The organism is Curtobacterium sp. MEB011, from assembly GCF_030209655.1.
Lineage (GTDB): Bacteria > Actinomycetota > Actinomycetes > Actinomycetales > Microbacteriaceae > Curtobacterium > Curtobacterium poinsettiae.
On record NZ_JARVRN010000015.1, the window covers coordinates 1 to 55,011 of the forward strand.

60 protein-coding genes (1 of these 60 only partly in view) are annotated in these 55,011 nt (G+C 71.9%); 39 read left to right on the forward strand and 21 right to left on the reverse strand.

Annotation, left to right across the window (positions count from 1 at the left end):
* Positions 1-510: 510 nt before the first annotated feature.
* Positions 511-1,764 carry an MFS transporter gene (locus QRN30_RS16340; protein WP_071251758.1) on the forward strand — a complete coding sequence of 418 codons (1,254 nt, stop codon included), beginning with the start codon at positions 511-513 and terminating at the stop codon, positions 1,762-1,764.
* Positions 1,765-1,841: 77 nt separating this feature from the next.
* On the opposite strand, the gene mnhG is transcribed toward QRN30_RS16340, so the two are convergent.
* The 7 genes from mnhG to QRN30_RS16375 all read right to left on the reverse strand — a co-directional run bounded on the left by mnhG (position 1,842) and on the right by QRN30_RS16375 (position 8,969).
* Positions 1,842-2,189 carry a monovalent cation/H(+) antiporter subunit G gene (mnhG, locus tag QRN30_RS16345; RefSeq protein ID WP_228499857.1) on the reverse strand — a complete coding sequence of 116 codons (348 nt, stop codon included), beginning with the start codon at positions 2,187-2,189 and terminating at the stop codon, positions 1,842-1,844.
* A 5-nt stretch (positions 2,190-2,194) separates the two neighbouring features.
* On the reverse strand, positions 2,195-2,533 hold the full coding sequence (locus QRN30_RS16350) for an MrpF/PhaF family protein (protein ID WP_052481860.1): 339 nt from the start codon (positions 2,531-2,533) through the stop codon (positions 2,195-2,197).
* Positions 2,530-3,111 (reverse strand): Na+/H+ antiporter subunit E, encoded by a 582-nt coding sequence (locus QRN30_RS16355; RefSeq protein WP_017887555.1) that lies wholly within the window; start codon positions 3,109-3,111, stop codon positions 2,530-2,532. Before QRN30_RS16355 ends, QRN30_RS16350 begins: the two co-directional genes overlap by 4 nt.
* On the reverse strand, positions 3,108-4,799 hold the full coding sequence (locus QRN30_RS16360; protein WP_017887554.1) for a Na+/H+ antiporter subunit D: 1,692 nt from the start codon (positions 4,797-4,799) through the stop codon (positions 3,108-3,110). The genes QRN30_RS16355 and QRN30_RS16360 overlap by 4 nt, the downstream gene beginning before the upstream one ends.
* Positions 4,796-5,206 (reverse strand): Na(+)/H(+) antiporter subunit C, encoded by a 411-nt coding sequence (locus QRN30_RS16365; protein ID WP_017887553.1) that lies wholly within the window; start codon positions 5,204-5,206, stop codon positions 4,796-4,798. Before QRN30_RS16365 ends, QRN30_RS16360 begins: the two co-directional genes overlap by 4 nt.
* Positions 5,203-8,115, reverse strand: coding sequence for a Na+/H+ antiporter subunit A (locus QRN30_RS16370; RefSeq protein WP_284761458.1), 2,913 nt, complete (start codon positions 8,113-8,115; stop codon positions 5,203-5,205). Before QRN30_RS16370 ends, QRN30_RS16365 begins: the two co-directional genes overlap by 4 nt.
* Before the next feature lie 101 nt (positions 8,116-8,216).
* Positions 8,217-8,969, reverse strand: a complete 753-nt coding sequence (locus QRN30_RS16375; protein ID WP_042539867.1) for an SDR family NAD(P)-dependent oxidoreductase — start codon at positions 8,967-8,969, stop codon at positions 8,217-8,219.
* A gap of 45 nt (positions 8,970-9,014) precedes the next feature.
* Between QRN30_RS16375 and QRN30_RS16380 the strand changes: the two genes are divergently transcribed.
* The 6 genes from QRN30_RS16380 to QRN30_RS16405 all read left to right on the forward strand — a co-directional run bounded on the left by QRN30_RS16380 (position 9,015) and on the right by QRN30_RS16405 (position 14,155).
* Entirely contained in the window at positions 9,015-9,737 is a 723-nt protein-coding gene (locus QRN30_RS16380; protein ID WP_284761459.1) for an SDR family oxidoreductase, read from the forward strand.
* Complete coding sequence (locus QRN30_RS16385) at positions 9,734-10,393, forward strand: FadR/GntR family transcriptional regulator (RefSeq protein WP_017887549.1); 660 nt, start codon at positions 9,734-9,736, stop codon at positions 10,391-10,393. The genes QRN30_RS16380 and QRN30_RS16385 overlap by 4 nt, the downstream gene beginning before the upstream one ends.
* Positions 10,394-10,461: 68 nt before the next feature.
* Positions 10,462-11,082 (forward strand): DedA family protein, encoded by a 621-nt coding sequence (locus QRN30_RS16390; RefSeq protein ID WP_284761461.1) that lies wholly within the window; start codon positions 10,462-10,464, stop codon positions 11,080-11,082.
* A gap of 10 nt (positions 11,083-11,092) precedes the next feature.
* Positions 11,093-11,989, forward strand: a complete 897-nt coding sequence (locus QRN30_RS16395) for an SMP-30/gluconolactonase/LRE family protein (RefSeq protein ID WP_284761463.1) — start codon at positions 11,093-11,095, stop codon at positions 11,987-11,989.
* Positions 11,990-11,996: 7 nt separating this feature from the next.
* Positions 11,997-13,148 carry a 23S rRNA (uracil(747)-C(5))-methyltransferase RlmC gene (gene rlmC / locus QRN30_RS16400; RefSeq protein WP_017887546.1) on the forward strand — a complete coding sequence of 384 codons (1,152 nt, stop codon included), beginning with the start codon at positions 11,997-11,999 and terminating at the stop codon, positions 13,146-13,148.
* Positions 13,149-13,450: 302 nt separating this feature from the next.
* Complete coding sequence (locus QRN30_RS16405; protein WP_017887545.1) at positions 13,451-14,155, forward strand: LysM peptidoglycan-binding domain-containing protein; 705 nt, start codon at positions 13,451-13,453, stop codon at positions 14,153-14,155.
* Between the two features lie 73 nt (positions 14,156-14,228).
* On the opposite strand, the gene QRN30_RS16410 is transcribed toward QRN30_RS16405, so the two are convergent.
* Complete coding sequence (locus QRN30_RS16410) at positions 14,229-15,272, reverse strand: LCP family protein (protein ID WP_052481906.1); 1,044 nt, start codon at positions 15,270-15,272, stop codon at positions 14,229-14,231.
* Positions 15,273-15,352: 80 nt separating this feature from the next.
* Entirely contained in the window at positions 15,353-15,760 is a 408-nt protein-coding gene (locus tag QRN30_RS16415) for a MarR family winged helix-turn-helix transcriptional regulator (RefSeq protein ID WP_159555936.1), read from the reverse strand.
* A 76-nt stretch (positions 15,761-15,836) separates the two neighbouring features.
* On the opposite strand from QRN30_RS16415, the gene QRN30_RS16420 reads away from it, so the two are divergent.
* The 4 genes from QRN30_RS16420 (at position 15,837) to QRN30_RS16435 (ending at position 21,077) form a co-directional block, all read left to right on the forward strand.
* Positions 15,837-17,951 carry an MMPL family transporter gene (locus tag QRN30_RS16420; protein WP_284761465.1) on the forward strand — a complete coding sequence of 705 codons (2,115 nt, stop codon included), beginning with the start codon at positions 15,837-15,839 and terminating at the stop codon, positions 17,949-17,951.
* Between the two features lie 12 nt (positions 17,952-17,963).
* Positions 17,964-18,614: a GntR family transcriptional regulator gene (locus tag QRN30_RS16425; RefSeq protein ID WP_017887541.1), complete on the forward strand. Its 651-nt coding sequence runs from the start codon at positions 17,964-17,966 to the stop codon at positions 18,612-18,614.
* Positions 18,615-18,759: 145 nt separating this feature from the next.
* A complete protein-coding gene (locus QRN30_RS16430; protein ID WP_017887540.1) occupies positions 18,760-20,256 on the forward strand; it encodes an LCP family protein in 1,497 nt (498 codons plus the stop codon).
* A gap of 38 nt (positions 20,257-20,294) precedes the next feature.
* Positions 20,295-21,077 carry an endonuclease/exonuclease/phosphatase family protein gene (locus tag QRN30_RS16435; RefSeq protein WP_052481908.1) on the forward strand — a complete coding sequence of 261 codons (783 nt, stop codon included), beginning with the start codon at positions 20,295-20,297 and terminating at the stop codon, positions 21,075-21,077.
* Positions 21,078-21,109: 32 nt separating this feature from the next.
* Here QRN30_RS16435 and QRN30_RS16440 read toward each other — a convergent pair whose 3' ends face one another.
* Positions 21,110-21,859, reverse strand: a complete 750-nt coding sequence (locus tag QRN30_RS16440; protein WP_056073214.1) for a hypothetical protein — start codon at positions 21,857-21,859, stop codon at positions 21,110-21,112.
* A gap of 198 nt (positions 21,860-22,057) precedes the next feature.
* On the opposite strand from QRN30_RS16440, the gene QRN30_RS16445 reads away from it, so the two are divergent.
* Positions 22,058-22,984 (forward strand): SDR family oxidoreductase, encoded by a 927-nt coding sequence (locus QRN30_RS16445; RefSeq protein ID WP_042540542.1) that lies wholly within the window; start codon positions 22,058-22,060, stop codon positions 22,982-22,984.
* A gap of 97 nt (positions 22,985-23,081) precedes the next feature.
* Here the strand turns inward: QRN30_RS16445 and QRN30_RS16450 are convergent, their stop codons facing one another.
* Positions 23,082-23,399, reverse strand: coding sequence for a hypothetical protein (locus tag QRN30_RS16450; protein WP_017887536.1), 318 nt, complete (start codon positions 23,397-23,399; stop codon positions 23,082-23,084).
* A gap of 86 nt (positions 23,400-23,485) precedes the next feature.
* Here QRN30_RS16450 and QRN30_RS16455 point away from each other — a divergent pair, with 86 nt between their 5' ends.
* Entirely contained in the window at positions 23,486-23,704 is a 219-nt protein-coding gene (locus QRN30_RS16455; protein ID WP_156155385.1) for a hypothetical protein, read from the forward strand.
* A 91-nt stretch (positions 23,705-23,795) separates the two neighbouring features.
* Positions 23,796-23,990, forward strand: coding sequence for a DUF2795 domain-containing protein (locus tag QRN30_RS16460; protein ID WP_027467172.1), 195 nt, complete (start codon positions 23,796-23,798; stop codon positions 23,988-23,990).
* An 89-nt stretch (positions 23,991-24,079) separates the two neighbouring features.
* Here the strand turns inward: QRN30_RS16460 and QRN30_RS16465 are convergent, their stop codons facing one another.
* The 3 genes from QRN30_RS16465 to QRN30_RS16475 all read right to left on the reverse strand — a co-directional run bounded on the left by QRN30_RS16465 (position 24,080) and on the right by QRN30_RS16475 (position 26,456).
* A complete protein-coding gene (locus tag QRN30_RS16465) occupies positions 24,080-25,606 on the reverse strand; it encodes a threonine/serine exporter family protein (RefSeq protein ID WP_259575575.1) in 1,527 nt (508 codons plus the stop codon).
* A 58-nt stretch (positions 25,607-25,664) separates the two neighbouring features.
* Positions 25,665-25,919 (reverse strand): hypothetical protein, encoded by a 255-nt coding sequence (locus QRN30_RS16470; RefSeq protein ID WP_042540548.1) that lies wholly within the window; start codon positions 25,917-25,919, stop codon positions 25,665-25,667.
* A 96-nt stretch (positions 25,920-26,015) separates the two neighbouring features.
* Complete coding sequence (locus tag QRN30_RS16475; protein ID WP_042541027.1) at positions 26,016-26,456, reverse strand: OsmC family peroxiredoxin; 441 nt, start codon at positions 26,454-26,456, stop codon at positions 26,016-26,018.
* Positions 26,457-26,579: 123 nt separating this feature from the next.
* On the opposite strand from QRN30_RS16475, the gene QRN30_RS16480 reads away from it, so the two are divergent.
* Complete coding sequence (locus tag QRN30_RS16480; protein WP_274007497.1) at positions 26,580-27,194, forward strand: DUF805 domain-containing protein; 615 nt, start codon at positions 26,580-26,582, stop codon at positions 27,192-27,194.
* Positions 27,195-27,216: 22 nt separating this feature from the next.
* Positions 27,217-28,260 (forward strand): NAD(P)-dependent alcohol dehydrogenase, encoded by a 1,044-nt coding sequence (locus QRN30_RS16485; RefSeq protein ID WP_274007499.1) that lies wholly within the window; start codon positions 27,217-27,219, stop codon positions 28,258-28,260.
* Between the two features lie 111 nt (positions 28,261-28,371).
* On the opposite strand, the gene QRN30_RS16490 is transcribed toward QRN30_RS16485, so the two are convergent.
* Positions 28,372-30,246, reverse strand: a complete 1,875-nt coding sequence (locus QRN30_RS16490; protein WP_430640325.1) for a gamma-glutamyltransferase family protein — start codon at positions 30,244-30,246, stop codon at positions 28,372-28,374.
* 159 nt (positions 30,247-30,405) lie between these two features.
* On the opposite strand from QRN30_RS16490, the gene QRN30_RS16495 reads away from it, so the two are divergent.
* From QRN30_RS16495 to QRN30_RS16545, 11 genes are all read left to right on the forward strand, one after another.
* Complete coding sequence (locus tag QRN30_RS16495; protein ID WP_017887527.1) at positions 30,406-31,602, forward strand: peptidoglycan DD-metalloendopeptidase family protein; 1,197 nt, start codon at positions 30,406-30,408, stop codon at positions 31,600-31,602.
* A 206-nt stretch (positions 31,603-31,808) separates the two neighbouring features.
* Entirely contained in the window at positions 31,809-32,045 is a 237-nt protein-coding gene (locus QRN30_RS16500; RefSeq protein ID WP_205123993.1) for a hypothetical protein, read from the forward strand.
* A gap of 42 nt (positions 32,046-32,087) precedes the next feature.
* Positions 32,088-33,185, forward strand: coding sequence for a type I restriction endonuclease (locus QRN30_RS16505; protein WP_140449194.1), 1,098 nt, complete (start codon positions 32,088-32,090; stop codon positions 33,183-33,185).
* Between the two features lie 122 nt (positions 33,186-33,307).
* On the forward strand, positions 33,308-34,111 hold the full coding sequence (locus QRN30_RS16510) for a sulfite exporter TauE/SafE family protein (RefSeq protein WP_284761470.1): 804 nt from the start codon (positions 33,308-33,310) through the stop codon (positions 34,109-34,111).
* A complete protein-coding gene (locus QRN30_RS16515; protein ID WP_052481944.1) occupies positions 34,108-34,743 on the forward strand; it encodes a DNA alkylation repair protein in 636 nt (211 codons plus the stop codon). The genes QRN30_RS16510 and QRN30_RS16515 overlap by 4 nt, the downstream gene beginning before the upstream one ends.
* A gap of 154 nt (positions 34,744-34,897) precedes the next feature.
* On the forward strand, positions 34,898-36,091 hold the full coding sequence (locus tag QRN30_RS16520) for a zinc-dependent alcohol dehydrogenase (RefSeq protein ID WP_017887523.1): 1,194 nt from the start codon (positions 34,898-34,900) through the stop codon (positions 36,089-36,091).
* The gene (locus tag QRN30_RS16525; RefSeq protein ID WP_017887522.1) at positions 36,091-37,155 is read left to right on the forward strand and encodes an NAD-dependent epimerase/dehydratase family protein; all 1,065 of its coding nucleotides are present in this window, start codon (positions 36,091-36,093) and stop codon (positions 37,153-37,155) included. The genes QRN30_RS16520 and QRN30_RS16525 overlap by 1 nt, the downstream gene beginning before the upstream one ends.
* A gap of 220 nt (positions 37,156-37,375) precedes the next feature.
* Positions 37,376-37,732: an SHOCT domain-containing protein gene (locus tag QRN30_RS16530; RefSeq protein WP_017887521.1), complete on the forward strand. Its 357-nt coding sequence runs from the start codon at positions 37,376-37,378 to the stop codon at positions 37,730-37,732.
* A complete protein-coding gene (locus tag QRN30_RS16535) occupies positions 37,729-37,983 on the forward strand; it encodes a hypothetical protein (RefSeq protein ID WP_017887520.1) in 255 nt (84 codons plus the stop codon). Before QRN30_RS16530 ends, QRN30_RS16535 begins: the two co-directional genes overlap by 4 nt.
* A gap of 9 nt (positions 37,984-37,992) precedes the next feature.
* Positions 37,993-38,403 carry a DUF6314 family protein gene (locus QRN30_RS16540; protein ID WP_056073193.1) on the forward strand — a complete coding sequence of 137 codons (411 nt, stop codon included), beginning with the start codon at positions 37,993-37,995 and terminating at the stop codon, positions 38,401-38,403.
* Between the two features lie 47 nt (positions 38,404-38,450).
* Entirely contained in the window at positions 38,451-39,116 is a 666-nt protein-coding gene (locus tag QRN30_RS16545; protein WP_017887518.1) for a pentapeptide repeat-containing protein, read from the forward strand.
* Between the two features lie 60 nt (positions 39,117-39,176).
* Here QRN30_RS16545 and QRN30_RS16550 read toward each other — a convergent pair whose 3' ends face one another.
* On the reverse strand, positions 39,177-40,184 hold the full coding sequence (locus QRN30_RS16550) for an NAD(P)/FAD-dependent oxidoreductase (RefSeq protein ID WP_284761473.1): 1,008 nt from the start codon (positions 40,182-40,184) through the stop codon (positions 39,177-39,179).
* Positions 40,185-40,242: 58 nt separating this feature from the next.
* Between QRN30_RS16550 and QRN30_RS16555 the strand changes: the two genes are divergently transcribed.
* On the forward strand, positions 40,243-40,860 hold the full coding sequence (locus QRN30_RS16555; RefSeq protein ID WP_214533075.1) for a helix-turn-helix domain-containing protein: 618 nt from the start codon (positions 40,243-40,245) through the stop codon (positions 40,858-40,860).
* A gap of 9 nt (positions 40,861-40,869) precedes the next feature.
* Here the strand turns inward: QRN30_RS16555 and QRN30_RS16560 are convergent, their stop codons facing one another.
* Both QRN30_RS16560 and QRN30_RS16565 read right to left on the reverse strand, forming a co-directional pair.
* The gene (locus tag QRN30_RS16560; protein WP_071251775.1) at positions 40,870-41,511 is read right to left on the reverse strand and encodes a hypothetical protein; all 642 of its coding nucleotides are present in this window, start codon (positions 41,509-41,511) and stop codon (positions 40,870-40,872) included.
* A gap of 111 nt (positions 41,512-41,622) precedes the next feature.
* On the reverse strand, positions 41,623-42,378 hold the full coding sequence (locus QRN30_RS16565; RefSeq protein ID WP_042538311.1) for a glycosyltransferase family 2 protein: 756 nt from the start codon (positions 42,376-42,378) through the stop codon (positions 41,623-41,625).
* A gap of 93 nt (positions 42,379-42,471) precedes the next feature.
* Here QRN30_RS16565 and QRN30_RS16570 point away from each other — a divergent pair, with 93 nt between their 5' ends.
* From QRN30_RS16570 to QRN30_RS16595, 6 genes are all read left to right on the forward strand, one after another.
* Positions 42,472-42,897, forward strand: coding sequence for a MarR family winged helix-turn-helix transcriptional regulator (locus QRN30_RS16570; RefSeq protein WP_042538313.1), 426 nt, complete (start codon positions 42,472-42,474; stop codon positions 42,895-42,897).
* A 58-nt stretch (positions 42,898-42,955) separates the two neighbouring features.
* Positions 42,956-43,597: an MBL fold metallo-hydrolase gene (locus QRN30_RS16575; protein WP_017887512.1), complete on the forward strand. Its 642-nt coding sequence runs from the start codon at positions 42,956-42,958 to the stop codon at positions 43,595-43,597.
* Positions 43,598-43,651: 54 nt separating this feature from the next.
* Positions 43,652-44,341 (forward strand): HAD family hydrolase, encoded by a 690-nt coding sequence (locus QRN30_RS16580; protein ID WP_284761478.1) that lies wholly within the window; start codon positions 43,652-43,654, stop codon positions 44,339-44,341.
* A 90-nt stretch (positions 44,342-44,431) separates the two neighbouring features.
* The gene (locus QRN30_RS16585; RefSeq protein WP_231564055.1) at positions 44,432-44,914 is read left to right on the forward strand and encodes a GNAT family N-acetyltransferase; all 483 of its coding nucleotides are present in this window, start codon (positions 44,432-44,434) and stop codon (positions 44,912-44,914) included.
* A 51-nt stretch (positions 44,915-44,965) separates the two neighbouring features.
* The gene (locus QRN30_RS16590) at positions 44,966-45,586 is read left to right on the forward strand and encodes a TetR/AcrR family transcriptional regulator (RefSeq protein WP_259551525.1); all 621 of its coding nucleotides are present in this window, start codon (positions 44,966-44,968) and stop codon (positions 45,584-45,586) included.
* The gene (locus QRN30_RS16595) at positions 45,583-47,280 is read left to right on the forward strand and encodes an MDR family MFS transporter (protein ID WP_259551527.1); all 1,698 of its coding nucleotides are present in this window, start codon (positions 45,583-45,585) and stop codon (positions 47,278-47,280) included. Before QRN30_RS16590 ends, QRN30_RS16595 begins: the two co-directional genes overlap by 4 nt.
* Positions 47,281-47,500: 220 nt before the next feature.
* Here QRN30_RS16595 and QRN30_RS16600 read toward each other — a convergent pair whose 3' ends face one another.
* Entirely contained in the window at positions 47,501-48,499 is a 999-nt protein-coding gene (locus QRN30_RS16600) for a LacI family DNA-binding transcriptional regulator (protein WP_259551529.1), read from the reverse strand.
* 162 nt (positions 48,500-48,661) lie between these two features.
* Between QRN30_RS16600 and uriH the strand changes: the two genes are divergently transcribed.
* From uriH to QRN30_RS16620, 4 genes are read left to right on the forward strand one after another with little or no spacing between them, the layout of a single operon-like run.
* The gene (gene uriH / locus QRN30_RS16605; protein WP_284761480.1) at positions 48,662-49,693 is read left to right on the forward strand and encodes a uridine-preferring nucleoside hydrolase UriH; all 1,032 of its coding nucleotides are present in this window, start codon (positions 48,662-48,664) and stop codon (positions 49,691-49,693) included.
* A gap of 5 nt (positions 49,694-49,698) precedes the next feature.
* Complete coding sequence (gene uriT / locus QRN30_RS16610) at positions 49,699-51,129, forward strand: uridine transporter UriT (RefSeq protein WP_214585121.1); 1,431 nt, start codon at positions 49,699-49,701, stop codon at positions 51,127-51,129.
* Positions 51,126-51,986 (forward strand): ribokinase, encoded by an 861-nt coding sequence (locus QRN30_RS16615; protein ID WP_214585120.1) that lies wholly within the window; start codon positions 51,126-51,128, stop codon positions 51,984-51,986. Before uriT ends, QRN30_RS16615 begins: the two co-directional genes overlap by 4 nt.
* Before the next feature lie 51 nt (positions 51,987-52,037).
* A complete protein-coding gene (locus QRN30_RS16620; RefSeq protein ID WP_214585119.1) occupies positions 52,038-52,979 on the forward strand; it encodes a Ppx/GppA family phosphatase in 942 nt (313 codons plus the stop codon).
* Between the two features lie 12 nt (positions 52,980-52,991).
* On the opposite strand, the gene QRN30_RS16625 is transcribed toward QRN30_RS16620, so the two are convergent.
* Positions 52,992-53,636: an antibiotic biosynthesis monooxygenase gene (locus tag QRN30_RS16625; RefSeq protein ID WP_071251780.1), complete on the reverse strand. Its 645-nt coding sequence runs from the start codon at positions 53,634-53,636 to the stop codon at positions 52,992-52,994.
* A 142-nt stretch (positions 53,637-53,778) separates the two neighbouring features.
* On the opposite strand from QRN30_RS16625, the gene QRN30_RS16630 reads away from it, so the two are divergent.
* On the forward strand, positions 53,779-54,591 hold the full coding sequence (locus QRN30_RS16630; protein ID WP_017887501.1) for a cupin domain-containing protein: 813 nt from the start codon (positions 53,779-53,781) through the stop codon (positions 54,589-54,591).
* Positions 54,592-54,595: 4 nt separating this feature from the next.
* Here QRN30_RS16630 and ku read toward each other — a convergent pair whose 3' ends face one another.
* A protein-coding gene (ku, locus tag QRN30_RS16635) for a non-homologous end joining protein Ku (protein ID WP_284761484.1) crosses the window boundary here: on the reverse strand, positions 54,596-55,011 show its end. 610 nt of this gene lie beyond the right edge of the window; 416 of the gene's 1,026 nt are visible here — the last part of the coding sequence; its start codon lies off the right edge, out of view — the gene reads right to left on this strand; it ends in the stop codon at positions 54,596-54,598.

Consider the following 55,011-nt stretch of genomic DNA (forward strand, 5'->3'; position numbering starts at 1 on the left):
GGTCGCGAACTGTCGGCTGGCGGCGCCGCAGGCGACGGTCTGCGACCGCGCCGCGGCCGGCCGACGGGGTGTCGTGACCGCTGCGGGGCCCTGGGCGTGCGGCACGGCGGACGGGAGGCGCGGGGCACGCCGCCACGCGCCTCCCGTCCGCCGTCCGGTCGCGTTCCGTCGCGTTCCGTCGTGGGGCCGGCCCGCGCGGCCCGGTCACGACACGTCGCGGGTCACCTGCCGACTGGTCGCGAACTGTCGGCTGGCGGCGCCGCAGGCGACGGTCTGCGACCGCGCCGCGACCGGCCGACGGGGTGTCGTGACCGGCCGACGGGGTGTCGTGACCGGCGGGACCAAGCCCGGCCCGAACTCCTCCGGGGCCCGGACGCCCGCTTGGTACGATGGGCGCTGTTCAGAACACGCAGTGTGTATCTACCGGCCGCCGGCTCCCCGGCGGACAACGGCGGCACCCGATGGGTCCGCCCCCGCCGAACCGGGTCGGGCCGAGAAGGCACAACCCCGATGCTCCAGACCCGTTCCACCAGCGACACCGGCACCACTCCGGCCGCAGCCGACGCCTCACTCGTCTCCCTCGCCGGCCGTTGGTACTTCCCCGTCGCGTTCATCGCCCGGCTCCCGTTCGCCATGATGGTCGTCGGCGTCCTGACACTGGTCGTCGCCACCCGTGACTCCGTCGCCCTCGGTGGCGTCAACTCCGCCGCCGTCGGCATCGGCTCGGCGATCTTCGGCCCGATGGTCGGCGCCGCGGCCGACCGCTTCGGCCAGCGGGCGGTGCTCGTCCCCGTCGGCCTGGTGAACGCGGCGCTGCTCGGGTTCTTCCCGTTCGTCGTCAGCGGCACCGCGCCCGACCTCGCGGTCCTCGCGGTCGCGTTCTGCATCGGTGCGTCGGCCCCGCAGGTCGCCCCGATGTCCCGCACGCGGCTCGTCGCGATCATCGGCCAGCGGATGGCCCCGGCACGGCGCGAGAAGACCCTCAGCGGCACCATGGCCTACGAGTCCGCCGCCGACGAGACCGTCTTCATCATCGGGCCGTTCCTGGTCGGCATCCTCGCCAGCGCGATCGCGCCGTGGGTGGCCGTCGCCGGCGCCTCGGTCCTGACGTTCGTGTTCGTCACCGCATTCGCGCTGCACCCGACCGGCAAGCTCGTGGTCGGCCAGCACGCGGAGCTGACGCAGGCACCCGCGCGGCAGCTCCTGCGCCCGCGACTCGTGGTGGTGGTGGTCGGCATCCTCGGTATCGGCCTGTTCTTCGGCTCGACGCTCACTTCGCTCACCGCGTTCATGGAGACCCACGGCGAGGCCTCGCAGGCCGGTCTGCTCTACGGCCTGATGGGCATCGGGTCCGCCGGGTTGGCGCTCGGGTCGGCGGCGTTCCCCCGGGCGTTCGGCCTCGGTTGGCGCTGGCTCGTCTTCGGTGTCGTGCTCCTCGGCGGTGCGATCGCGTTCGCCAGCGCCGACTCCGTCGTCGCCGCGGGCGTCATCCTCGCGGTCATGGGCATCGGGATCGGGCCGACCCTGGTCGCCCAGTACAGCCTCGGCTCGGACCGGTCACCCGTCGGCCGCTCCGCCACCACCATGACGATCCTCGGGTCCGCGGTCATCGTCGGCCAGTCGATCGCCTCCGCGATCGCGGGTGACGTCGCCGAGCAGCACGGCACCGCAGCGGCGATGCTGCTGCCGGCGGTCTCCGCCGCCATCGTCGTGGTCGCCGCGGTCGGCAACCTGCTGCTGCCCCGCCGGGTCGCGACCGCCTGACGGCGAACGTGACCACCTGACGGACGGGAGGCCCGTGGCGACGCCGCCACGGGCCTCCCGTCCGTCAAGTGCCTGCGTCAGGACTCCGTGTCGTCGACGAGCAGGTCCTCGTGCCGGTAGTCGTCGGCTCGCAGGCCGGCGCGGGCGATCATGTGCGTCGAGACCGGCACCAGGAACAGCTGGAACACCATGATCGGCAGGACGACCCAGAACGCCGTCCACGTCCACACCGCGACGACGATCGCGGCCAGCGCGAGGGCGAGCCCGAGCACCTGCGGCTTCGCCATCGCGTGCAGGCGGACGAGCGGGTCCGGGAACCGGACGATGCCGACCCCTGCCCCGAGCGACAGCAGGGACCCGACGAGCAACAGCCCGACGGCGATCCAGGCCCGGAGGCCGGCGTCGTCGACGAACGACTCGATCATCTCGATCACGACTGGTCCTCCTCGGCGCGCTCGGGTGTGGTGGCGGTCAGGCCCTCGTCGGACGGGTCCGCCGAGGGGGTGACGGCCCGGGCGACGGCGACGGTGGCGAACACACTCGTCGCCGAGATCACCACGAGCACGGGGATGCCGGTCAGGTCCTGCCGGATGACCATCGCGGCGGCGATCACCACGAGCACGGTGGTCAGCACCATGTCGGAGCCGATCATGCGGTCGAGGATCGTCGGACCGCGCACGATGCGGAACACCGCGAGGGCGAACGTCGCCCCCAGGAGCACGAGCACCAGCGCGACGGCGACGGCCATCACCACGACGGCGGGGCTCACCGGGTCACCTCCGGCAGCGGCTCGGACAGCTCGGAGACGTCCTGCTTCGACCCGAGTGCACGGATCACCATGGCCTCGATCCGGAGTGCCATCCGGCGTTCGTCGTCGACCTGTTCCAGGCGCTCGGTGTCGAGCACGTGGAGCAGCAGCCGGCGGCGCCGCAGGTCGACGTCGGCGACGTACGACCCGGGCACGAGCGAGACCGCGAGGGTGGCGAGCGTGAAGGTCATCTCGGACGTGGAGTGCAGCTGCACGAGCGTGATCGAGCTGCGCCGCACACCGCGCGGGCGGAACGCGACCCAGGCGACCCGGAACGACGCCACGATGACCAGCCCGGACCACACCACCAGGAACCGCAGCACGTGCACGATCGAGAACCGCGCGGACAACGGGACCGGCGGGAGCGGCAGCGCCTGGGTGACGATGAGCGCCACGACGATGCCGCAGAGCAGGGTCAGCGGGGTCCACGACCCCCAGAGCAGCGCCCACAGCACGGTGAGCCCCGCGACCAGGGGCACGTCGTAGCGCCACGCCAGTGCGATCCGCCTGGCGTTCGAGATGCGGCGGACGTCGGTCATCGCTCACCTCCGAGCACGGCCTGCACGTAGCGGTCGGGTGACTCCAGCGACTCCGCTGCGCGGGTCGCGTAGCCGTAGAGCGGGCCGGCGACGACGGTCAGGGCGACGGACCCGAGCACCGCGACGGTCGTCACACCGACGAGCATGCGCGGCAGGCGCACCTTCTCGGGAGCCTCGCCGACCGCCTCGGTCGCGCCGGTGGTCGGACTGGAGGCGGTGGCCGCGTGCGGTGCGTCGGTGACCGTCACCGAGCCTCCCGGGTGGTACGCCTCGCCCGTCTCCTCGGAGACGGTGAGCGGCGCCGGTTCCGGCGACCGCAGGTGGGCGTGCGGTTCAGCACTCGTCGCGTGCGGGGCGGCGGCCTCGGCCGCCGGCTTCGGCCGCCAGAAGGCGGCGTCCCAGACCCGCATCAGCGCGTACAGGGTGAGCAGCGAGGTGACGACGCCGGCGCCGATGGTGACGTAGGCCATCGGGGAGCCGTCCTCGGCGGCGGCGCGGAACAGGCCGAGCTTGCCGATGAAGCCGGAGAACGGCGGGATGCCACCCAGGTTGAACGCGGGGATCAGGTACAGGGCGGCCAGCAGTGGTGCGGCCTTCAGCAGTCCGCCGAGCGACCGGGTCGAGGTCGTCCCGCCGACGCGTTCCATCAGGCCGGACACCAGGAACAGCGTGGTCTGCACGACGATGTGGTGCACCGTGTAGAACACCGCGGCCGCCGTGCCCGCGACGGTGCCGAGGCCGACGCCCATCACCATGAAGCCGATGTGGCTGATCAGCGTGAAGGACAGCAGTCGTTTCACGTCCGTCTGCGACACCGCGCCGAGCACCCCGACCACCATCGTCAGCGCCGCGACCACCAGCAGCACCTCGTTGAGCTGTGGTCGCGGGAAGATCACCGTCTCGAGCCGGATGATCGCGTAGATGCCGACCTTGGTCAGCAGGCCCGCGAAGACCGCCGTGACCGGTGCCGGGGCCGTCGGGTACGAGTCCGGCAGCCAGAACGCCAGCGGGAACACCGCCGCCTTGATGCCGAACCCGATCAGCAGCATCGTGTGCAGGAGCAGCTGCACGTGCTCCGGAAGGTCGGCGACGCGTTCGCTGATCTGGGCGATGTTCACTGTGCCGGTGGCGCCGTAGACCAGGCCGATGGCGGCGAGGAAGATCGCCGACGCGATCAGGCTCGTGACGATGTACGTCGTGCCCGCCCGGACACGCTGTTCACTGCCGCCCAGCGTGATGAGCACGTAGCTCGCCACCAGCAGCATCTCGAACGCGACGTACAGGTTGAACAGGTCGCCGGCGATGAACGAGTCGAGCACACCCGCCGCGAGCACCAGGTAGGTCGGGTAGAAGATCGTGACCGGGGCGTCCTCGTCGTCGGCGGCCAGGCCCTGCCCGATCGAGAACAGCAGGACGAGCAGCAACACGCTCGCACTGACGGTGAGGAGAAGGGCGCTCAGCCGGTCGACGACGAGCGAGATGCCGTACGGGGCGTCCCAGCCGCCGACCTGCACCACGATCGTGCCGTGCCGGTCGACCAGGACCATGAGCGTGGCGGCGACGGCCAGGGCCACGACGAGCACCACGACGGTGATCGCGCGCTGGAGCTTCTGGTGCCGGAGGAGTCCGAGCGCGACCGCGGCACCGAGCAGCGGGACGAGGACGAGGAGCGGGACGAGCCAGGTCATCGGGTCGCCTCCTGTTCTGCGTCGGTGGTGGTCTCCGGGTCCTCGTCGGCCGGCTCGTCGCGGTCGCGGCCGATGGCGGCGTCGGCCTCGTCGACCTCGACCTCGTCGGCACGGGACAGCTGCCACGACCGGTGGATCAGGGCGAGCAGGAACGCGCTGACGGCGAAGGTGATGACGATCGCGGTCAGGGCGAACGCCTGGGGGAGCGGGTCGGTGATGCCCTCGGCGCTCTTGCCGATCGGCGGGTCGCCCGCGGCACCGGACATCACCAGCAGCAGCAGGTTGAGCGAGTTGCCGAGCAGCAGGAAGCCGAGGAGCATCCGCGTCAGGGAGCGTTCGAGCAGCAGGTAGACGCCGCACGAGAACAGCACCGCCATGGCGATCACGAGGACGAGGGTGACGGTCACGAGGCGCTCCCTTCCGGGGTGGGGGCATCGAGGGTGTCGCCGACGGACTCCTCGGTGGTGTCGCGTGTCGGGGTCGAGGCGTCCTCGAGGCGCTGCCGGTCGACCTCGGCCCCGAGACTGCGGAGGACGTCGAGCACCAGGCCGACGACGACCAGGTACACGCCGATGTCGAAGAACGTTGCGGTGACGAACTCGACGTGGCCGAGGACCGGGACGGTGGCCTCGAAGAACTCGGAGTACAGGGCTTCGCGGCCGAAGAACAGCGGCACGATCGCGGTGATCGCGGCCGTCGCGACCCCCAGGCCGAGCAGGCGACCGGCGCGCACCGGGGCCGCGGCGCCGAGTTCGGCCGGTCCGCCGGCCAGGTAGCGGGCCGCGAGCGCGATGCCGGCGACCAGGCCACCGGCGAACCCGCCACCGGCGGCGTTGTGCCCGGCGAACAGCAGGTAGACCGACAGCACGATCAGGCCGTGGAACAGCAACCGGACGACCACGTCGAGCAGTGCCGAGCGCCCGGTCGGGATCGCGGCGCTCGTCGGCAGCCAGGCGCGGGGCTCACCGTCGGTGCGCTCGCCGTTCGCGGTCAGGGTCTCCGGCAGGTCGCGCAGCCGGGGCAGTGTGTCCTCGCGCGAGTTCACGAAGATCAGGCTCGCGACACCGGTGGCCGCGGCGACCACGACGGTGAGCTCACCGAGGGTGTCCCAGCCGCGCAGGTCGACGAGGGCGACGTTCACCACGTTGAGACCGTGCCCGAACGAGCTCGTCAGCGCGGGAAGGTCCGGCCAGAGGGGACGCGCGGTGCGGGCCGAGGCAGCGACGACGACGACGATCGCGAGCGTCAGCCCCGCCAGCCCGGCGAACAGGGCCCGCACGATGCGGAACCGCGACGGGTTCGTCGTCGCGATGCGCGGGGGCAGTCGGCGCAGGACCAGGACGAAGGCGATCAGGGTGACGGTCTCGACCACGAGCTGCGTCAGGGCGAGGTCGACCGCGCCGTGCAGGACGAACAGCACCGAGAGGCCGTAGCCGGTGACGCCGACCAGGACGGCGGCGGCGAACCGGGTCTTCGCCGTGAGCACCGCGACGCCGGCGATCGACATCACGATCATCACCGGGATCTGGCCCCACGAGTCGGCGAAGCGGACGTGGAACTCCCACGGACCACCGAGCACCAGGTTGGCGAGCGCCCCGGCGACGAACACCGACAGGATCACCGTCAGGTAGTAGGGGAGCGAGCCGCGCTGCAGGCTCGCGGTGAGCCCGGTCGCTCCGCGGTCGAGCAGCCGCATCCCGTGCCGGTACGTGCCCGCGGCGCTCGGGAACCCGGCGAGCCGGTGCTGGATCGCCTCGACCGGTCGGCGCAGGGCGAACAGTGCGAGGCCGCCGACCAGGGTGATCGCGGACAGGCCGAGCGCGGGCTCCAGGCCGTGCCAGAGCGCGAGGTGCGGGACCGCTTCGCCGCCGAGCGCCGCGGTCGTCGCAGCGGGCTCGATGCCGTGCGCGACCACCGGGGTGAGCAGGCCGAGGGCGAGGCCGGTGAGCGCGAGGACCGAGGGGACGACGGCGAGGCCGTGCAGGGCGTGCGGCTCGGCGGTCGCGACGCCGGGCTTCCGGGCGAAGGCGCCCCACAGGAAGCGCAGCGAGTACGCCACGGTGAGCACCGAGCCGACGGTCACGCCGACCAGGGCGAACCACGCCCAGCCGGCGTCGGGGCCGTGCAGCGACTCGGTGAAGCCGGTCAGCACGGCTTCCTTCGCGACGAACCCGATCGTGGGCGGGATCCCGGCCATCGACACCAGCGCGAGCACCGCGACGACCGCCAGCCACGGGCGGGCACGGCCGAGCCCGCTGAGCCGACCGAGGTCGCGCGTGCCGGCGACGTGGTCGATCGCACCGACGACCAGGAAGAGCGTGGACTTGAAGGCGGCGTGCGCCACGAGCAGCGCGACCCCGCCGAGGGCGACCGCGGGGGCGCCCCATCCGGCGGCGAGCACCAGGAACCCGAGCTGGGCCACGGTGCCGTAGGCGAGCAGGAGCTTCAGGTCGGTCTGGCGCAGCGCCCGGTACCCACCGACGAGCATCCCGGCGACACCGAGCAGCGTGATGGTCTCGCGCCAGCCGTCGAGCAGCGCGAACGCGGGGGCGAGCCGGGCCACCAGGTAGATGCCGGCCTTCACCATCGCCGCGGCGTGCAGGTACGCGCTGACCGGGGTGGGCGCGGCCATCGCGGCGGGCAGCCAGAAGTGGAACGGCACGATCGCCGACTTCGTCAGTGCTCCGAGCAGCACCAGGACCACCGACACCGAGACGACCGTGCCGCTCGGGGGGTCGGCGACGATCCCGGACAGCGACGTCGTACCCGCTGCGACCGAGAGCATCACGAGGCCCGCGAGCATCGCCAGGCCGCCGGCGGTGGTCACCACCAGCGCCTGCATGGCGGCGGCACGGCTGGCGCGCTTCGCAGCGTCGTGCCCGATGAGCAGGTAGGAGAAGACCGTCGTGGCCTCCCACAGGACGAACAGCACGATGACGTCGTCGGCGATCACGAGCCCGTACATCGAGCCGGCGAAGGCGGTCAGGACCCCGGCGAACCTACCGAGCCCGGGTTCGTCCCGCTCGAAGTACGAGGCGCAGTAGACCAGCACCAACGCGCCGACGATCGACACCACGAGGGCGAGGACCCACGACAGGGCGTCCATCCGCAGCGTGACGTCGAGGTCGAGCTGGGAGACCCACTGGTGCCGTTCGACGACGCTGCCGTGCAGGGCGGCGTCGGTCTGGGCGATCGTCAGCACCGCGGCGGCGGCAGGGGCGAGGGCTGCGACGAAGAAGACGCGGCGCCCGAGGACGGGGGTCAGTGCGGGGACGATCAGGGCGACGATCGCGAACGCGACGAGGACGAAGACCATCGGGCACCTCCTCGGGGTCGGGCGGCAGTCCGGCTCACTGGGCTCTCACAGCTTACGAAGCGAGCCATGTGGAGAACCTGTGCGGCCGGACAGCAGTCCGCTCAGGTCCGACCGTGCGCGCGGGCGGGGATCTGGGTCGCGAGCTTGCCGCCGGAGACGTCGAGCAGGGTGCCCGTGATGTACCCCGAGGCGTCGCTCGCCAGGAAGACGAGCAGGTCGGCGACGTCGTCCGGAGTCTCCCACCGGCGGAGTGACAGCGTGTCCAGCAGACGGTCCTGTGCCTCGGTCGGCATCGTCGCGAAGCCGTTCATCGCCGTCGGCACCATGCCGGGTGCGTACGCGTTCACGGTGATCCCCCACGGGCCGAGCTCGGACGCCAGGACCCGGGTGAACGAGACGACCGCGGCCTTCGACGCCGCGTAGGCCGCGCTCCCGACGCTCGGCACGATCGCAGCGAACGACGCGGCGTTGACGATCCGACCGCGCCCGGCCGCCTGCATCACCGGTGCGACGGCCTGGCTCATCAGGAACGTGCCACCGAGGTTGACGTCCATGCAGCGGCGCCAGGCGTCCCACTGCAGTTCGGCGACCGTGCCCGTGACGTTGATGCCGGCGTTGTTCACCAGGACGTCGATCGTGCCGTGCCGCCCGACGACCTCGTCCACGGCGTCGCGCACGGACGCCGGGTCGGCGACGTTGCACACGACGTGCTCGAGCGGGAAGTCCGGTTCGAAGGCCAGGTCGAGTGCGACGACGCGGCACCCTTCGTCGACGAAACGGTCGGCGAGCGTGCGGCCGATCCCGCGCGCTGCGCCGGTCACGACGACCACGCGGTCGGTCAGGTCGAGGTGCATCGTTGCTCCCGTCGTCGGTGCCTTGAATAGGCATACTATTCGAGCATGACGGATCAGCGTGTGCTCTGGGTCACGGGTGGGGGCAGCGGCATGGGGGCCGCGGGTGCCGAGGCGGCGGCACGGGACGGCTGGACCGTGGTGCTGAGCGGGCGTCGCGCGGACCGACTCGAGCAGGTCGCAGGCGCCATCCGGGCAACCGGCGGGACCGCGGACGTCCTGCCCCTCGACGCGAACGACCCCGCAGCCGTGGCCGCCGCACGTGACGTCGTGCTCGAGCGGCACGGCCGGCTCGACGGACTCCTGCTGGCGGCCGGGCTCAACGCCCCGCGACGCCGGTGGGACGACCAGTCGCTGACCGACTTCCGGGCGATCGTGGACACGAACCTCACCGCGGCCGTCACCGTCGTGGACGCCGCGCTGCCGGCACTCCGCTCGTCCGGCGGTGTCGTGGTCGTCGTGTCCTCGTACGCCGGGTGGTCCTTCCAGTCCGGGGCCGGCGTGGCGTACTCGGCGAGCAAGACCGCGCTCGGATCGGTCGTCCGGAGCCTGAACCAGCAGGAGGCCGAGCACGGCGTGCGTGCCACACACCTGTGCCCGGGCGACGTCGCGACGGACTTCCTGGACCAGCGGCCGGAGGTCCCCGGCGCGGCCGCCCGCCAGCGCATGCTCCAGCCGGAGGACGTGGGGCGGACCGTCGCCTTCGTGCTCGGGGTGCCGGCTCACGTCCGCGTGGACGAGCTCGTGCTGTCGCCGGTCTCCCAGCGGTGACGAGCACCTTCGATCGGGTCCTCGACCAGGTCGGTGACGCCGTGGTCTCCGGCACCCTGGCCGCGGGGAGCCGCCGGAGCGTCGACGACCTGGTGGCCTGGACGGGTGCCAGTCGCAGCATCGTCCGCGAGGCGGTGCGTGTCCTCGTCGCCCTCGGCCTGCTCACCGCCAGGCGCCGGGTCGGCGTCACCGTCCTCGATGCGGATCGGTGGGACGTCCTGGACCCGCGCGTGGTGCGGTGGCGCCTGCGGGGCCCGGACGGCGACCGGGTCGCGGTCGAACTCCGCGAGCTGCGCGCAGCGGTCGAACCCGCCGCGGCCGCCGCAGCAGCCCGGCGAGCGGCGCTCGACGCCTGTGCGGACCGACGGGAGGCGCTCCGCACCACCGCGGACGAGCTCGCGGCCGCCGCGACCCGCGACGACCGCCCCGACTTCGTGACCGCGGACGTGCGGCTCCACGCGCTCGTGCTCGACCTGTCCGGCAACACGCTGTACCGACGCCTGCACCGGGTCGTGGGCCAGGTCCTGCTGGAACGCGGGAGCATCCGTCCGGACCGGCACGACGTCGGCCTCCACCTCGCGCTCGCCGGTGCCGTGGTGGACGGACGGCCGGATGACGCGGCCGCGGCGATGCGGGCGATCGTCGACCGGACGTGAGCGGCGCGCCGCCGACCTGCGAAGATGGAGGCCGGTGCGCTCCCTCCGGTGCCCGTGGAGGGTGAGTCGTGGACGCAGCACAGGACCTGGTCGTCCAGCTCGTCGGCACCCCGTGGGCCTTCCTCGTGGTCGGCCTGGTGCTCGCCGTCGGCAGCGTGGCGGTCTTCCTCCCCAGCCAGGCACTCGTCGTCGCGATCGGCACGCTCCTGGTCGGTGGCGACGGTGGGCTCGTGCCGGTGCTCTTCCTCGTCGTCGCGGCGTCGATCGGCATGGTCCTCGGCGACCTCGGGCTGTACCACCTGGCGCGCTCCGCCGACCTCGGTTCGCGGTCCTGGTTCGCGCGTCCGAAGGTCCGCGCGGCCCGCGACGCCATCGACGGCCGCTACCGCGCCGCTCCCGGGCGCATCGCGGTGCTCGGACGCTTCATCCCGATGGGCCGGTTGACGACGAACCTGGTCGGCGCGGACAGCGGGCTCGATCTCCGGCGCTTCCTGGTCAGCTGCGTGCTCGCCGACGTCGTGTGGGCCGCGTACTGCGTCGGCATCGCCGCGGCCACGGGGCGCTGGAGCCGCGAGCAGCCCTTCCTCGTCACGACCGTCGCCGTCGTGGCGTCGATCCTGCTCGGCTTCGCGATCTCCGCGATCGAGAAGGCCGTGCGACGGCGCAGTGAGGCCGCCGCCGCAGCCTGAGGAAAGTAGTGTGGGCACCCCGTTCGAAGGAGAACCCGTGCTGCTCGACGACCTCGTGCCGGACCCCGACGCGCTCGACCGCATCGCCACCGGCAGCACCTGGGCCGAGGGCCCCTGCTGGATCCCGACCACGCGGACGCTGCGGTGGTCCGACATCCCCGGCGACCGGATCCTGCAGTGGCACGCCGACTCCGGGGAGACCTCGGTGTACGTCGACGGTGTCGAGTTCACCAACGGCCGCACGCTCGACCGCGACGGCAGCGTCGTGCAGTGCTCGCACGGCCTGCGCCGGGTGGAGCGTGACCGCGACGGGGTCGTCACACCGATCGTCGACACGTGGAACGGCGTCCGGTTCAACTCCCCGAACGACGTCGTCGTCGCGCGGGACGGCGGTGTCTGGTTCACCGACCCCGCCTACGGCATCACCCAGCCGCGCGAGGGACACCCCGGCGTCCGCGAGTACGGCGACCACTGGGTGTTCCGGTGCGGACCGGCGGGCGAGGACCTGCGGCCCGTGGCGACCGACCTCGACGAGCCGAACGGCCTGGCGTTCGACCCGGACGAGCGGGTGCTGTACATCGCGAGCTCGTCGGGCGACGAGCCGGTCATCCGCGCGTACGACCGCCGGGGCGACCTGCTGAAGAACGGTCGGGTGTTCGCGCGGCTCGAGCCGGGCGAAGGCGCGCCGGACGGCATCCGGGTCGACGTGCACGGCAACGTCTGGTCGTCGTCCCACCGCGGCGTCGTCGTGTTCGACCCGGCCGGGGCACGCATCGGCGAGGTCGCCGTCCCCGAGGTCACGTCGAACCTGTGCTTCGGTGGCGACGACGGCACGACGCTCTTCCTGACGGCGACGACCTCGGTGTACCGGATCGTCACGACGACGCGGGACGCTGCCGTATCCTGACTCGGCCATGCAGTGCGACTACTTCGACCGCGGGGTGTGCCGGTCGTGCACGCTCATGGGCCAGCCCTACGCCGACCAGGTCCTCGACAAGGAACTCCGGACGCGCGAGCTCCTGCACGACGCCGTCGAGGCCGCCGGGGGTCCCGGTGCGGTCTCCTGGTCACCGGCGATCACGAGCCCGGAGTCGGGGTACCGGAACAAGGCGAAGATGGTCGTCGGCGGGTCCGTCGAGCACCCGACCGTCGGCATCCTCGACCACCGGCAGCGCGGGGTCGACCTGCGGCACTGCGGGATCTGCACCCCCGGCATCCGGCACGCGCTGCCCGTCCTGGCCGGGTTCGTCACCACCGCGGGGCTGATCCCGTACGACGTCGCCGCACGCCGCGGTGAGCTGAAGTACGTCCTGGTCACCGAGTCGCCCGACGGCGAGCTGATGATCCGGTTCGTGCTGCGTTCGGAGGGGCAGCTGCCGCGACTCCGACAGCACCTCGACACCCTGCGCGCCGCGCTGCCGAACGCGGTCGTCGTGACCGCCAACCTGCTGCCCGAGCACAAGGCCGTCACCGAGGGCGACCGCGAGGTCGTGCTGACCGAGCAGGAGACCCTGCCGATGCGCCTCGGCGGGATCACGATGCACCTGCGGCCGCAGAGCTTCTTCCAGACGAACACCGGCGTCGCGACCGAGCTGTACGCGCAGGCCTCGACCTGGATCGACGAACTCGATCCCGCGTCGATGTGGGACCTGTACTGCGGCGTCGGCGGGTTCGCGCTGCACGCCGCTCGTCCCGGCCGTGCGGTGACCGGCATCGAGTCGAGCGCCGAGGCGATCCGCTCGGCGAAGCAGTCGGCGCGTGAGGCCGGGCTCGAGGGCGTCCGGTTCGCCGCTGACGACGCCACGGAGCACGCCCTCCGGACCCGTCCGGATGCGGTGCCCGAACTCGTCGTGGTGAACCCGCCGCGTCGCGGGATCGGCGAGCGGTTGTCGACCTGGCTCGAGGAGTCGGACGTGCAGCACGTCGTCTACTCGAGCTGCAACCCGGTGACCCTGGCGAAGGACCTGGCCCGCATGCCGTCGTTCCGGCTCCGACGGGCCCGGGTGCTCGACATGTTCCCGCAGACCGGCCATCTCGAGGCCGTCACGCTCCTGTCGCGGGCGTGATCCGGGCCTCCCGGTCGTCATTGCCAGGGAATTGCCAAGGTGACGTACCCGGGTACGGGTCGATGACCATGGCCATGGGAATCGAGGCGTACAGGTTTCCGCCAGGGGTACATAGCATGAACGGGTAGAACCGTTTGTCTCAGTTTGATAACGGTGAAGAGTTTCCTATGGTTGCCGACCGAGGTGCCGCCGGCCCGATGACCACTGCCCCCGGTGGCGCACCCCACAACTGACCGCGATCGGTCGGGGTGGGCAGTGGATCCCGCAGCAGATGCGGCTCGTGACCCCGGTGGAGCAATCACATGAAGAAGCTTTCCCGTACCCGCACCATCGTCGGCGGCCTGGCGTTCGCCGGCATCGCCGCGACCGGTGTCGGCCTCGCGGCAACCCCCGCGAACGCAGCGTCCGGTTCGACCTGGGACCAGCTCGCGCAGTGCGAGTCCGGCGGCAACTGGGCCATCAACACCGGCAACGGCTACTACGGCGGCCTGCAGTTCAACCTCGGCACCTGGCAGGCGAACGGTGGCGCTGGCAACCCCGCCTCCGCCAGCCGCGAGGCCCAGATCGCCGTCGCCGAGCGCGTCCTCGCCTCGCAGGGCTGGGGTGCCTGGCCCGCATGCTCCGCCCAGCTCGGACTGAGCGGCACCAGCGGTGCGGCTCCCGCAGCGGCCGCTCCGGCGCCCGCGCCGGCTCCTGCTCCGGCCGAGCAGGCCGCCCCGCAGCCGGCGGCTCCGGCTCCGGCCCCCGCCGAGCAGGCTGCGCCGCAGCAGGCCGCGCCGAGCACCACCGAGTCGACGCCGGCCCCGGCAGCGACCACGCCGAGCAAGCCGGCCCCGGTCAAGACGAGCGGCAAGACGTACACGATCGCCTCGGGTGACACGCTCGACACGATCGCGACGAAGCTCAAGATCGAGGGCGGCTGGAAGCAGCTCTGGGCCGCGAACACGTCGACCATCGACGACGCGAACCTGATCTACTCCGGCCAGGAGCTCCAGCTCCCCGCCTGATCTCTCCGCAGACCGAATACGACGGCGCCCCACGACCTCGAGTCGTGGGGCGTCGTCGTGCGCGAGGCGGGGGCTACTGCGGGTTGTCGGTGAGCCAGCCGGCGACGTCGTCGGAGCGGAGCGCCTGGGACAGCGAGGAGACCTCGAGCCCGTTCAGCCTGACGATCGACTGCCCGTCCGGCGAGGTGCCGGAGCCCGCGGTCGGCACCGTGAAGGTCACCAGGTCGTCTGCCCCGACACCTCGGAGCGACCAGCCCAGTCCGACCAGTCGTGAGAACGACAGGCCCGCGTCGACCGACAGGTGCTCGCTCGTCGCGGTGACGAAGTCCTGGATGCGCCCGGGGTTCGTGACGGTGTCGCGGGACAGCAGCCCGTCCACGACGCCGCGCATGAACGCCTGCTGGTTGCGGACGCGGGTGTGGTCGGCGTCGGCGAAGGCGTAGCGCTCCCGGACGAAGGCGAGCGCGGCGGCCCCGTCGAGCCGGTTCGCCCCGGTGGTGAAGTCGTGGCCCCGCGCCGAGAACGCCACGGGTGAGTCGACCGTGACACCGCCGAGGGCATCGGTCATGTCCTCGAACCCGGCGAAGTCGATCTCGGCAACGTGGTCGATCCGGACGTCCAGGAGCTGTTCGACGGTCTGGGTGGTGAGGGCGACCCCGCCCCAGGAGTACGCGGCGTTGATCTTCGCCCGCCCGTGTCCGGGGACCTCGACCCACGAGTCACGCATGATCGACATGAGGTACACGTGCTGTCGATCGGCGGGGACGTGCGCGAGCATCAGCGTGTCCGACCGCCCGCCGAGTTCGGGCTGTGCACCCTCGGGGCCGCCCTGTGCGCGGGCGTCGGACCCGATGAGCAGGATGTTCTCGCCGCCCGTGGCGCTGGGCCGCGCTCCGTCGGGGAACGGGTCGGCGATGGTGTCACGACCGGCGTCGAAGCTCCGCGCGAGCCCGCCGACGAAGACACTCGCGACGACGGCGACCACGACGGCGATGCCGACGAGTGAGCCGAGCGTCGCCACCAGGGCGACCAGGAAGGGCCGTCGCCGGCGCGTGCTGCGGATGGCGGTGCGGTGGGCGTGGTCAGCGGCCGCCCGGGCTGCGCGACGTTCGGACATGCGGGGGACTCCTGCGGGTTCGGGTCGGCGAGCAACCGACCCGAGGATCTTATCGCATGTGGTATTTCAAGTACAGCGTTTCAGTCCTGCTGTGGTTTCGCCAGGACCTCGCGAAGCGCGACCCGCAGGGCGGCGTCCTCGGGCAGGACCTCGCGCTCGATGTGCCGCGCGGTCTCCCAGGCCGACCGGCCGGCCGGCGTCACGCTGACCACGCGGCGGCGACGATCCGCGGCGTGCGGGGTGCGCTCGACCAGGCCGTCGCGCTCCATCCGCTCGAGGGTGCGGGACATCGTCTGCGGCTGGACCCGGGCCGTGCGGGCGATGGTGTCGGCGCCGGTCGGGCCGGTCCTGATGAGGATGTCGATCGCGACGACGGCGGCGTGCGAGAGCCCGATGGCCCGGAGTCGTTCGTCCCAGTCCCGCTCGACGGAGCGTGCGGCCGCGGACAGCAGTCGTCCGAGGGGCCACTGCTCGGTCGTGTCCTCCATGTCGTGATTCTACGGTGGGCGGTGCGCGCGATCGTCAAGTAATCAGCATGCTGACGATCGGTGTACGCTCGCCGACGTGTCCCGCTTCCTCCGCATCGTCCTCCCCGCGCTCGTCATCGTGGTCTGGCTCGGCATCGCCTCGGTCGGCGGTCCGTTCTTCGGCAAGATCTCCGAGGTCTCCACCAACGACCAGACCTCGTTCCTGCCCGCCTCCGCCGACGCCACGAAGGTGCAGGAGCGGTCCTCGGAGTTCCGCGACGAGTCCGGGGCACCCGCGATCATCGTCCTCGAGCGTGACGGGGGACTGACCTCGACCGACCTCGCCGCCGCGAAGGCGCTCACCGCGACGCTGTCCGACCGCGCGGACGTCGAGGCCGTCAGCCCGGTGATCCCGAGCAAGGACGGCGATGCGGTCGAGATCGTCGCGACGCTCACCCAGGACGCCGAGACCGGCGCCGCGGTCGAAGCCGTCCGGGCCGACGTGGACGATGCGCTGCCGTCCGGTCTGCGCGGGTACGTCACCGGTCCGGCCGGGTTCACCGCCGACCTGACCGAGGCCTTCGCCGGCATCGACGGGCTGCTGCTCGGGGTGGCGCTCGCCGCGGTCTTCGTGATCCTGATCATCGTCTACCGATCCCCCCTGCTCCCGGTCCTGGTGCTCGGGACCGCCACGTTCGCCCTCTGTGCCTCGATCCTCGTGGTCTGGTGGCTCGCCAAGGCCGACATCGTGACGGTCAACGGGCAGGTGCAGGGGATCCTGTCGATCCTGGTGATCGGTGCCGCGACCGACTACGCGCTCCTGTACACCGCGCGCTTCCGTGAGGCCCTGCGTGACCACCGCACCGGCTGGGACGCGACGAAGGCCGCGCTGCGCGGGAGCCTCGAGCCGATCCTGGCCTCGGGCGGCACGGTGATCGTCGGGGTGCTCTGCCTGCTGCTGTCCGACCTCAACTCGAACAAGGCGCTCGGCCCCGTCGCCGCCATCGGCATCGCGTTCAGCCTGCTCGCCGCCCTGACGCTCCTGCCCGCGCTGCTGCTCGCGTTCCGCCGTGCGGCGTTCTGGCCCCTCCGTCCCGTGCACGGCAGCGCCCACCCCGTGCTCACCGGCCCCGACGCCCGAGGTGTCTGGGCACGCGTCGGCCGGCTCGTCGCCCGTCGTTCGCGGGTGGTGTGGATCGTCTGCACGGTCGGACTGCTCGCGATGGGCGCCGGCCTGTTCGGGCTCAAGGCCGACGGTGTGCCGCAGAGCGACCTGATCATCGGGTCGTCCCAGGCACGCGACGGGCAGGACGTGCTGGCCGACCACTTCCCCGGCGGCTCCGGCAGCCCCGCGCAGGTGATCGGCGCCGAGCGGGACCTCGACCAGCTCGTCGACGCGATCACGGCGGTCGACGGGGTCGACGGTGTCGTGGCCGCGGCGAAGGACAGCCCCGCCGGCACCGTCCCGGTGACCGGGGACACCGCAGGCAGCGCCGCGCCGACCGTCTCCCGCGGCGACGTCCTGCTCGAGGCGACCCTGTCGGACGCCGCAGACTCCGACGCCGCCGAGCAGACCGTCCGCGACCTCCGCACCGCCGTCGAACGGGTCGACCCGGGCGCGATCGTCGGTGGCGTCACCGCGACGGCGGTCGACACGAACGACACCGGCATCCGCGACCGCACGCTCATCATCCCCGTGGTGCTCGTCGTGATCCTCCTGATCCTGATGCTCCTGCTCCGCAGTGTCGTCGCACCGCTCGTCCTGATCGGCAGCGTGATCGTCTCGTTCGCGGCGGCCCTCGGTGTCGGTGCTCTCGTCTTCGACCACGTGTTCCACTTCCCGGGCGCCGACCCGAGCGTGCCGCTGTACTCGTTCGTGTTCCTGGTGGCCCTGGGCGTCGACTACAACATCTTCCTCATGACCCGGGTGCGCGAAGAAGCACTGCGCCACGGTCCGCGCGAGGGCGTCCTGCGCGGCCTGGGGGTGACCGGCGGGGTGATCACGTCCGCCGGCGTCGTGCTGGCCGCCACGTTCGCGGCCCTCGGCGTCATCCCGATCCTGTTCCTCGCGCAGATCGCGTTCGTCGTCGCGTTCGGCGTGCTGCTCGACACGATCGTGGTCCGGTCGCTGCTCGTGCCGGCACTGGCGTACGACCTCGGGCACCGGGCCTGGTGGCCCTCGCGCCTCTCGCGCACGCGCCCTGACATGTGACACGCTAGGCCCATGCCAGTTCCCTCGACGCAGCCCGCCGCAGAGCGCAAGCTCCTCCGTGACACGGTGCAGGACAAGATCCGCGACGCCATCATGGACGGCACGCTCGAACCCGGGGAACGGCTCAACGACGACGACCTCATCGCGTGGCTCGGGGTGTCCCGCACACCGATCCGCGAAGCCCTCGCCGAACTCGCCCGTGCCGGCCTCATCGAGATGGCGCCGAACCGCTACACCCGGGTCGCGGCGCCGACGAAGGAAGAACTCCTCGACGCGTACCGCACCCTCGGCGTGATCTACGGCGGCGTCGTGCGGCTCGCGGTGCCCCGGTTCACGGACGCGCAGCGCAAGAAGATCGTGAAGATGCTCGACGACGTGCACGCGCGGGTGAGCGCCGACGAGCAGGACAAGGTCGCGCGCGACGGTGCCGGCATCTACGCGATGTGGGCCGACGCGTGCGGCAACCCGTCGCTCGTGCAGCTCTGCGCGTCGACCACGGACGGGCTCTCCTTCAAGCTCCGCGTGCCGGAGCTCGCCGAGCTCCTGCCGGCCGACGTGATCCTGCCCGAGCTGACGAAGCTCAAGGACGCCGTCGTCGCGAAGGACCCGATCGCCGCCGAGCTCGCCATGGAGGCGATCCACCTGCTCCCGTCGCGCGACTAGCGTCACGAGCGCGACCGGTGACGGACAGGAGGCCCGTGGCAGCACCGCGGACACCGTTCCGTCACTCAGGTGGTGACGGCCACTACGGGGTGACCTTCCAGGCGCATCCCATGTCGTCCGTCCACTCGCCGGTTATGGTTTCCCGGTGAGCAACGAACCCGAGCAGACGACCGAGCCCGCACGCCGCGGTGCCGCGACGCCGCGCCACGGGCGCCAGAAGCGTCGGGCGGGCGTGGTGTTCCCGGCCGTCGCGGGGGTGCTCACGATGGCCCTCCTGCTGGGCGTCGGGTACGCGGGCTACGCGTACAACCAGCTGTCCGACGGCGTCACGATCGTCAACGCGATCACCGGCAAGAAGGACACCAAGGACGACGTCGACGGCAAGGCGCAGAACATCCTGCTCGTCGGCGACGACCACCGTCCGGACAACGCCACCCCGGAGCAGCTCGCCGAACTCAGCACCCAGGACGACGGCGGTGCGACGAACACCGACACGATGATCGTGCTGCACATCAGCGCCGACGGCAGCCAGGCGACGATGATCTCGTTCCCCCGTGACTCGTACGTCGACATCCCCGACGTCGGCAAGGGCAAGCTCAACAGCGCCTTCTACTACGGCACGCTCAACGGCGGTGGGGACACCGGCGGTGCGAAGATGCTCATCAAGACCATCGAGAACCTGAGCGGCCTGCAGATCGACCACTACGTCCGCGTCTCGCTGCTCGGCTTCTACCAGGTGGTCAAGGAGCTCGGACCGGTCGAGGTCTGCCTGAACCAGGCGACGAACGACCCCTACTCCGGCGTCAACCTGCCCGCGGGCAAGTCCTCGCTGAACGCGAAGGAGGCGCTGTCCTTCGTGCGCCAGCGCCACGGCCTGCCGAACGGCGACCTGGACCGCAACGTGCGCCAGCAGTACTTCCTGTCGCAGGAGGCACGGAAGGTCACGTCGGCCGGCACGCTGCTCAACCCCGTGAAGATGGGCAACATCCTCAAGGCCGTCGGTGGATCGATCCAGACCGACACCGACCTGATCGACCTCGCCTCGCAGATGCGCAACCTGCGGCCCGGCAACATCCAGTCGGCCACGATCCCGACCCTCGGCACCCCGACCATCTACGTGAACGGCTCGCCGCTGTCCATCGTCGAGGTCGACACCGTCGGACTGCCCGCGTTCGTGCAGGGCCTGGTGGGGCAGCCCGAGGCGTACACGAAGGCCCGCCGCGCGCAGCCCGCGAACACCTCGGTCACCGTGCTGAACGGCAGCGGGGTCGAGGGTGCTGCGACCGCGGCCGGCCAGGTCCTGACCGCCCGCGGTTTCCAAGTCCCGCCGGCCGGCTCGTCCGCGACGACGAAGACGACGCAGGTGCAGTACCCCGCCGGCCAGGAGGCGCAGGCGAAGGCCGTCGTGTCCGCGGTCCCCGGCGCCGTCGCCGTCCGCACCGCCAGCGTGACCGGTGTCACCCTGGTGCTCGGCACCGACGGCAAGACCGCGAAGCCGGTCGCGACCGAGCCGAGCGCCGGGGCCTCGACGCCGGCGACCGGCGGCTCGGGCTCGAAGCCGACGAAGAAGCCCGCGAAGGAACCGACGCCCAAGTCGACCGACGTGCACAACTACGGCACCGAGGGCACCTGCATCAACTGATGGGAACCCGCCGGGGGACCGGTCGGTAGGTTCGTGGAGTGACCAGCGCCGCACGCCCGATCGTCCTGATGACCTACAACATCAAGAACCCGGACCCCGCGCACGACTGGCCGGCCCGACTGCCGGTCGTGCTCGACGTCATCCGTCGACACGACCCCGACGTGCTGTGCGTGCAAGAGGCCTTCGCCCACCAGATGGACGACCTGCGTGCCGGTCTGCCGGACCACGCCGACGTCGGGCAGGGGCGCGAGGGCGGCGACGCCGGCGAGCACGCGGCCGTCTTCTACCGCCGCGACCGCTTCCGCCCGTCCGACGAGGGGTCGTTCTGGCTGTCGGACACCCCGGACGAGCCCGTCTCGAACACCTGGGGCAGTCTGTACCCGCGGATCGCGAACCACGCCCGGTTCCTCGACGCCGAGGGCCCCGCGTTCACCCTGCTCACCACACACCTGGACCACGAGCCCGGACCGCACGGTGACGAGGTCCGGGGCCGGAGCGCCGCGCTCATCGCCGAACGGTTGGCCGGCACCACCGGGCCGGTCGTGTTCGCCGGGGACTGCAACGAACCCGCGGGCACCGGCACGGCATCGCGGGTGTTCGCCGAAGCCGGGTTCGAAGACGCCTGGCTGGCTGCGGGTGACCCGTCCGACCGCACCGCCACGTTCAACGACTGGCAGCCGCCGGTCGACTCGGCCGAGCGGATCGACTGGGTGCTCACCCGGGGCATCAACGCCGTGGACCGCGTGGTGATCGACCACGACGGCCCCGAGACCTGGTTCGCCAGCGACCACTTCCCGGTGATCACGACCCTGCGGGTCTGAACCGGTTCAGCAGCTGCGCGCTCTGCTCGCTGTCAGCAGCTGCGCTGCGCGTGGACGGGCATCGGTGAGCCGAGCACCGTGACGGTCGTCTCGTTCGTCAGCGCGGAGACCCCGTTGGTCCCGGCATCGTCGGTGCGCTTGCCCGACTCGTGGTCGTCACCGTCGTCGTGGTGCCGGTCCGCCCACCCTTCGCGGAGCAGGAGCTGCCAGGCACGCGAGTCGTCCGATCCGAAGGAGACGCGCTCGGAGCGGGGCGCGTCGGCGATCTCGTCCCCGATGTCGTCGCCCACCCGGACGCCGCCCGGGCCGGTCAGTTCGATCTGCCTGCCGAAGGTGCTGCGGACCGCGTCGCGCAACACCCGGATCTCGACGGCGTTGCCGGCCGCGGCGTCGGTCGTCAGGGCTGCCACGCGGACGGCGCCGCCCCAGGTGTACGTGGTGCCCGCGGGGAAGCACGCCCCGCCGTCGCCCTCGGCCGTCTGCGTCCGCGACGGGGTGCCGAGCAGCCGGTTCAGCACGCTCACGGTCAGGCCGGAGTCGCGCATCGAGGACTCGACGACGGTGTCGTCGCCGTCTCGGAGCACCAGGGCCTCGGCGTCGAGCTCGATCGAGTCCACACGGCGGAGGTCCGCGTTCGTCACGTGGACCGGAGCGGCGTCGTGCGAGGTCTCGGCAGCGACGGCCACGTCGACGCCGAGCCCGGTGGTGCCGTCGAACGCGAGCGCACCGGCCGAGAAGGCGAGCACGGCGGCGCCGAGCGCCAGCAGGGTCCGAGGAGTCACCGTTCGACGGTACGACCTCGGTCGGGGCAGAACGACAGGTGTTACCGAATCGGGGCCGGCCCGTCACCGGACCGTGACAAACGAGGATCACGCACCTGCGGCCCCGGACCGGAGCGGACGGCGGGCGCAGGCCGCTCCGCGCACCGGGGGACAGCCTCCTGGACGGCCCGCAGCGACCCCCTGCGTACCGTCGGCGGCATGACGGACCAGCAGAACGACCAGACCGGGCCTGACCAGTACGTGATGCAGGACCCCACGAAGATGTACGCCGACAAGAAGCCCGACGAGCAGTACCTCGAGGGTGCCGGCACCGACGCGGAGATGGCGCAGAACGTCCCCGCCGACCACGGTGAGGACACCTACCGGGGCTCGGGTCGTCTGACCGGCCGCAAGGCGCTCGTCACCGGTGGCGACTCCGGCATCGGTGCCGCCGTCGCCATCGCCTACGCCCGTGAGGGTGCGGACGTCGCGATCTCGTACCTGCCCGAGGAGCAGGAGGACGCCGACCGCATCGTCAGCCTGATCGAGGCAGCCGGTCGCAAGGCCGTCGCGCTGCCGGGCGACATCACCTCGCTCCAGGTCTGCGAGCAGCTCGTGGCCGACGCCGTCGAGCAGCTCGGCGGCCTCGACATCCTGGTGAACAACGCCGGCAAGCAGCAGAACGTCGACGACATCACCAAGATCTCCGACGAGGAGTTCGACGAGACCTTCAAGACGAACGCCTACGCGACGTTCCGGATCACGAAGGCAGCCGTGCCGCACCTGCAGCCCGGCTCCACGATCATCAACACGACGTCGATCCAGGCGTACGCTCCGTCGCCGCACCTGGTGCACTACGCGGCCACGAAGGCGACCGTGAACAACATGGCCAAGGGCCTGGCCGCGCAGCTCGCGCCGAAGGGGATCCGCGTGAACGCGGTCGCTCCCGGCCCGATCTGGACGCCGCTGCAGCCGGCCGGCGGCCAGCCGCCCGAGGCGCTGCCGAGCGCGGGCGAGCAGACCTACCTGGGTCGCTGGGGCCAGCCGGCAGAGCTCGCGCCGGCGTACGTGTTCCTGGCGAGCGGTGAGTCGTCGTACGTCGTGGGCGAGACGCTGCACGTCGACGGCGGGATGCCGACGCCGTAGGGCACCTGTTCTGACAGGACCCTGACGGGAGGCGCGGTGCCGGTGGGCACCGCGCCTCCCGTCGTCCGTGTGGTCGGGTCGACGGCGTCTGGTCGCGTCAGCAGGTGACGGAGCGTGCCATCCGCTCGAGGAGCTCGCGCGCGGACATCGCGGCGGCCAGCTCGACCTCGACGGGGTTGATGCCGATCGCCTGCTCGAAGGCGCGGCGCCGGGCCTGGTCGGCGATCGGTACCTCGGGGCGCTGGGGGAGCACCGCGATGGCCCGAGCCGCCGCCTCGAAGGCGCCGACGGGCCGGCCGAGCTGCTCCCACATGGCCCGGACGTCGTGCGCCACCTGGTCGGGATCGCCGCCGAACTCGAACCCGGCGGAGGCCATGGTGGCGAGTCCCTGGGCTGTGGGGTCGTTCGGGGTCATGCCCGCATGGTCGCACGGACGGCCGCGAACCGGCTCGACGTCCGGGTCTGTCCCCCCTTGTGCCGCCACCCGTACCGGGGATGCTGGTGCCCCGGCGTTGTGCGTTCGGCGGCGCCGAGCAGCTCATCGCGCTGTACGAGGGGCTGCAGCTGCAGGCCCTGCTGCGTGCCGAGCTCGACCTCGTGGCGGCGTTCGACCGTGCCGTCGCCCGGCTCGAGCGCGGCTGGATGGAGCGGTACGAGCCGCAGGCCGCCCGCCGTCTGGCGATGTGGGACGACGACGACTCGGGCAGCTGGGAACTCTGACCGGCGGTTCGTCCACGGAGCGCGTTCCTTGCGTCGTCGTGCAGCGCACCGCGGGTACCCCGGGTGTCGTAACCCGACGGAAGGAACCGACATGGCAGCACCGAACCCCATCCAGGTCCAGAAGTACCTGAGCGGCATCGACTACCCGGCCTCGAAGGACGACGTGGTCTCCACCGCCGAGCAGGAGGGCGCTCCGGACGACGTCCTCGAGGCGCTCCGCGCGATCCCGGACGGCGAGTACGACGCCCCGACCGCGGTGTCGAGCGCGGTCTCGGACGCCGGCTGACGTCGACCGAGCCCGTTCAGTGAGCAGAAGACGTCGGGTGCGATGACCGCACCCGACGTCTTCTGCTCACCGAGCGCACCCCGCCGCGCTCACGAAGCGCCGCCGGCACCACCGCTCCGCGACCCGCGCGGCACCGACCCGTCGCCGGGGTCGTACCCGGTGTCCCGGATGACCCGCAGTGCCCTGGTGTCGTTGTGGACGGAGTGCACGACGACCCGACGGGTGCGTCGGAGTGCTCGCCGGGCACCCGGTGTCGCGAAGAGCCCACCGAGCACCAGGCCCGCGCCGATCCCCAGCGCCACGGACACCGCCGCCACGAAGTCGAGGGCCGCGCTCGACGAACCGGACATGAAGTTCAGCAGGGCGTCGGACACGGCGACACCGGGCAGGAGCGCTCCGCAGAACGCCGGCACCGCGATCGCCGCCACGGCCGTCCGCATCCGGACCGCCGCGTAGGTCGACAGCACGCCGAGCAGGACCGCCGCCAGGAACGTCGCACCGAGCAGCGGCAGGCCGAGCTGCCGCAGCCCCCACAGCGACGCACCCGCGGCGACCGAGAACACCACGGTGACGGGGATCACCCGCGCGCTGGCCTGCTGCACGAAGCAGTTCGCCCCGGCCGACACCACGGTGAGCGAGAGCGAGGCCCACAACGGCAGCGTCTGCGTGACGATGCCGGACGGGCCGACCTCGAGGTGCAGCCACTTCGTCATCGCGATCCCGGCGGGCACCCCCACCACGATCGCCGCGATGACCAGCCCGATGTAGAACGCGCGGGCGACCGCCATCGCCCGGAACCCGGAGATCGCGTCCTGGGCCCAGGTCACGAGCGCGACGTGCGGCAGGAGCAGGACCACCAGCGCCGCCACCATGGTCGCGGCGCCGGCCGGGTGCAGCACACCCGCGCCGATCGCGAGGGTGCCGATCACGGACGCCACCGCCCCCTGCGCCCCGGACACGAAGAACTGCGGGTAGCCGCGGCCGGTCAGCCAGCGCCCCGACAGGATGATCCCGAACATCAGCACGAACGCTCCGATGCCCGCTCGCCACCCGCCGCCGGCCTGCATCGCGATCGAGGTGCCCAGGATCGACAGCCCCACGTCGGCGAGCCACGTGGGCCAGCGTGGCGGCATCCGCAGCACCGCGACGAGGGCGCTCACCGCCGAGGTCATGTCGCGCTCGTCGTGGATCAGGTCGTCGACGATCTGGTTCGCCCGCGCCAACCGGTCGAGGTCGGAGCCGTCGGAGCTGACCGTCCGGACCTTGACGAGCGGCGGGACGTCGGCCGGGGCGTACTGGATGGTCACCGAGCTGCCGGAGAAGTCCAGGTCGAGCGGGGCGAGGTTCCACTTCGTCGAGACCGCGACGACGGCCGTCTCGACGCTGCGGGTGTCGGCACCGGAGGCGAGCATGACCTCGGCCAGGTCGAGGCAGAAGTCGACGATCTGCGTCGCCGTGTACTGGTCGCGCCCCTTGGCGTCGGGCTCGACGTGCTCGTAGATCGTGCCGCGCAGCCGGGCCCGTGCGTCGCGCAGGTCGTGCTGCGCGAGACTGCGCCGGCGTGGCCGGGGCGGGCGGCCCGGCTTGTGCGGGCCCGGGGGGTGCTGCTCGGCCATCCCGCCATGGTGCCAGTCGACGGCAGCTGAGTCCGGACGTCCGCTGGACGCGTCCGGATCAGCTCCGGCGGCGCGCGCTGAGTCTGCCGAGGGCGAACGCCGCGACGACCGCGCCCACCAGCACGAGGACCGGTCCGACCGTCAGCTGCCACGGGCGCACGCTCGGGACGAACGTGACGTGGGCCAGGGGCGCGTACGCGAACCATTCCGCCGAGGCCGACGGCGCCGTCAACACGAACACGACCCCGACCACGACGGCCAGCAGGCCGAGCCAGAGGGCGACGAGGGTCGGGGTGGCGAGGAATCGGGGCACGGCACCCAGCGTAGGTGGGCGACGGACGGGAGGCCCGGTGCCAGCTGGCACCGGGCCTCCCGTCCGTCACGTGGTGACGGTTCCTGCTTCGCGCGCCTACTGCTCGAAGGTCGCGTGCAGCGTGATCTCGACGCCGGTCAGTGCCTTGCTGACGGGGCAGGTCGCCTTGGCGTCCTCGGCGGCCTTGAGGAAGGCGGCCTCGTCGATGCCGGAGACCTCGCCGCTGACGGTCAGGACGATGCCGGTGAGGCGGAAGCCGCCGTCCGGGTCCGGGCCGAGCGAGACGTCGGCCTTGACGTCGAGGGCCTCGACCGTGCCGCCGGCCTCGCCGAGGACGGCGGAGAACTGCATGGCGTAGCAGGCCGAGTGGGCGGCGGCGATGAGCTCCTCGGGGCTCGTGGTGCCGCCGGCGTCCTCGGCGGTGCGCTTCGGGAACGAGACGTCGTACGTGCCGACCTTCGAGCTCGAGAGTTCGACCTGGCCGGAACCGTCCTCGAGGCCGCCGTTCCAGGCGGTGCGTGCGGTGCGAGTGGGCATGCCCGCTCCTTTCGTGTGGGGGAGTGGTCCCGAGTGGGACCACCGCTCCCGAGTCAATCCGAGAACGCTCGTTCTCGCAACCGGCTCACGGTGAAGACGCAGGTCTGCCCTACGATCGGGCGCATGGGGGACAGTGAGGCCGTGAACTTCCGCAGGTCCGTGCTCGAACAGGGTCCGGCCGACGTGACGAACCCGGTGGTCGCCTGGCTGCGGTTCTGGACGCAGGGATGGCGGTTCCACGGACGGGCGAGCCGTTCGGAGTTCTGGTGGGTGATCGCGCTCGAGCTCGCACTGGCCGGGGTCGCGCTCTGGGTCGTCGGCGTGCACGGGACCGGAGGGCGGTGGGAGCTGTACGTCGACCCGTTCGGAGCCGTCCCCTCACCGCAGGTCTCGTTCGACCTGGTCGACCGCGGGCGGGACGGGTCGTTCGGTTGGGGGGCCGGCAACCGGGAGGTCTGGCCGGACGGGTGGGACCTGGCGCTGCTCGTCCCGACGATCCTGACCATCGTGCCCCGGTGGTCGCTGCTCGTGCGGCGGCTGCACGACCGGGACCACACCGGGCTGTGGATCCTGCTCCTCGTGTTCACCGGACCGATCGGGTGGCTCGTGGTGATGGGTATGGCCGCGAGCCGGTCCCGTCCAGGTGGGGCGCGGTTCGACCGCGGTCTGCTCGGCGGCGGACGCGACCTCGAGGCAACTGGACGACACATGTCGTCCACGACGACAGGTGTAGCGTGAAGGGCGATCAAAGGAGACACCCATGCGCGCCGTCGTGTTCGAGCAGTACCAGACCTTCCCGTCCCTGACCGAGGTCCCGAAGCCCGTACCCGGACCCGGTGAGGTCCTGCTCAAGGTCGCCGGCGCCGGTGCCTGCCACTCCGACGTCGCCGTGTACCGCGAGTTCCAGCAGGGGCAGCCGGGAGCCCAGGCCCCCGCCTTCGTGCTCGGCCACGAGAACTCCGGCTGGGTCGAGGCCGTCGGCGACGGGGTGACGGGCTTCGCCGAGGGTGACGCCTACCTGGTCTACGGACCGGTCGGCTGCGGGCACTGCTCGTACTGCTCGAAGGGCCAGGACACCTACTGCGAGAACGCCGCCACGAACCCCTACATGGGCATCGGCCTCGGGCGCGACGGGGGCATGGCGGAGTACGTGAGCGTCCCCGCGCGGAACCTCGTGCCGCTCGGCGACGCCGACCCGGTCGCCGCCGCACCGCTGAGCGACGCCGCCCTCACGCCGTACCACGCGATCAAGAACTCCCTGCCGAACCTGGCCGGCGGCGGTCGCTTCGCACTCGTCGTCGGGCTCGGTGGCCTCGGGCAGATCGCCGTGCAGATCCTGACGGCGCTCACCGGCGCCACGGTCATCGCGACCGACATGAAGCAGGACGCGATGGACCGCGCGGCCGCCCGCGGCGCGATCACCGTCCCCGGCGGCCCGGACCAGGCGGAGCGCATCCGCGAGATCACCGGCGGACGTGGCGTCGATGCGGCCTTCGACTTCGTCGGAGCCACTCCCACGATCGGGGTCGCGCAGGCCTCGATGGCGGTCGGCGGCCGGTTCACCGTCGTCGGGATCGCCGGCGGCACCACCGAGTGGAACTTCTTCGCGACGCCGTACGAGTCGACGATCACGAACACCTACTGGGGCACCATCGAGGACCTGCACGAGGTCGTCGCGATGTACCGCGCCGGGCAGATCGTGCCCGACGTCGAGCGGTACGCGCTGCCCGACGCGCTCGAGGCGTACCGGAAGCTCGAGGCCGGCGAGCTCTCGGGCCGCGCGGTCGTCGTCCCGACGCTCTGAGCCGGGCTCGGGCGTCCCAGGTGGAATCGGGCGTCCCTGGTCAGAAGTTTCGACCAGGGACGCCCGATCCCTCTTTCCAGCGCGGGTGCTCTGGGAAGGAACGAGCGCCGGTCAGCGTCCCGCGGCGTACCCCTGGTTGCCGCGGGGGTTCGCGGCGGCGCCGAGGACACCGGTGTCCGGGTCGCGCGTGACGCACGTCAACCGGCCGAGGCTCCAGTCGCCACCACGCGTGACGACGTGTCCGCGGGCCTCGAGCGCGGCGATCACCTCGTCGCCCAGGCGGTCCTCGACCACCAGGCCCGCGGGCTCCCAGGTGCGCGGCCAGAACGACCCCGGGAACGACGTGGTGTGCAGGGCCGGGGCGTCGATGGCCTGCTGCGGGGAGTACCCGCCGACGATCCAGCGCAGCAGGAACAGCAGCTGCCACTGGTCCTGCTGGTCACCGCCGGGGGAGCCGAGCGCCGCAACCGGCTGCCCGTCGCGGAGCACCAGGGTCGGCGTCAGCGTGGTGCGGGGGCGCTCGCCGGGGCGCAGGGTCGAGGCCGTGTCCGGTTCGAGCCACGTCATCTGCAGGCGGGTGCCGAGGCAGAACCCGAGCTCCGGGATCGTCGGTGAGGACTGCAGCCAGCCGCCGGACGGGGTCGCGCTGACGATGTTGCCCCAGCGGTCCACGACGTCGATGTGGCACGTGTCGCCGCGGGTCTCGCCGTCGGGGGTCACGAACGGCTCACCGCGGTCCTCGACCGGAGCAGCCGGGGGGACGTCGCCGTCACGGTCGCGGGCGACCTGCACGGTCGGTTCGCCCACGCCCGCCGCCGCGGCGGAGCCGGAGGACGTGCGGATCGGCGGCATGGCGTGTCCGACCCCGGCGATCGTGCCGGGCCGGAGTTCGGCCGACGCACGCTCGCCGATGAGGGCGCGGCGTTCGTCGGCGTAGGCGTCGGAGAGCAGGACGTCGAGCGGGACCTCGCCGTCGCCGTAGAAGGCCTCGCGGTCGGCGAGCGCGAGCTTCTGCGCCTCGACGATCGTGTGCGCACCGAGCTCGGTGGAAGGGTCGAGCAGGGCGTCGTCGAGCGGTTCGAGCAGCCGCAGGGTCTGGAGGAGTGCCGGGCCCTGGCCCCACGCGCCGGTCTTGGCGATCGTGCAGTCCCGGAACGCCACCGTCGTCGCGGGTTCGTACGAGGCCCGGAACGCGGCCAGGTCGGACGCGCGGATGACGCCGGCGTGGTCGGTGCCCGACGCGTGCCGGTGCGGTTCGCGGACGAACCGGTCGATCGCCTCGGCGACGAACCCCTCCGCCCACTCGGACCGGGCCGCATCGATGCGGCCGGTCCGGCTGCCGGCGCCGGAACCGGCGTCGACCAGTCGGTCGAGCACGGTGGCGAGCGCCTCGTTGCGCACCAGGTCCCCGGGGACCGGCACCGCGCCTCCCGGCAGCCACTGCGTGGCGGAGGTGGGCCAGTGCTCCTCGAACAGGTCCCGCACGGTCGTGATCGTCCGGACCACCGCCGGTGTGACCGGGTGGCCGTCGCGGGCGTACCCGACGGCCGGTGCGAGGACGTCGGCCAGCTCCCAGGTGCCGTGGTCACGGAGCAGCAGGAGCCAGGCGTCGACCGCGCCGGGGACGGCCGCGGCCAGCGCGCCGGAGCCGGGGACCAGGTCGAGCCCCTCGGCGCGGTAGTGCTCCGGTGTCGCACCCTCGGGAGCCGGACCCTGCCCGACCAGCACCGTCGGCTCGGGGTTCGTGGCCGTCGCGAAGACCGCCGTCAGGTCACCGCCCGGGCCGTTGAGATGCGGCTCCACGACGTGCAGGACGAAGGCCCCGGCGACGGCCGCGTCGAACGCGTTGCCACCACGTTCGAGCACGGACTGGGCGGTCGCCGTCGCGATCCAGTGCGTCGAGGCCGCCATCCCGAACGTGCCCCGCAGGTCAGGTCGAGTGGTCTGCGCAGGGGGCTGGACGAAGGCAGGATTCGGCGTCGGCATGCCCCCATCCTGTCCCGCGGTGACCGGTCCGGTGCTGGAGACCCCCCCGTCCGCGGGGTTGTGCACCCCGTGCAGAAAAGCGAACATCGTTCGGCGACTCGTGCAGGGCGAGCGCCGAACGGCCGCGCGCTCGTGTGGTCGGCCCGAGGCAGGGGATCCATGACCACCACTCCGTCGACCGTCGCTCGTGCGCGCCGACTCCCACGCATCGCCGGCGCCGTGATGGCACTGGCCCTGGCGGCCGGGGCAGTCGTCGCGACGGCCGAGCCGGCAGCGGCCTCTGCCGTCTGGGTCGGCTCGGTCCCCGCCGGCACGAAGATCCTGCCCGGCGACCAGGTCACGTCGCCGAACGGCCAGTTCAAGCTCATCATGCAGGGCGACGGCAACCTGGTCGAGTACGGCATCGGCAACCGCGTGCTGTGGGCGTCGAACACCGCCGGCAACTCCGGGGCGATCGCCGTCGTGCGCAAGGACCGCGCCCTCGACATCACCCGGAACGGCAAGCGCCTGGTGCGCTGGACATCGGCGGGCACCGCGAGCTCCACGGCCTTCAAGGTCCGTGCCGACGGCACGATGGCCCTGCTCGCCGGCAAGGCCGTCGTCGTGGGCTGGACCGGGTTCCAGGACCGCGTCGCGTCGGGCAACAGGATCCTCGGCGGGACGGTCCTGCGCTCCGACACCTCGAACACGCGGATCCTCAACATGCGCACCGACGGCAACCTGGTGCAGAAGGTCAGCGGACGGGTCGTCTGGCAGTCGCGGACCGGCGGCCACCCGGGCGCCTGGGCCGAGCTGCAGACCAAGGGCAACTTCGTCATCTGGACCCGAGACGCGTCGCGCAAGAAGGTCGCGATCTGGAGCTCCCGCACCAGCACCGCCGGATCGGGCAACCTGCTCGTGCAGGTCGACGGCAACGTGGTGCTCTACGGGGCGAAGGACACCCGTGTCTGGTCGAGCCGACCGGTCACCGGCCTGGCCTGGCCCGTCAACGGCACGAAGATCACCGGGCGGTACGGCGACGACCGCGGCGCCGGGCACGTCCCGCGCTACCACCAGGGCACCGACGCCCCCGTGCCGGTCGGGACTCCCGTGTACGGCTCGGGGACGGGCACCGTGACGCGGACGGTCGCGAACGACGGGGCCTACGGCAACTACATCGTCGTGACGTACGGCATGACGACGGTCCTGACGGCGCACCTCAGCAAGATCGAGGTGAAGCAGGGGCAGATCGTGAAGCTCGGCACCGAGATCGCGAAGTCCGGCAACACCGGGCAGTCGACGGGGCCGCACGTGCACGTCGAGACGCGGCGGAACGGCGTGCTCGTCGACCCGCTGAAGAACATGCACTTCCGCTGACGCGGGGCGGGCGGGGAGTCGTTCGTCGTTCGCACGTCGCGTGTGTCGCACGCGTCCTCGCCCCGCGCATCGAGTGAGCAGAAAAGGTCGGGTGGCTCGAGGGCACTCGACCTTTTCTGCTCACTCGATGAAGGGCCTCGCACGGTGCGAGGAGCCCGCTGTCCCGGATCGGCTTCGTCGCCGAGGTCGATCAGGATGACGTCACCGTGGTCATCCGCGCCGAGCTCGAGCCTGACCTGGCGCGCTCGCTCGAGGAAGCCACGGCGCTGCGGGCCGAGGCCGAGGCGAAGGAGGCTCGAGCGCTCTCGCTGCGGCGAGCGATCGCGGTCTCGCTGAAGGACGACGGCCTCACCCTGCGGGACATCGCGGTCGTCCTCGGCGTCTCCTACCAGCGCGTGCACCAGCCCCCGCGAACGGGGGAGGGACATTCAGTCGATTGGTGACGGGTCGTCAACTAGCGTTGCAACGACTACACGGGAGGAACAATGGAGTTCGAAGAGCGTCTCGCTGCGCTGGCGACGAAGGTGCAGAACCAGCGCGAGGCCATACAGACCGAAGAAGCGACGAAGAACGCGTTCGTCATGCCGTTCATCTCGACGATCCTCGGTTACGACGTGTTCAACCCGCTGGAGGTCGTGCCCGAGTTCACAGCGGACGTGGGTGTGAAGCGCGGCGAGAAGGTCGACTACGCGATCATGCGCGACGGCGAGGTGCAGATCCTCATCGAGTGCAAGAAGTCCACCGAGCCCCTGAAGATCGAGCACGCCTCGCAGCTGTTCCGGTACTTCTCCGTCACGAACGCCCGCATCGCGGTGCTCACGAACGGCGAGGTCTACAACTTCTACACGGACCTCGATGCGCCGAACAAGATGGACGACCGCCCCTTCCTCGTCCTCGATCTCGCCGACATCGACGAGACGCTGCTCCCGGAGCTCAGCAAGCTGACCAAGGACGTCTTCGACCTGGACTCGGTCATCAGTGCCGCCGAGGAGCTGAAGTACGTCGGTTCCATCAAGCGAGCCATCGCTGCGCAGTTCCGTGAGCCGGAAGAGGACTTCGTGCGCCTCTTCACGACTCGCGTCTACGACGGTCGCTTCACCCAGGAGGCCCGTACCCAGTTCACGACGCTGGTCGCGAAAGCGTCGAAGCAGTTCCTGAACGAGCAGGTAAACGACCGTCTCAAGACGGCGCTCGGCGCTTCGTACAGCGCCCCGGTCGGAGCCGAGGCCCCGTCCGAAGCGATGACGAGCGCGGCGGTGGCCGAGGATGACCTCGACCGCGACACCGAGATCGAGACCACGCTCGAGGAACTCGAGGGCTACCAGATCGTCAAGGCGATCGCCTGCAGTGAGGTCAAGCCGGACCGCATCGCCCACCGCGACCAGAAGTCGTATTTCGCCGTCCTGCTCGACGACAACAACCGCAAGCCCATCGCGCGCCTGTGGTTCAACGGCAAGAAGCAGAAGTACCTCGGGCTGTTCGACGAGAACAAGGTCGAGACGAAGCACCCGATCGAGAACCTCGACGACATCTACCTGCACGCTGCAGCGATCCGGGAAGCTACTCAGCGATTCGCGAGCTGACGTTCGCTTCGTGAGCAGAAATGGTCGGGTCGCCTTCGGACACCCGACCATTTCTGCACTCCAAGTGCGGGCCGCCTCGCACGGTGCGAGAGCACGCCTGCGGCGCGGATAGCCTGGGCGGGATGAGGAAGCGTGGCGGGACCGGGATCGTGTTGGTGGCGATCGGGGTCCTGGCGGGGGTGCTGTCCGGACTGTTCGGCGTCGGCGGTGGGGTCATCGTGGTGCCCGCGCTGATGGCCTTCGTGCAGATGGACCAACGTCGGGCCTCGGCGACCTCGCTCGTGGCGATCGCCCCCGCGGCCGTCGTCGGGGCGATCACGTACGCCGTGCAGGGCGAGGTGCACTGGCTCGCGGCCCTGACCCTGGCGATCGGCAGCGTCATCGGCGCCCCGATCGGCGCACGGCTGCTCCGTGCCCTGCCGCTCCGCGTGCTGCCGTGGATCTTCGTCGGGTTCATCGCCGTCGTGCTCGTGTCGCTGTTCACCACGGTGCCGACCCGCGGCGGCGAGGTGCGCTTCGGGGTCGTCGAGGCGATCGTCCTGCTGTTGCTCGGGCTGCTGTCGGGTGTGCTGTCCGGGCTGGTCGGGGTCGGCGGCGGGGTCGTCATCGTGCCGGGCCTCGAGGTCGTGCTCGGCGCCGGTGACCTGCTGGCGAAGGGCACGTCGCTGCTCACGATGGTGCCGACGTCGGTGTCCGGGACGGTCGCGAACCTGCGGCGCCGTGCGGTCGACCTGCGGGTCGGCCTGACGGTCGGCATCACCGCCGCCGTGTGCTCTCCGGGTGGTGCCGTGCTGGCGCGCCTGGTGGACCCGCAGGTGGGCACCTGGTTGTTCGCGGCGTTCCTGGTGGTCGTCGCGGTCATCGTGCTCAGCCGCGGACGTCGGAGGGCACCACAGAACGACGCGAGCGACGGGGAGGTCGCGTGACGGGCCTCCAGGCAGGGCGCGACGCGGAGGCAGTGCTGGCGGCGTTCGCCCGGACCACCGGCGACGTCGCCGCGGCCCGCAGGGTCGCCCGGCAGTTCCACGACCTCGACGAGGGGGAACGCTCGGCGCTGCTCTGGAGCGAGGACGACGGCGCGAAGCTCGTCGCGGTCCTGCTGCTCGTGCAGGCGATGCGGGCGTACCCGGACCCGGAGCTCACCGACGAGTACCTGTCGGCGGCGAAGGCCGAACGGTTCGAGGACCCGGTGCTCGTCGACCTGGCGGCCGAGGAACTCGTCGGCGCACCGTTGCTGGGCGCCTCGACCGGCCCGCTGTTCGCGCTGGCGAAGTCCGACGTGGCGATGGTCCGGCGGATCGCGGTCGTGGCGACCCTGGCATTCGTGAAGCAGGGCGACGCCGAGGTGCCCCTCGGGATCGCCGGACGCCTGGTGCGGGAGCGCAGCGAGACGGTGCAGTCGGCGCTCGGGTTGGTCCTGCGCGAGACGGGGAAGCGGGCGTCCGAGGCGGCGCTGGTGGCGTTCCTGGAGCAGAGCGGCCGGTTCCTCAGCCCGGCGGCCCGCCGGACGGCGACCGAGCACCTGCCACCGACGGAGCGGGACCGGCTGCGGGGCTGACCGGCGTCCGCCGAGCGGCGCGCCGCCGTCCGCGCGCCGACCCGCGCGAGGGGGACCCGGGGCTGGGAGCGTCCACGGGTCGGACGCGTACCGAGGAGGGGAACGCGAGTCGTGCCTCCAGGCCGGCTCGAAGCGACCACGAGAGGAACGCAACGTGCGCGCACTGACCTACCAGGGCACCGAGAAGGTGTCCGTCGAGACCGTCCCCGACCCGACCATCCAGGAGCCGACCGACGCGATCGTGCGGATCACCTCCTCGGCGATCTGCGGCTCCGACCTGCACCTGTACCGCGTGCTCGGCCCGTACATCGACCGCGGCGACGTCCTCGGCCACGAGCCGATGGGCGTCGTGGAGGAAGTCGGGTCCGGCGTCACCAACCTGAAGGTCGGCGACCGCGTCGTCATCCCCTTCAACATCTCCTGCGGCCACTGCTGGATGTGCCAGCACGGCCTGCAGTCCCAGTGCGAGACCACCCAGGTGACCGAGTACGGCACCGGGGCCTCGCTGTTCGGATACACGAAGATGTACGGCCAGGTCCCCGGCGGCCAGGCCGAGTACCTGCGCGTGCCGCACGCCGACTACGGCCCCATCGTCGTGCCGGACGACGGCACCCCCGACGACCGCTGGCTGTTCCTGAGCGACATCCTGCCCACCGCGTGGCAGGCCGTGCAGTACGCCCAGGTGCCCGAGGGCGGCACGCTCGCCGTGCTCGGCCTCGGCCCGGTCGGCCAGTTCGCCGCCCGCATCGGCAAGCACCTCGGTTACCGCGTGCTCGCCGTCGACCCCGAGCAGGTCCGCCGTGACCTGGGGGCGAAGCACGGCGCCGAGGTGTTCGACCTGACGAAGGACATGGTCCCCGAGCTCGTCGACCTGACCGACGGCCGCGGCCCCGACGGGGTCGTCGACGCGGTCGGTATGGAGGCCCACGGCAACCCGATGGCGGGCTTCGCGCAGCGCGCCGCCGGCCTGCTGCCGGACAAGCTCGCGCAGAAGGCGATCGAGACCGCCGGTGTCGACCGCCTGGCGGCCGTGCACGCGGCGATCGACCTGGTCCGTCGTGGCGGCACCGTCTCGCTGAGCGGTGTCTACGGCGGCATGGCCGACCCGATGCCGATGATGACGCTCTTCGACAAGCAGATCACCATCCGCGAGGGCCAGTGCAACGTGAAGCGCTGGATCGACGACATCATGCCGCTCGTCTCGGACCCGTCGGACCCGCTCGGCACGCTCGACCTGACGTCGCACCGTGTCTCGCTCGAGGACGCGCCGCACATGTACGAGGTCTTCCAGAAGAAGCAGGACGACTGCGTCAAGGTCGTCCTCGACCCCGCGATGGCCGCAGCCTGATGCGGATCGTCGTCGTCGGCGCGACCGGCAACGTCGGGACGGCGGTGCTCCGTCGGCTCGCGGCGGTGCGCGCCGACGGCGACGGAGACGCCGGTGGCCGTGACGCCACCGGCGTCCAGATCGTCGGCGTCGCCCGGCGGCTGCCGGACCTGCGTGCGGAGCCGTACGACGCCGCCGTCTGGCACGCCGTCGACGTCGGTGCCGCGGACGCCGTGGACCAGCTCGCCGCCGTGTTCCAGGGTGCCGACGCCGTCATCCACCTGGCGTGGGCGCTGCAACCGACGCACGACATCCCGGTGCAGTACCGCACGAACGTGACGGGCACGGCGAACGTCCTGGCTGCCGTCGCACGTGCCGAGGTGCCCCAGGTGGTGGTGGCGTCCTCGGTGGGTGCCTACCGCGGGGTGGACGTCGACGGCAAGCGGACTCCCGTGGACGAGAGCTGGCCGACGGACGGCATCCCGACGGCGACGTACTCGATCCACAAGGCCGCCAACGAGGCTGCGATGGACGCGTTCGAGGCCGACCACCCCGCCGTGACCGTCACCCGGCTGCGCCCGGGGCTGATCTTCCAGCGGGACGCCGCCGCCGAGATCCGCGGGCTGTTCCTCGGACACCTCGTGCCGATGTCGATCGTGCGGTGGATCCGCTGGCTCGTGCTGCCGCTGCCCTACCCGTTCGTGTTCCAGGCCGTGCACGCCGACGACGTCGCCGACGCCTACTGGCGCGCGGTCGACCGACGGGCAGCGGGGGCGTTCAACATCGCCGCGACGCCCGTGCTCAACCCGCCGAGACTGGCTCGGGCCTTCGGCATGCTCGGCGCCGTGCGGATCCCGTTGGGGCTGCTGCGCGGGATCGTGACGCTGACGTGGCGGCTGCGGTTGCAGCCGACGGACGCCGGGTGGATCGACATCGCGGCCGGTGTGCCGATCATGCGCACCGACCGTGCCCGGTCGGTGCTCGGATGGGAGGCCCGACACACCTCCGAAGAAGCGTTGCGTGCACTCGTGGCTGGCTTCGCGGACGGTGCGAACGTGCCGGGGTCGGGGCCGCTGCGCGGCTGAGCGGGGTCGGGCTGGCTGGGGTGGGGTGGTCGCCCTGGGTGCGGCTCGCGCTGCCGGGTCGGATCGGGCGTACCGGGTGCTTCCGGGCGTACCGGGTCGGGAGTTCCGACCAGGGACGCCCGTTTCCACCTTCCATCGCGGGCGTTCTGGGAAGGAACGGCCGCTCGTGTTCCCCGTCTCGCGCTACGCTTCGCTCGTCGTTGTGAGAAGGGGGAGCGCGATGGTGCTCAGTGGTTCAGCGTTCGGTGAGATCGACGGGCCGGGTGGCTCGGGGATGCCCGATCTGTTCGACGGCTGGTTCGGCATCGCCTTCGGGGTCGTCGTCGCCCTGGCGATCCTCACGACCCTGACGATCGCCGTCCTGGCGCTCTACCGGGGCAAGCGGATGGCCGACCGCGGTCAGAACCCGCTCACCATGCAGGAGGACATCGCGTACCAGGCGATGCAGAGCCGCACGTTCGCACCGGACAAGCCGCTCGAACAGCGCCTCGCCGAACTCGACGACCTGCACGCCCGCGGCGTGATCTCCGACGAGGAACACCGCAGCGCCCGAGCGGAAGCCCTGCGCGGACGATGATCGCCTCGGAAGAACTCCGCAACCCCCTCATCCCGCCGGTCTACGACCTCGTCTGGACCCTGCTGATGGTGCTCGTCGTCGTGGCGGTCATCGCCGCCGTGTGCATCGCGGTCGTCCGCAGTCGGCGCCCGCACGGTGCGCGCCGGACCTCGCCGGAACAGCGGCTCCTCGAACTCGACGAGCTGCACGCCCGCGGGGTCATCAGCGAGGACGAGCGCCGAGCCGCGCGGGCGGAGGCCTTGCGCGGTTAGCCTGGGCGGGTGCTGCTGCCGACGGACCTGCTCGGGGTGTGGGAACTCCACCGCACCGTGCACGACCACCGCGCCGGTGCCGCGGGGACCGTCACCGGGACCACCACCCTGACCCGGGTCGGTGACGACGAGGTGCGCTGGGACGAGTCCGGCGTGATGACGTTCGACGGCCGGACGACCCCGGTCTCGCGCACCCTCGTCCTGCGGCGCGGCCCGGACGGCGGCTGGACCGTGCACTTCTCCGACGGTCGGGTCTTCCACGACTGGGTCTGGGGCACGAGCGTCGCCCACGCCTGCGCTCCGGACGACTACACCGGGGCCTTCGACGGCGACCAGGACCGCTGGAGCGTGCGGTGGGAAGCGCGCGGCCCCGCGAAGGACTACCGGCTGGACAGCGTCCTCACCCGACCCCGGTCCTGATCCCGGTCGGGGCCCGCGGGGTCGGCGGTCACCGACAGACTGGGTGCATGGCACGTTCCTCCGGCACCGACGCCCCGCGCATCACCCTGACCGAACCGATGAACCTGGAGGACTGGGCGCCAGCTCCCGGTGACGTCCTGACGGGCGACCGCATCGAGGGCAAGCGCATCGACGTCCTCGACCTGACCGGCGAGCGGCTGCCCGACCTGGAGATCGAGGAGTGCGTCATCGACACGCTCCGGGGGGACGATGCCGACTTCCGTGGGCTCCGCGTCCGTGACTCGATCATCGACTCGCTGGACGCCCCGATCCTGCGGGCATCGAGCAGTACGTGGCGCGAGGTCCGGGTTTCCGGCGGGCGGGTCGGGTCGGCGGAGTTGTACGACTCCGGGCTGAACGGCGTCGAGTTCGTCGGCATGAAGTTCGGGTTCGTGAACCTGCGTGGCTCGACGATCACCGACGTGGTGTTCCGCGACTGCGTCATCGACGAGCTCGACATCGCCGACGCGAAGCTGCTGCGGGTGTCGTTCGACGGCAGCAGCATCCGTGCCGCCGAGGGGTCGAACACCCGCATCGATCACGTCGACCTGCGCGGAGCCGACCTGGACCGGGTCGAACGGCTCGAGGGGTTCCGCGGGGCCACGATCGGCGCCGACCAGCTCTACACGCTCGCGCCGCTGCTGGCTGCACAGGCCGGCTACCGCGTCGACTGACCGAGCCCGGGTTTCGCGCTCACCGACACTGCACGCCCGCCAGGCCCCACGGACTGTCGCTCAGCGCGAAACATCGGCCGCACCGACGCCCGCACCGACGCCCGCACCGACCCCGGCCAGCGCCTCCGCCAGGTCGGCCTGCACCAGGTCGCCGTGCACCGCCGCGCCCGTCTGGGTGCCGGCAGCCGCCGACGCGATGACCGTCGCCATCGGGGCCGTCACGTTGCCGGCCGCGTAGACACCCCGAACCGCCGTCTGCCCGGTGGCGTCCACGGTCAGGGCCGTCCCGAACCGGAAGTCACCCATGAACTGGTCGGTGGCGGTGAGGCCCAGCCCGGACAGGAAGCCCACCCGTGCCTCGGGCCGGCTCGCCGTGGCCAGGGCATCGAGTTCGACCGACGAACCGTCGCCGAGCCGGATGCCGGTCAGCCGGTCACCCTCGGACACGACGGCGGCGACGGGGCCCTCGACGACCGAGATGCCGCGGGCGGCCAAACCGGCCAGGGCGGTGTCGTCCATCAGTGCCGGATCGGTCAGGAACACGGTCACCCGCTCGCTCAGCGCCCGGAACATGAGCGCGTGGTGTGCGCCGTTCGGCGTCGTGACCAGGACCCCGATCCGCTGGTCGCGGATCTCCCACCCGTGGCAGAACGGGCAGTGCACGACCCCGCGCCCCCACTGCTCGGCCAGGCCCGGGACCTCCGGCAGGACGTCCACGGCGCCGGAGGCGACGACCAGCCTGCGTGCGGTGACGACCGCGCCGGAGTCCAGCGTGACCGAGAAGCCGACCGTGTCGTGACCGTCACCGGTCGTGGCGGACGTGGCCACGATCCTCCCGGCCGTGACCCGGACGCCGTAGGCGGCGACCTCGTCGCGACCGATGCGGAGCAGCTCGGTGGGTGCGACGCCCTCGTGGCCGAGGTAGTTGTGCGCGCCGGCCGCCGGGGCGTTGCGGGGCTCGCCGGAGTCGACGACGAGCACCGAGCGCCGCGAGCGGCCGAGGATGAGGGCGGCGGACAAGCCGGCGGCCGAGCCGCCGATGACGATGACGTCGAAGTGTTCGGGCATGCGCTGATCATGCGGCGGGAGCGGCTGCGACAGCAACGAAGTTTGCCGGTATGGCAACATGGGCGCCATGGGACACGGCAACCGGGACGCGACCGCCCCGCGCTCGACAGCCGAGGTCGTCGACGGGGTCGGCCCCCGACTCCGCGCGCTGCGCGTCCATCGCGACGTGACGCTCGCCGCGCTGTCCGAACAGACGGGGGTGTCGGTGAGCACCCTGTCGCGGCTCGAGTCCGGGCAGCGGAAGCCCACGCTGGAACTGCTGCTGCCCCTCGCTCGGGCCTACCAGGTGCCCCTCGACGACCTGGTCGGCGCACCGCAGACGGGCGACCCTCGCGTGCACATGAAGCCCGAGGTGCACGGCGGCCGCGTCGTCGTGCCGCTGACGAAGCGCACCGGCGGGGTGCGCTCGTTCAAGCAGTTGTTCCCGCCGAACACCCCCGGTGGCGAACCGTCGCTCAAGACGCACGAGGGCTACGAGTGGCTCTACGTGCTGTCCGGACGGCTCCGGCTCGTGCTGGGGGAGCACGACCTCGACCTCGGGCCCGGCGAGGTCGCCGAGTTCGACACCCACACCCCGCACTGGATGGGCAACGTGACCGACTCCGTCACCGAGGTGCTGTGCCTGTACGGGCCGCAGGGCGAACGAGCCCACGTGCGGTCTCGTCCGGCCCGGTGACCGGTTGGGTCAGTCCGTGAAGACGTGCCCCACGACGTCGTCGAGCAGATCGGTCGTCTCGATGTTCGACTGCTGGATGTGGATGCCGATGTCGCCCCGCGCGAAGTACGTGTCGCCGTCGGTGACCGGGTACTGCGAGTTCTTCGAGACCTTCTGGCACAGGAACCCGTCGGACTCGTCGTCGCAGTCGTAGCCCTTCGTGGCGAGCTGCTCCAGCGCGTCGCGGGCGGCCGCGGGGTCGACGGCGTCGACCGCGATGGACAGGTACGAGGTGTCGGCCTGCGGCTCCCGCCACACGCAGTACAGGCGCTTGCCGTCGCCCAGCAGTGCCGGGGTGAACGAGCTCTTCGGGATCGCGATCGGGTCGCCGACGACCGACGGGTCGTTGAGCGGTGCCGAAGCGAACGCCTCGTCCCACTTGCCGGGTGTGATCAGGTCGGTGCAGCTGGCCGGGACGGTGGCCGTGTCGACGTCGACGTCGACGTCCGCGTCCGCGTCCTCGGAACTCGTGGGGCCGGGACTCGGCGCCGTCGTCGGGTCGGCTGCGGAGGTCGCGGTGGCGCTCGCCGGTCCGGCCGGTCCGGCCTGGGCGCAGCCGGTCAGGGCGAGACCCGCAGCCACCAGGGCAGTGAGCACGATCGTGTGGCGCATGGTTCCCCTTCGTCCGGTCGCGTCAGGTGATGACTGTCGCTCACGAACGTACCGACCGGGGGCCGCGGTGGCTGAGACCGTCACCGATTCGTTGTCCCCCGACCCCGTCGGTCAGCGGCTGCGCCACCACTGCGGCGACCGCGACCGTGCGCGCAGCCGTCGCGCCCACCGGCGCACCGGGTTCGCCCGTCGGCCGTTCACGCGGAACGTGTGGAAGGCACGTCGCGTCCGGACCCAGACGGACGGGAGGCCCGCCAACGGTCGCGCGGACACCTGCACCGTGAGCACGGGGTCGGCCACCACCCGCCAGGCCGGGTCGAGCTGCATGCTCAGGTCGACGTCGTCGTGCACCTCGGCGTCGCCGCGGTGCACCCTGCGGGCGACCGCGGCCCAGGTCGACCGGCGCATCGCCATGGCGGACCCGAACAGCGGCGGGCGCCCGAGCGCGCTCCACATCAGGACGAAGTACGGGCCCATGTACACGGCGTCCCACAGCCGTCGCACCACGGGGCCACCGCCACGAGGCCGGCCCGGCCCGGTCACCGCGACGACCTCGGGGTCGGCCACCAACCGGACCGCGTCGGCGATCCAGGACGGCGGTGGGACGGAGTCGGCGTCGAGCCGCACGATGACGTCCCCTGATGCACGGTCGTAGCCGCGCGCCGATGCCCGGGCGATCCCGCGCACCGGTTCCGTGAGGACGACCGCACCGGCGCCCCGGGCGACCGCCGCGCTGTCGTCGGTGCTGCCGTTGTCGACCACGACCACCTCGTCGGCGGGCCGGGTCTGGACCGCGAGGGCGGTGAGGCACCGGCGCAGGTGCACGGCGTCGTCCCGCACGGGGATCACGACCGAGACACGGGGCATCCATCGATCCAACCGGCTGTCAGCTGTGCGGATTGTCGGACCGCGTCCCCCACTGTCCCGGCCCGCCGATCACCGCGCGGTAGCGTTCCGGGCATGGACCCGATCGACGCGCTCGCCGCCGAACTGCGGCAGTCCATCGGACGCCTCGTGCGCGCCGCACGACGCGAGGCGGACGCGCTGCCGGCCACGCACGCCACCACCCTCGGGTTCCTGCAGCGTGAGGGCCCCATGACCATCGCGGAACTCGCGCGACGCCGTGGCGTGAAGCACCAGGGGCAGTCCCGCACGGTCGGCGAACTGGCCGGGCTCGGGTTCGTCGACCGGACCGCGTCGGACACCGACCGGCGGGCAACGGTGATCCGGATCACCGACGCCGGCCGGGCCGCGCTGCAGCACGACACGGACGCCCGGACGGACTGGCTGGCCGAGGCGCTCCGTCAGGAGACCGACGCCGAGGAGCGCGCCCTGCTCAGCCGCCTGCCCGAGCTGTTCGAGCGGGTCGCGCGCCGGGCGGACTGAACGCGCCCGCACCTCCGGCACAGCAGGACTTCTACAACACCGCTGTACGGTCGACGGCATGGAGTTGACGAAGTACAACCACGCCACCGTCGTCCTCGAGCAGGACGGCGTCACCCTCGTCATCGACCCCGGGGTCTTCACGCCCGAGGCCGTCGACCTCGTCCGCGGTGCCGCGGGCGTCCTCGTCACGCACGACCACCCCGACCACTTCGACATCGACGCGCTCCGCGCGGGACTCGCCGCGGACCCCGACCTCGTCGTGCGCGGCCCGGAGACCGTCGTCGAGCAGCTCGGCGAACACCACGGACGCGTCGCAGCGGTGCACGCCGGTGACACGATCACCGTCGGATCGTTCTCCGTCCGGGTCTTCGGTGAGCAGCACGCGGTCATCCACCCCGACATCCCGTCCACCGCGAACGTCGGCTACCTGGTGGACGACGCGGTCTTCCACCCGGGCGACGCGTACCTCGAGCCCGGCGTCCCGGTGCCGACCCTGCTGCTGCCGACGAGCGGCCCCTGGACGAACACCGCCCAGGCCGTCGACTACGTCCGTGCCGTGGCACCCGAGCGGGCGGTGCAGATCCACGAGGCGATGCTGAGCGAGCTCGGTCAGCAGTCCGCCGCACGCTTCCTCGGGCCCGACGGTCTCGGGCCGGTCCCCGTCCTGATCCTGCCCGCGGGGGAGACGATCACCGTCTGACGGACGCGGGTTGCCCCTGGGAGGCGATCCGGGCCTCCCGAGCAGCATGAAGGGATGGCCGACGCACCCACGACAGCAGTCCTCTTCGACATCGACGGCACCCTCGCCGACTCGAACTACGCGCACATCGACGCGTGGTGGCGCGCGTTCCTGGCGGCGGGGGAGTCCGTCGACGCCTGGCGCATCCACCGCGCGATCGGGATGGACTCGGCCAAGCTGCTCGAGACCCTGCTGCCGGACGCGTCCCAGGAGACCCGCGACACCGCGAAGCAGTTCCACACCGCCTACTACGCCGAGCAGATGCCGCGGCTCCGGCTGCTGCCGGGTGCGCGCGAGCTCCTGCAGGCCGTCGCCGAGGCCGGGCACGCCGTCGTCCTGGCGACCAGCGCCCCCGAGCACGAACTCGCCCGCCTGCGCGACCTGCTCGACGCGGGCGAGTGGGTCACCGCCGAGACCAGCTCCGAGGACGTCGAGCAGGCGAAGCCGGACCCCGGCATCGTCCGGGTGGCGCTCGACAAGGTCGGCGTCTCCGCCGACGATGCCGTGTTGGTCGGGGATGCCATGTGGGACGTCGAGTCCGCCGGCAAGGTGGGGGTGACGTGCGTCGGCGTGATGACCGGTGGCATCGGCGGTGACGAACTCCGCGGTGCCGGAGCGGCCGAGGTGTACGACGACGCTGCGGCCGTGCTCGCGGCGTTCCGCGCCGGCGAGGGCCCGATCGCGGCACTCGGCCAGCGCGGCTGACGGGCGGCGCGCCTGACGGGCGGCGCCGGTCGCGGCTGACGGGCGCCTCGGTTTCCGCGTCGTCGGTCGCCCGTGCCAGGATCGACGTTCGTGATCACGATCGAACGCGTGTCCTGGGACGACCCCCGCAGCGTGGTGCTCCGCGCCCGCATGGACGACGAGATGCACGAGCGCTACGGGTCGGCGAACGCCGGCGAGGACCCGGCGGTCACCGCCGAGCGCAGCCGAGCGCTGAGCGTCGATCCGTCGACGGTCGTCACGTCGATCCTGGCCGTCGACGAGTCCGGCGAACCGGTCGGGCACATCGCCGTCCGACGCCTGGGGGACGAGGTCGAGCTGAAGCGCCTCATCGTGCTGGCGTCCGCGCGCGGCAAGGGTGCGGCCACCGCACTGCTCGACGAGTGCGAGCGCGTCGGTCGCGAACTCGGCGCCCCGCGGCTCATCCTGCAGACCGGTGACAAGCAGCCCGACGCCGTGGCGCTCTACCGCAAGACCGGCTGGGACCAGATCGACGTCTACGAGCCCTACGCCGCGACGATGCCGTGGTCGTTCTGCTTCGAGAAGACCCTGTAACTCGACCCGGTCCACATTGCACTTTCACCACGAGAGTGCAATTCTTGCTCGGTGAGCACCACCGAACGCACCCGAGCGCTCCGCCGACGCATGATCGGCGAGGCGCGTCGGGCGACGGTCGAGCACGGGCTGCACGGCTTCACGATCGAGCAGCTCTGCGAGACCGTCGGGGTGTCGCGCCGCACGTTCTTCAACCACTTCGGGTCGAAGGACGACGCCGTGCTCGGCATCGAGCTCAACGCCGACGTCGAGGCGATCGACGCCTACGCCGCGGGCGGCATCGTCCCCACGGGACTCGACCCCCTCGACTCGATCGTGGCGCTGGCCATCGACCAGTTCCACCGGGTCGGCATCGCCCGCGCCGACGAAGCCCTGGTCCGCCGGGTGTTCGAGCGGGAGCCGGCGCTCGTCGCACGGTTCCTGTCGGCGACCGACGTGCAGCTCGCCCGGGTCACCGTGGCGCTCGGACGGCGGTTCGGGTGGGACGACCCCGCCGACCGCCGACCGCGTCTGGTCACCGAGACCGCGGCGGCGCTCCTCAAGGTCACCGCGACCGAGTACTTCGACGACGCGTTCGACGAGGCCACGGGGCCGACGTTCGACGCGCTGCTCACCGAGAACCTCCGCCTGCTCAGGGCGGTCACCACGACCGAACGGGAACACACCACATGAGCGCCACCGCGCCGGGCACCACCAAGCGTGCCCGCCCAGGCTCCGACGGACCGCTGCTCCTGACGCAGCGTCGCATCTGGATCATCTTCTCCGCCCTGATCGCGGGGATGCTGCTCTCCAGCCTCGACCAGACCATCGTCTCCACCGCGATGCCGACCATCGTCGGGGAACTCGGCGGCGTCGCGCACCAGGCCTGGCTGACGACCGGGTACCTGCTGGCCTCGACCATCGTGATGCCCGTCTACGGCAAGTTCGGCGACGTCCTCGGCCGTCGCAACCTGTTCCTCATCGCCATCGCGCTGTTCACCATCGCGTCGGCCGGGTGCGCGTTCGCCACGGACTTCACGCAGCTCGTGGCGTTCCGGGCCATGCAGGGACTCGGTGGCGGTGGCCTGATGATCCTGTCGCAGGCGATCATCGCGGACATCGTGCCGGCGTCGCAGCGCGGCAAGTACCTCGGTCCGCTCGGGGCGATCTTCGGTCTGTCCGCCATCGGCGGCCCGCTGCTCGGTGGCTTCTTCGTGGACCACCTCACCTGGAACTGGGCGTTCTACATCAACATCCCGGTCGGCATCGCGGCGTTCTTCGTGGCGTGGTTCGCGCTGACCCTGCCGAACAAGAAGGCGACGAAGCGCATCGACGTGCTCGGGGTGCTCTTCATGTCCGCGGCGACCACGTGCCTGGTGTTCTTCTCGGAGTTCGGCGGCAGCAAGGACCACGGCTGGGACGCCCCCGAGACCTGGGCCTGGTTCGCCGGTCTCGTCGTCTCGGCAGCACTCCTGGTGTTCGTCGAGTCCCGCGCGCAGGACCCGGTGCTGCCGCTGTCGTTCTTCCGCAACCGCACCTTCTTGCTGGCGACCGGCATCGGCCTGGTGCTCGGCATCGGCATGTTCGCGGCGATCGGGTTCGTCCCGACGTTCCTGCAGATGGCCTCGGGCACCTCGGCCGCGGTCTCCGGCCTGCTGATGCTGCCGATGATGGCCGGCCTGATCGGCACCTCGATCGCCTCGGGTGTCCTGATCACCAAGTCCGGCCGCTACCGGATGTTCCCGATCGTCGGCACGGTGCTGGTGGCCATCGCGATGCTCGCGATGACCCAGCTGGCGGCGGACACCCCGATCTGGCTCATCTGCGCCTACCTGTTCGTGTTCGGTGCGGGGCTCGGCCTGATCATGCAGGTGGTCGTCCTCGTCGCGCAGAACGCCGTTCCTGCCGAGCAGGTCGGGACCGCCACGTCGACGAACAACTACTTCCGCGAGGTCGGTGCCTCCCTCGGCACCGCCGTCTTCGGCGCGCTCTTCACCGCGCGGCTCACGACGTCGCTGACCGACGTGTTCCGCGGTGCCGGTGGCTCGGCGACCGATGCGGCGTCGTCGGCGGGCAGCATCGACCCGTCGACCGTCGCGGGGCTGCCGCCGGCGGTGCAGGACGGCGTCGTGAACGCCTACGCCGACTCGCTCGCACCGGTGTTCTGGTACCTGCTGCCGTTCATCGCGGTGGCGTTCCTGCTCGCGCTGTTCCTGCCGCAGATCACACTGTCCGACACGGCCGGCATGGTCGCCCGTGGCGAGGCCGTCGGCGGTGACGAGGCCGACGAGCTCGAGCGGGCCCAGCGCGCGGCCCGGACGGCGGGGTCGGAGTCCGTCTCGTCGGGTGGTGAGACGCCGGCGTCCCGCCGGGAAGCCTCGGACTGAGCGAGACGCCGCCGGATTCGGCGGCGTCCAGCGGATCGCGGGGCGCGTTGTGGAGACGACGGCGTGCTGACGGGAGGCGCGGTGCCAGCTGGCACCGCGCCTCCCTTCAGTCGTCCGGTCGCGCTCACTGCCGCAGCCGGCGTTTCGTGCCGGGCGACACCTCACGCGTTCCAGCGCGCGTGCGCTGCCGCTGAGCGCGTGAGGTCGCGGTCGCCCGGCGCTACGCGCCGGTGCTCGCGCGCGGCACGAGCCGTGTCGGCAGGGCCGCGGGCTCGGCGGCCGTGCCGTCGAGCGTCGCGAGGAGTCGCAGTGCCGCAGCCCGACCGAGGTCAGCGCCGGGCAGTGCCACGCTCGTCAACGCGGGCGCGGTGACCGACGACGACGGCAGGTCGTCGAAGCCCGCGACCGCGAGTGCGCCGGGGACGGCGATGCCGAGCGCGCCAGCGACCCGCAGGACCCCGTAGGCCAGGGTGTCCGCGGCCGCGACGACGGCGGTGACGTCGTCGTCCTGCCAGGCCTCGATGACGTGCTCGGTGGCCGAGGCCGCGGCCTCGACGGTCAGGTCGGCACGGGCGGTGACCTCGGAGACGGTGATGCCGGCGTCTGCGCAGGCCTGCTCGAACATGTCGCGGCGCACGCCGAACGTCGCCGCCCGTGAGGTGCCGTCGAGGTAGCCCACGTGCCTGTGCCCCTGGTCGTGCAGGTGTGCGACGAGCTCGTGCACGCCGGTGGAGAGGTCGTAGTTGACGGCCTCGGGGCCACCGGGGGCGTCGAGCAGCACCACGGGGACGCTCGCCGACATCGGCTCGTCGGCGGCGGGGGCGTCGACCAGGATGCCGGCGGGCCGGAGCCGTTCGAAGCGCCGGACGTCGGCCGCGACCGGCTGCGCGCCCCGTTCGGTGACGGAGAGCACGAGCTGGAACCGGTCGCCCAGGGTGTCGCGGACGCCACGGATGACCTCGGCGAAGAACGGGTTCGACAGGTCGGGGGCGATGAACACGACGAGGTCACCGCTGCCGCGCGCCAGGGAACTCGCGGCGTGGTCGACGACGTAGCCGAGGTCGTCCACGGCGTCGCGGACCCGCGCGGCGATGGGAGCCGAGACCCGCCCGCGGTCCTTGCCGTTCACGACGAGGGAGACCGTGGCGATGCTCGTGCCCGCACGCTCGGCCACCATCGCAGCGGTCACACGACGGCTCGGGGCGGCGGGGGAGGGCACCCGTCGATGCTAGCGAGCGCGGTGCTCGAACTTGACGTCAAGCGTTTGACGTGTTTCGATGTCAAACGCTTGACGCGCCGCGTCGCCAGCGTTCTGCCGGCCCGTGGATCCCCACCACGTCGAGCACTCACCTCGATTCCCCGAAGAAGTGGAGCGCCCAGCGTGCCCGATGCGACCCAGCCCGCCGCGAAGATCATCCTCGACTGCGACCCCGGCCACGACGACGCCGTGGCGCTCCTGCTCGCCCACGGCAGCCCGGCGATCGACCTGCTCGCCGTGACCACCGTCGTCGGCAACCAGACCCTGCCGAAGGTCACCCGCAACGCCCTGGCCGTCGCGCGGATCGCCGGCATCACCGGGGTGCCGTTCGCCGCCGGTGCCGCCCGCCCGCTGCTGCGTCAGATCGAGGTCGCCCCGGACATCCACGGCGAGAGCGGCCTGGACGGCCCGATGCTCCCCGAGCCGTCGTTCGACCTCGACGAGCGCCACGCCGTCGACCTGATCATCGACACCGTGATGGCGCACGAGCCCGGCACGGTCACTCTCGTGCCGACCGGCGGCCTGACGAACATCGCCCTCGCCGCCCGCAAGGAGCCCCGCATCGTCGAGCGCGTCAAGCAGGTCGTGCTCATGGGCGGCGGCGTGCACGTCGGCAACTGGAGCCCGGTCGCCGAGTTCAACATCGTCATCGACCCCGAGGCCGCGGCCATCGTGTTCGAGGCCGGCTGGGACGTCGTGATGGTCGGTCTCGACCTGACGCACCAGGCCCTGGCCACCCCCGAGGTCGCCGCGCGCATCGCCGGTGTCGGCACCGCCCCCGCCGCGTTCGTCGGTGAGCTGCTCGACTTCTTCGGGCAGACCTACAAGGACGCCCAGGGCTTCGACGCCCCGCCGGTGCACGACCCCTGCGCCGTCGCCTACGTGATCGACCCGACGATCGTCCGTGCCGTGAAGGTCCCGATCCACGTCGAGACCCAGGGCGCCCTGACCCTCGGGATGACCGTCGCCGACTTCCGCGCCCCGGCGCCCGAGGACTGCCGCACGAGCGCCGCGATGGACCTCGACCACGGCCGGTTCTGGGACCTGGTCGTCGACGCGCTCGAGCGCATCGGCGAGACGGCCGACACCGGCTGGACCCCTCGTGCCGCCGCCGACGCCGTCGAAGCCGGCATCACCACGACCCCGGAGCACTGAACCCCATGACCTCCACCTCGACGAAGAAGTCGATCGGCGCCCTCACCGCCGCGCTCCTCGCCGCGTGCATCGCGTTCCAGCTGAACGCGAGCATGCTCAGCCCCGCGCTCGTCACGATGGCGCGCGAGCTCCACACCGACGACGCCACCATCGGCCTGTCGCAGACCCTGTACTTCACGCTCGCGGCGCTGTTCTCGCTGTTCCTGCCGCGGCTCTCCGACATCGTCGGTCGCAAGCGCGTGCTGCTCGGCATGCTCGCCGTGATGCTCGTCGGCAGCATCGTCGCCGCGCTCGCGGTGAACGTGCCGATGCTGTTCGCCGGCCGGATCATCCAGGGCGTCACGGGTCCGGTCGTCCCCATCTGCCTGCTCGTCCTGCGCAACGAGATCAGCGACCCGAAGCGCTACGGCGCCGCGCTCGGGCTGCTGACCGCGGTGAACGGCGGCATCGCGGGCGTCGACGCCCTGGCTGGCGGGTGGATCGCGACGAACTTCGGGTTCCGCGGGATCTTCTGGGTCATCGCCGTCGTCACCGTCCTCGCCCTGTTCCTGGTCGCCGTCTGGGGCGTTGAGTCGAAGCCCTCCGCCGGCACCCGGATGGACTGGATCGGTGTCGTCCCACTGGTGGTGAGCGTCGGCGCGCTGCTGACGGCGTTCAACGAGGCCGGCAAGCTCGGTGCGGCGAACCCCGTGCTCGTGGTCGGTGGCGTCGTCGTCGCGCTCGTCGCCTTCGCGGTGTTCTGGGCCGTCGAGTCGCGGGTGCGGGAACCCCTGGTCGAGACCCGGTTCCTGAAACGCCGTGCGACCTGGGCGCTCCTGGCGACGACGTTCCTGACGATGACGGGCGTGTTCGCGGTCGTCAACGGCCTGGTCACGTCGCTCGCACAGAACGGCGACGCCGGCTTCGGCATGGAGCCCGACCTGGCCTCGCTCGTGTTCCTCACCCCGTACGCGCTGGTCGGCTGGATCGTCGGACCCTTCGCCGGGCGCCTCGCCCCGACCATCGGGTACCGCGCTGTCCTGCGCTTCGGCCTGATCGGCAGCATCGTCTCGACCGTGCTGATGGCGCTCGTCGGGGTGCACTCCCTGCCCGTGCTGGTCACCGCGACCGTGCTGATCGGCATCACCTACGCCGGCATCGCGAACATCATCCTGAACGGCCTGGGCATCGTGCTGTCGCCGGAGTCGAACCCCGGCTTCCTGCCCGGCCTGAACGCCGGTGCGTTCAACCTCGGCGCCGGCGTCAGCTTCGCCGTCCTGCCCGCGCTGCAGATCGCGCTCGGCGTCGGCGGTTCCGCGGGCACCGCCGGGTACTCCGGTGGCATGCTGCTCGGGGCCGCGATCACGACCGTCGCGCTCGCGATCTCGTTCCTCATCCCCCGTCCGGAAAGCGCCGAGACCACCCCCGTCGCCCCGCAGAAGGAGACCGTCCGTTGACCGAGAGCATCGTCGTCGTCGGGTCGCTCAACGCGGACCTGGTGGTCCGCACCGAGCGCTTCCCCCAGCCCGGTGAGACCCTGCAGGGCTCGGACCTCGCGATCCTGCCCGGCGGCAAGTCCGCCAACCAGGCGGTGGCTGCCGGGAGGCTCGGGGGCACGGTGCGCATGATCGGTGCGGTCGGCGACGACGGGAACGGTGCGCTGCTCCGCGACTCCGTCGCGGCTGCGGGTGTCGACACGACGCACGTCGCCGTCCGTCAGGGAACGGCGACCGGCACCGCCGTCATCACGGTCGACGCCGCAGGCGAGAACACCATCGTGATCTCCGCCGGGGCGAACGGCACGCTGACGCCGGAGGACGTGCCGACCGACGCCTTCGCCGACGCCACGGTGCTGGGGCTCTGCCTCGAGGTGTCGATCGACGTCGTCCTCGCCGCCGCCCGGGCTGCGCACGCCGCCGGGGTCACGGTGCTCACGAACCTGTCGCCCTTCGGCGCGGTGCCGGCCGAACTGCTCGAGCTGACCCACGTGCTGCTCGTGAACGAGCACGAGGCCGCCGCGCTCGGGGACCACGGCGTCGCGCGGTCGATCGTCACCCGTGGTGGTGCCGGCTGCGTCGTGCACGATCGCGGTGCCGATCCGGTGTCGATCGACGCCGTGCGGGTCGAGCCGGTGGACACCACGGGCTGCGGCGACGCCTTCATGGGTGCGGTGGCGCTGCGCCTGGCCACCGGGGACACCCTCGTCGACGCCGCCCGGTTCGCGGTGGGGGTCGGGGCGTACGCCGCGACCAAGCCGGGCGCGCAGGCCTCGTACCCGACCACCGCCGAGCTGGAGGCGTTCCTGCGGGCGTGACCCGCGCCTCCTGGCCGTGGGGTGACTGCGCGGCCCACTAGCGTTGGGTCCATGCGCGTGGGAGTCCTCGACATCGGGTCCAACACCGGCCACCTGCTCGTCGTGGACGCCCACGGCGGCGCTGCGCCGCTGCCGGCGTCCTCGTTCAAGCAGCCGCTGCGGCTGGCCGAGCACCTCGACGACTCGGGCGCGGTGACCCAGCAGGGGATCGACGCCCTGACCACCTTCGTCGCCGACGCGGTCCGCGTCGCCGAGGAGCGCGGCTGCGAGGACATGCTCGCGTTCGCCACCTCGGCGGTGCGCGACGCCGGCAACTCCGAGGCCGTGCTCGCCCACGTCGAGGCCTCCACCGGGGTCGAGCTGGCCGTCCTGTCCGGCTCGGACGAGGCCCGGCTGACGTTCCTGGCCGTGCGCCGCTGGTTCGGCTGGTCCGCCGGTCGCCTGGCGGTCTTCGACATCGGCGGGGGCTCGCTCGAGATCGCCGGCGGTGCCGACGAGGCACCGGACGTCGCGTGGTCGATGCCGATCGGTGCCGCCCGGCTGGCGCGCTCCTACTTCTCGGCCGGCACCCCGACCGAGGACGACGTCCGCCGCATCCGGCACGAGATCCGCGTGGAGATCGCCCGTGACGCCGGACGGTTGCTCCGCTCGGGGCGTCCGGACCGTGCCGTGGCGACCTCGAAGACCTTCCGGTCGATCGCCCGCATCTGCGGTGCCGCGCCGTCCGCTGCCGGGCCCCTCGCGCCCCGTGCCCTCGACGGCGCGGTGCTGCGGCAGCGCCTGCCGGAGCTGCTCACGATGTCGGTCGACGAGCTCGCGGCGCTGCCCGGCGTCTCACCGAGCCGCGCACACCAGGTGGTGCCCGGCGCGCTCGTCGCCGAGGCGTGCCTGGACATCTTCGACCTGCCGGCCCTCGAGATCTGCCCGTGGGCACTGCGCGAGGGCGTCATCCTCGAGCGGCTCGATCAGCTGTCGGTGCTCGGGACCCCGTAGCGACCCGTCGATCTAGCCGCGCGGCTGCCGGACCGGCTGCTGCCGTTGCTGTTGCGGTTGCTTCGGCGGTGCGAGCAGCCACGGACGGATCAGCTTCGTCACGAACGGCAGCACCCAGAACGTCATGATCGGCGTGAGCACGACGGTCGTGATGAGCACCCGGGGCAGGATCGCGACGTGCGCGAACGCGGGGACGAGCCAGGCCATCAGGTACGTGAAGGCGAGGTTCACCGGGAAGAAGCCGAGCCAGATGCTCACGGACTGCTTCCACCGCGGGGGAGCGCTCGAGGCCGGAGCGTCCTGCGGGACGTCGAACCACCCCTCGATGCCGGTGCGCTTCTCGACGCGGGACTCCACCACCAGGTCACGGCCCAGGTCGAGCCACCGCAGCCGGTCGTCGGAGTTCTCCCACGTCGCCAGGGAGTCGTGGTCGGCGAACCGGTAGAGCATGTGCCACTCGCGCGACTGCGCCCGGGAACGCACCCACCCGGAGCCGAGGAAGCCCGGGTAGCGGTTCGCCAGGTTCACCCCGGACTGCACCCAGCGGGTGGCCTCGGGGATGCGGTCGGGTTCGACCAGGCGGGTGACGGAGACGGTGACGGGTGGGCCATCGGTCGCGGGTGGCGACGACAAGGCCCCAGGCTCTTCTGGAGTCATGTGCCCAGTGTCGCGGACCCGTGTTTCCGGCTCGTGACACGTGCCTCGCGCGCCGGCTGAACGGATCCGCGTCGTCCTTCGACCACCGTCCCAGGTGGGTGCAAGACGATCATCTGGCGAACGCACCACCGAGAGGACCCCGATGCCCCACCCCGAGCCCACCACCACCCTCATCGCCACCGTCGACGGGCCCGACGGCGGCACGTACGAGGTGCGGCGGCTGACGCTCCCGGTGGGTGCGTCGACCGGCTGGCACCAGCACGACGCACGCCAGACGGGTCTCGTGGTGCGCGGTGCGCTGACGCACGTCACCGAAGAGGCCACTCGGGTCGTCGGGCCGGGGCAGGCCCTGGTCGAGGAGCCGCGCATCGTGCACGACGGCCGCAGCACCGGCACGGAGGACGCCGAGCTGCTCTACGTCGCCCACCTGCCGGCAGGTGCAGCGGCGTCGACCCCGGGCGAGGCGCCAGCCAACGAGGGGCCGGCCCGCAGCGCGCTCGTGACGGTCCCGCTGGGGCGGCCGCAGTTCGTCCACGCCCTGCGCTACACCGCGATGTACGCGCCGAAGCCCTTCGCCGAGGCCCTGCTCGTCTACCGGGACAACGGCACGTACACGATCCTGTCCCCGGGTGAGGACCACCACGGCTGCTACGTCTCGGCGACCGATCCCGCCGAGGGGATGCGGCACGTCGCGTTCATGTCGTGGCCGTCCGCGGACTGGGGCCGGAACATCGCATCGCACACCCTGACCTTCGAGGCGGCGAGCGGCGCGTTCACCCAGGAGCTCCGGCTGCCGGGTGACCCGGTCCCGCGGGCGCAGTACGGGTACGCGGTGCCCGTCGAGGACCCGGAGTCGATCGACACCGGCGCCGGGTGGGCAGCGCTCCGCCAGCAGTACGCCGAGGTGTTCACCACGCTCGAGCGCCTGGCGGGCGGCGGGTCGACCGCGGCCTGAGCCGTCAGCTCGCCTGCTTCTTGGCGGCGGGCTTCTTGGCCGGGGCCTTATTCGCCGGTGTCTTCTTCGGCGCCGACTTCGCGGTGGCCTTCTCCGTCGTGCTCTCCGCGGCCTTCTTGGCGGGCGCCTTCTTCGCCGGCGACTTCCTGCCGGAGCTGGACGTGCCGGAGCCGGACGTGCCCGAGCCGGAACCGGACGACGACCGTGACGTCGACGACGAACGCGACCCCGAGCCTCCTGTCCGCTTCTTGTCGACGGACGCACGCAGGGCGGCCATCAGGTCGAGCACGTCACCGCCCTCGTCGTCGTCCTCGTCGTCTTGCTGCTCGCCGAAGGTCTTCTCGGTGTCGATGTCGTCGCCCGCCTCGAGCTTGGCGTCGATCAGCTGCTGCAGTTCCTCCTGGTAGGAGTCGGTGTAGC

What these genes read in the sequence shown, in the direction of transcription:
- QRN30_RS16445 (WP_042540542.1), top strand. Translation starts at nt 22,058, where the DNA reads ATGACGGACCAGCAGAACGACCAGACCGGGCCTGACCAGTACGTGATG.
- QRN30_RS16620 (WP_214585119.1), top strand. Translation starts at nt 52,038, where the DNA reads ATGCGCGTGGGAGTCCTCGACATCGGGTCCAACACCGGCCACCTGCTC.
- QRN30_RS16630 (WP_017887501.1), top strand. Translation starts at nt 53,779, where the DNA reads ATGCCCCACCCCGAGCCCACCACCACCCTCATCGCCACCGTCGACGGG.
- QRN30_RS16375 (WP_042539867.1), bottom strand. Translation starts at nt 8,969, where the DNA reads ATGCACCTCGACCTGACCGACCGCGTGGTCGTCGTGACCGGCGCAGCG.
- QRN30_RS16550 (WP_284761473.1), bottom strand. Translation starts at nt 40,184, where the DNA reads ATGCCCGAACACTTCGACGTCATCGTCATCGGCGGCTCGGCCGCCGGC.
- QRN30_RS16460 (WP_027467172.1), top strand. Translation starts at nt 23,796, where the DNA reads ATGGCAGCACCGAACCCCATCCAGGTCCAGAAGTACCTGAGCGGCATC.
- QRN30_RS16580 (WP_284761478.1), top strand. Translation starts at nt 43,652, where the DNA reads ATGGCCGACGCACCCACGACAGCAGTCCTCTTCGACATCGACGGCACC.
- QRN30_RS16425 (WP_017887541.1), top strand. Translation starts at nt 17,964, where the DNA reads ATGCCAGTTCCCTCGACGCAGCCCGCCGCAGAGCGCAAGCTCCTCCGT.
- QRN30_RS16510 (WP_284761470.1), top strand. Translation starts at nt 33,308, where the DNA reads ATGAGGAAGCGTGGCGGGACCGGGATCGTGTTGGTGGCGATCGGGGTC.
- QRN30_RS16405 (WP_017887545.1), top strand. Translation starts at nt 13,451, where the DNA reads ATGAAGAAGCTTTCCCGTACCCGCACCATCGTCGGCGGCCTGGCGTTC.
- QRN30_RS16570 (WP_042538313.1), top strand. Translation starts at nt 42,472, where the DNA reads ATGGACCCGATCGACGCGCTCGCCGCCGAACTGCGGCAGTCCATCGGA.
- QRN30_RS16545 (WP_017887518.1), top strand. Translation starts at nt 38,451, where the DNA reads ATGGCACGTTCCTCCGGCACCGACGCCCCGCGCATCACCCTGACCGAA.
- QRN30_RS16555 (WP_214533075.1), top strand. Translation starts at nt 40,243, where the DNA reads ATGGGCGCCATGGGACACGGCAACCGGGACGCGACCGCCCCGCGCTCG.
- mnhG (WP_228499857.1), bottom strand. Translation starts at nt 2,189, where the DNA reads ATGATCGAGTCGTTCGTCGACGACGCCGGCCTCCGGGCCTGGATCGCC.
- QRN30_RS16535 (WP_017887520.1), top strand. Translation starts at nt 37,729, where the DNA reads ATGATCGCCTCGGAAGAACTCCGCAACCCCCTCATCCCGCCGGTCTAC.
- QRN30_RS16415 (WP_159555936.1), bottom strand. Translation starts at nt 15,760, where the DNA reads ATGGAGGACACGACCGAGCAGTGGCCCCTCGGACGACTGCTGTCCGCG.
- rlmC (WP_017887546.1), top strand. Translation starts at nt 11,997, where the DNA reads ATGCAGTGCGACTACTTCGACCGCGGGGTGTGCCGGTCGTGCACGCTC.
- QRN30_RS16480 (WP_274007497.1), top strand. Translation starts at nt 26,580, where the DNA reads ATGGGGGACAGTGAGGCCGTGAACTTCCGCAGGTCCGTGCTCGAACAG.
- QRN30_RS16410 (WP_052481906.1), bottom strand. Translation starts at nt 15,272, where the DNA reads ATGTCCGAACGTCGCGCAGCCCGGGCGGCCGCTGACCACGCCCACCGC.
- QRN30_RS16355 (WP_017887555.1), bottom strand. Translation starts at nt 3,111, where the DNA reads ATGACCGACGTCCGCCGCATCTCGAACGCCAGGCGGATCGCACTGGCG.
- QRN30_RS16565 (WP_042538311.1), bottom strand. Translation starts at nt 42,378, where the DNA reads ATGCCCCGTGTCTCGGTCGTGATCCCCGTGCGGGACGACGCCGTGCAC.
- QRN30_RS16530 (WP_017887521.1), top strand. Translation starts at nt 37,376, where the DNA reads ATGGTGCTCAGTGGTTCAGCGTTCGGTGAGATCGACGGGCCGGGTGGC.
- QRN30_RS16370 (WP_284761458.1), bottom strand. Translation starts at nt 8,115, where the DNA reads ATGGTCTTCGTCCTCGTCGCGTTCGCGATCGTCGCCCTGATCGTCCCC.
- QRN30_RS16360 (WP_017887554.1), bottom strand. Translation starts at nt 4,799, where the DNA reads ATGACCTGGCTCGTCCCGCTCCTCGTCCTCGTCCCGCTGCTCGGTGCC.
- QRN30_RS16340 (WP_071251758.1), top strand. Translation starts at nt 511, where the DNA reads ATGCTCCAGACCCGTTCCACCAGCGACACCGGCACCACTCCGGCCGCA.
- uriT (WP_214585121.1), top strand. Translation starts at nt 49,699, where the DNA reads ATGACCTCCACCTCGACGAAGAAGTCGATCGGCGCCCTCACCGCCGCG.
- QRN30_RS16495 (WP_017887527.1), top strand. Translation starts at nt 30,406, where the DNA reads ATGACCACCACTCCGTCGACCGTCGCTCGTGCGCGCCGACTCCCACGC.
- QRN30_RS16485 (WP_274007499.1), top strand. Translation starts at nt 27,217, where the DNA reads ATGCGCGCCGTCGTGTTCGAGCAGTACCAGACCTTCCCGTCCCTGACC.
- QRN30_RS16380 (WP_284761459.1), top strand. Translation starts at nt 9,015, where the DNA reads ATGACGGATCAGCGTGTGCTCTGGGTCACGGGTGGGGGCAGCGGCATG.
- QRN30_RS16575 (WP_017887512.1), top strand. Translation starts at nt 42,956, where the DNA reads ATGGAGTTGACGAAGTACAACCACGCCACCGTCGTCCTCGAGCAGGAC.
- QRN30_RS16465 (WP_259575575.1), bottom strand. Translation starts at nt 25,606, where the DNA reads ATGGCCGAGCAGCACCCCCCGGGCCCGCACAAGCCGGGCCGCCCGCCC.
- QRN30_RS16475 (WP_042541027.1), bottom strand. Translation starts at nt 26,456, where the DNA reads ATGCCCACTCGCACCGCACGCACCGCCTGGAACGGCGGCCTCGAGGAC.
- QRN30_RS16625 (WP_071251780.1), bottom strand. Translation starts at nt 53,636, where the DNA reads ATGACTCCAGAAGAGCCTGGGGCCTTGTCGTCGCCACCCGCGACCGAT.
- QRN30_RS16505 (WP_140449194.1), top strand. Translation starts at nt 32,088, where the DNA reads ATGGAGTTCGAAGAGCGTCTCGCTGCGCTGGCGACGAAGGTGCAGAAC.
- QRN30_RS16525 (WP_017887522.1), top strand. Translation starts at nt 36,091, where the DNA reads ATGCGGATCGTCGTCGTCGGCGCGACCGGCAACGTCGGGACGGCGGTG.
- QRN30_RS16595 (WP_259551527.1), top strand. Translation starts at nt 45,583, where the DNA reads ATGAGCGCCACCGCGCCGGGCACCACCAAGCGTGCCCGCCCAGGCTCC.
- QRN30_RS16490 (WP_430640325.1), bottom strand. Translation starts at nt 30,246, where the DNA reads ATGCCGACGCCGAATCCTGCCTTCGTCCAGCCCCCTGCGCAGACCACT.
- QRN30_RS16560 (WP_071251775.1), bottom strand. Translation starts at nt 41,511, where the DNA reads ATGCGCCACACGATCGTGCTCACTGCCCTGGTGGCTGCGGGTCTCGCC.
- QRN30_RS16450 (WP_017887536.1), bottom strand. Translation starts at nt 23,399, where the DNA reads ATGACCCCGAACGACCCCACAGCCCAGGGACTCGCCACCATGGCCTCC.